Consider the following 57,671-nt stretch of genomic DNA (forward strand, 5'->3'; position numbering starts at 1 on the left):
CAGCCAGATCAGAGGGGCGGCGAACAGCAGTGCCAGCGGGGCGAGCAGCAGATGCCAGGCGTCGAAGGGCAGCCGCGGACGGCCCCGGCGGCGCGCGGTGGCCGACGCGGAGCGGCCGCTGTCGCCGGTGCGGCGCCCGGTGGCGGGCTTGCGGACCGCGGACAGGAGCGTCATGTCCTGGCTCCCTTCATCTGACGGATTCCATTGCGCCGCCGCACCAGCCGCAGACCGACCGTGACCAGCAGCAGGCCCACGGCGAGGACATACGCGGCCGCCGCGCCGTATCCGGCGGTGAAGTTCTTGAACGCCTGCTCCCAGATGAAGTAGACGATCACGGTGGTCGAGCCGAGCGGACCGCCCTTGGTGGTCACGTACACCAGGTCGAAGACCTGGAGGGCGTTGATGGTCTGCCACAGCACCAGAAACACACTCACCGGTGTGAGGGTGGGCAGGGTGACGTGGCGCAGCACTTGCCGCCCGGCCGCGCCGTCGAGGGTGGCCGCCTCCGTCAGCTCCTTCGGCACGTCTTGGAGGGCGGCGAGGTAGATGACGACGCAGAATCCCGTACCACTCCACACCGACACGGCCACCAGGGCGAAGAGCGCCTGCCCGGGATCGGCGAAGAAGCCCTGCGAGCCGATACCGATCCGGTGCAGCAGGGAGTTGGCCGCCCCGAACTCCGGGTCGAGGATGAAGGAGAAGAGCACGCCCTGCGAGGTCGCGGAGATGACGAACGGTACGAAGATGAGGGTGCGGTACAGGCCGGTGAACGTCATGCGCCGGTTGAGGACGAGCGCCAGCGTCAGCCCGAGGACGATGCTCAGCGGGACGTACAGCGCGGTGTAGAGCAGGGTGTTGCGTACGGCCTGAGCGAACTGGGGGTCGTCCGCGAGCTGCCGGTAGTTCTCCAGTCCGACCCAGCGGCTGGGGGTGAGCAGATCCGAGGACTGGAAGGACAGCATCAGCGACCACAGCACGGGCACGATGCTCAGCCCGAGGATGACCAGGACGGAGGGGGAGACGAAGGCCCAGGCCGCGGCCGACTCGCGGCGCCTACGGCGGTGCGGGGACGGGGCCCTGCGGACGTCCGGGGCGATGGTCAGGGGGGTGGGTCGTGGCATGGTGTCCCTCAACGGCCCGAGGCGAGGGCCGCGTTGGCCCGGGAGGCACAACCACGCAGGGCGGCGGACGGACTGCTCTTGCCGAGCAGCACCGAGGTGACCGCCTCGGCGAACGCCTCCGAGATCTTTGGATACGCCGGGTTCACCGGCCGCACCCGCGCGGTGGCCACGACATCGGTGAACACGGAGAGTCCGGGCACCTCGCGCGTGTGCGTCCGCCACTGCTCCAGGCTCTCCGTCGGGCGGCTCAGCGGCAGACTCCCCGCCTTGACCGCCCAGCGCACGTCCTGCGCGGGCCGGTTCAGCCAGCCGATGAGGGTACGGGCGGCCTTCATCCGCGCCGGTCCGTTGTCGAAGACCGCCCAGGTATCGGGGCCCGATATCGTGACCGACTTTCCGTTGAACCCCGGCAGGGGGACCACGTGGTAGTCGATACCGGCCTGCCGGATGTCCGGCAGTTGCCATGGGCCGGTCGTCACCATGCCCAGGCGTCCCCCCGCGAACACCTGGTACATCTGCTCACCGCCGGGCTTGGGGTCGACGTAGCAGCTCTTGTCCGCCACCAGCGCCTGTACGACCTCCAGGGCCCGTCGCCCGGGCTCCCCGGCGAACCCGATCCGCCGTCCGTCCTTGGCGATGACCTCTCCGCCCAGGTCCCAGATCATCGGCCACATGCGCCACACGGTGTCCTCGTCGCCCGCACCGGGCCACCCCGTCCCGAACACGTTCTTGCCCCCATCGGTCAGCCGCTTCGCCGTGTCCACGTACTCCTGCCAGCTCCAGCCCGGCTTCGGCAGGGCCACTCCCGCCTCGCGGAACACCTTCTTGTTGCAGACCACCGCCAGCGAGTCCAGCAGCGCCGGAGCGGCACGCACCTTGCCGTCGACCGTGACGGCGTCCCGGGCGGCGGGCCAGTACCGCTTCCACGGCACAGGACCCGATTCGACGAAGTCCGTGAGGTCGGCCAGCTTGGGGGAGCGCGCCACGCTGGCCAGGTCCGACCCGAAGATGTAGGCGATGTCGGGGGCGGAGCCGGAGGCGAGACCGGCGGTCACCTTCTGGAGCATGGCATCGGCGATCACACCTCCGCCGAGGTTCACCCGGATCTTGGGGTGCGCCCGGTGGAAGTCCGCCACCAGGGCCTTGAGCGTCTTCAGCGCGGTGTCCGCCTGTCCGTGCCACATCTCGATGCGGACGCTGCCGTCGGGGGAGGTTCCGTCTTCGCCGCCGCACGCGGACACCGTCGTACCGGTCATCGCGGCGAGGGCTATCGCCCCGCCGCCGCTCAGCACACCGCGGCGCGAGGGACCGTTGTCCGAACGGTGGGCCATGTTTACCTCCAGGTGGTCAGGGAGGGGGCCGGGACGGCTGCCTCCTGGGAGCGGTCGCCGTCGGCCGCGGAGTCGTGCAGGGGGAAGGGCGAGGAACGGGGGGAAACCCGTACGGGGCGCCCCGGTGGGGCCGGGGGGGTGCTTGCCACCGTGGCGCCACGGACGGGACCCGTCCGGGGGGTGCGAGGCGGACCGGCGCCCGCCCCGCAGGTGGCGGTACTAGCAGGTCTTGCGGACGTAGGTGTTTCCGTCCTCGTCCGTCTCGCCCGGCTTCAGGACAGCGACGTCACGCTGTACCACGCTGACCCGGTCAGCGTACTGACAGGCGTTCGCCATGCCCGCGTCGGTGTACTCGATCATGATGACGTTGTTGCCGAACGCGGAGATGTACTTGCCGCACTCGTTCCAGCTGGGGTCGCCGCACTCCTCCGCGACGGCGAAGTCCAGGCCGTTGGCGACGCGGTTCGGAGCGAGCTCCACCGTGTTCTTCTGTCCGACGGCCAGGCCCTTGCTGTGACCGTAGGAGGACAGGAGTCGCATGAACGCCTGGGCGTCGTCTTCGGTGATCTTGCCGGCGACGACATCCCGCGAGTACGTGTCGAAGTTGTCCAGTTCCAGGGCGTTGAACCCCTTGCTGGCACAGGTGTCGATCTGGCCGTTGATCTTGTTCGCGATGGCCTGGCGCTTGGCGTCGGTGGTGATGTCGAGGATCGCCTCCCGCCACGCTTCGTCGATCACGGTCTCGCCGTTGGCATCCTTGAGCAGCAAGTTCTGGTCCCAGTCCGCGGGACCGTCCACTTCGCCGATCTTCTGGGTCTGGAAGGCGTTGACGTAGCAGATGTTGTACAGACCCTGCGCCGGGGAGTCCTTCCAGTCACGGCTGACCACCGTGACACCCGGGGGCGGTGTGTAGCCGCCGTTGATCTGGTAGTCGAAGTCGGCGTTGACCGGGGGAGGGGTGAAGGACGCGGCCTGGGCGGATCCGGGCGTGGAGATCGCGAGGGCTGTCACTGCGATCACGCCGGTGGCCAGGAAAATCCGGGAACGGGCTCTCTTCAGAAGACTCACGTACGAGCTCCCTGATACGGGGGTACGTCCCCGCCTCGGTGACCGTGGGGCGACCTGGCGACTCGGGCCGGGCTCGCGGCGGCGATGGCCACCTACCGGCTGGGCGTACCTCTGACGCGAAGTTCTTCGACTTCGGCGTGCAACGGAGTAAACAGGCCAGATTCAGCCATCGTCAAGAGCTTGAAACTGCGTGTTTTCTGTTCGAGAGTGTTCAGATCGAGTGACCCGAGCGATGCCACGAAGCACTTCGGAGCCCACAGGCCCTCCCGCGAGTGGTGTGCGCTGCCGCAAGCTCGACAGACGCCGCGCACGTCGGAATGCGCGGTGATCCGCAGTACGACGGTGCCTGAACGGTGCCGTGCGGTATCGCGCAGGGGGCGCGTGCTTTCGCGTGGTCTCACGCGGAGAGGTGGAGCAGTGTCCGGAGCACACGGAGAATCATCCGGCGACGAGGCGGACCGCAATCGCCGCAAGCTCAGAACGGAGCGCCATCTGCGCATCATTGAGCATGTCAGTGAGCACGGCGGCGCGGATGTGGCCGCCCTGGCGACATGGCTGGATGTGTCCAGTGCCACCGTCCGCCGGGATTTGCAGTTCCTGAGCGATCAGCGGCTCCTCCAGCGCACCCACGGAGGTGCGGTCTCGAGCGAAGCGGGCGTCGAACTGCCCTTGCGGCGCCGGGTGGAACGGTTCCACACGGAGAAGCGGGCCATCGCGGTGGCGGCGGTGGACCTCGTCCCCGAGGGTGCGGTGGTCGGGCTCACCGGCGGCACGACCACCACCGAGATCGCCCGGCTGCTGTCCCAGCGCGGACCCGTCACCATCGTGACCAACGCCGTCAACATCGCCGCGGAGATGGTGCCCCACCCCGAGGTACGCCTCGTGGTGACCGGTGGCCACGCCCGCAGCAGGACATACGAACTGGTCGGGCCGGGCGCGGAGAAGATGCTGGCCGAGTACCACACCGACATCACCTTCCTCGGTGTGGACGGCATCAGCGTGGAACGCGGCTGCACCACCCATGATCCGCTGGAGGCGGCCACCAACCGCGCCTTCCTGGCGAGCACGGCGCAAGCCGTGGTCGTCGCCGACCACTCCAAGATCGGCAAGGCGACCTTCGCGCGCATCTGCCCCACCCGGGCCATCAGACGCCTGATCACCGACGCCGCGCCCGAGGACGACGAACTGGCCCGCATACGCGATTGCGGAGTCTCCGTGACCTCGACCGGCACCGCCGGGCACGGCGGTGCGTCAAGCTGAGCGAGGCCGTGTGTCCATCCCGACCGGAGCCGTCCGGATGATGAGGCCCCTGACCGCCTCGCGGAGACACCGTCGCCCGGTCGGCCGAGGAGTTCGCCGCGCTCGGCGCCCCCTTCGCCCGCCGCGGTCGCCGCGCCCCGGAGTACACCCCGCCACGCACACGCTCCGGCCCCCATATGGCCTCGTTCGACGGGGAGTTCACCCAGCCATGCGCCCCGGCCCATTCAGCACGGCCCGCCGCTCCGGCATGACATGCTGCGCCCGTGGATCAGGCGGAAGCACTGCTCCTCGGAGGACGGGCCGGAGTCGGCAAGACCACGGTGGCATGGGAGGTTTCCGCACTGCTGCGCGCCACGTCGGTCCGGCACGCGGTCATTGACGGTGACTTCATGGGACAGGTGCATCCGGCGCCGGACGGCGACCCCGACCGGTCCGCCATCACCGAAAGCAATCCGACGGTGGTGTGGGCGAACTTCATCCGGCACGGATATCACCGGCTGGTCTACACGAACCCGTTGAGCGTACTGCCCCATACGGCGGGGATGTTCGAGCGCGCGATGGGATCGGATGTGCGGCTCATACGGGTCCTGCTGACCGCCTCCGACACCACCACCCGTGAACGCCTGGTACGCCGGGAGATCGGCTCGGAGCTGCAACAGGAGCTCGAGAGCAGCGCGCGCAAGGCACGGCTCCTGGACCGGCGGGCCGCCGCGGAGACCGTACGGGTGGCGACGGACGGGAGGACCGTGGCGGACATCGCTCACGAGGTGGTGGCCGCCACCGGCTGGGCCGACGAGCAATCCACGCGTCGGCCGTGAGGGTGTCCGAGGACGCCGTGCCGCGCCGAGCGCGGGCTACGGTTCGATGACCGGTACCCGCACCGCGCGGGCGAGCCAAGTGGGCTGATGGCCTCCCGGCACACGGTGTTTGCCGGATCGGCAACAGACATCGCCGATGCCGGGCCCGGTACTGCACGATCCGTACTGGTGCGCCCGCCCGCGGAAGACGATCGCCGTTTCCCGCACCTCCGCGGCCACCGGTCATCCGCACAGTGCCCGGGAGGAATCCATGTCGCAACCGACCGAAGCCGACCCCACCCATCGCCTGGTGCCCGGGCCCGTCGGCCGGATCCACCTGGTCGAGCAGGGCAGCGGACCCCTGGTGCTGCTGGTGCACGGGTTCCCGGAGTCCTGGTACTCATGGCGTCACCAGCTGCCCGCCCTGGCCGGGGCGGGCTATCGAGCGGTCGCGGTGGACGTACGCGGCTACGGGCGCTCCGCCGCGCCCGGGGCAGTGGAGGCGTACCGGATGCTCGAGCTCGTGGCGGACCAGGTGGCGGTGGTGGAGGCACTGGGGGAGGAGAGCGCCGTGATCGTGGGGCACGACTGGGGCGCGTCGATCGCCGCCACCTGCGCCCTGGTCCGGCCCGAAGTGTTCGGCGCGGTGGGGCTGCTGAGCGTGCCGTACGCCCCACGCGGTGGGCCACGGCCCAGTGAGGTCTTCGCGCGGATGGGCGGGCCGGAGGGCGCGTCGGAGGAGTTCTACGTCTCCTACTTCCAGCGGCCGGGCCGCGCCGAGGCGGAGATCGAGCCCGATGTGCGCGGCTGGCTGGCTGGCTTCTACGCCGCGCTGTCCGGAGACACCATGCCCGCACCCGGCACACCGGACCCGCACTTCGTCGGCGCCGGGGGAACGCTGCGCGAACGGTTTCCCGCCGGCCGTCTGCCGTCCTGGCTCGACTCATCCGAACTCGACGTCTACGCGGGGGAGTTCGAGAGGACGGGAATGACCGGGGCGCTGAACCGCTACCGGAACATGGACCGGGACTGGGAGGACCTGGCCGCGTTCGACGGCGCCCCCGTCACCCAGCCGTCGCTGTTCATCGGTGGCGCCCTGGACGCCTCCACGACATGGATGGCCGACGCGATCGACGCGTTTCCCCGCACCCTGCCCCGCCTCTTGGCCTCGCACATCCTCGACGGCTGCGGACACTGGCTCCAGCAGGAACGTCCGGGCGAGGTCAACCGACTGCTCACCGAGTGGCTCGACGCCCTGCCGCGCTGAACCAACGACCCGTGATCATAAAGGGTTTGTGCGGGGTGTGACGGCGTTGCTAGTGTCGCGTCGGCGCGAGAGGCGCGCGATCAGCGGGACGAGGAGGTTGATGAATATGGCCGCGGTGGTCCTTCATCGGCATGTCCTTGTCCGGCCCGCGCGCTAGCGCAAGCGCGGTCCGGTCATTCCAGACCATCAGGAGTGACACGTGACTTCCTCATGCACCTCAACGCAGCTCGACCTGACCACCGACCGTCTCGTGCTGCGGCCCTGGACCACGGACGAGGCCACCGCGGTCCTCGCCGACACCAGGTCGTCGCACTGGGCGGCGGACTTTCCCGCCGACGGCGACCGCGTCATCGCGAGCCTCTTCGAAAGCCACCCCGACTGGCTCGGAGCACACGGCCACCGACTTGTCATCGAACGGGACAACGGTCTGGTGGTGGGTTCGATCGGCCTGTTCTGGCCGCCCACCGACGGCACCCTGGAAATCGGGTACGGCATCGTCGAGTCCCGACGTGGCCGGGGCTATGCCTCAGAGGCCACCCGGGCCCTGACGGAGTTCGCCCTCACCGCCTCGGGCGTCCGGACCGTGGTCGCCAGTGTGGAGCTGTCGAACCCGGCCTCCGTCCGTGTGCTGGAGAAGGCGGGTTTCCGGCGCTGGACCACCGAGGACGACTCGGCCCGTTTCCGGTTCACGGGACCTGAGCGACACGGGTGACATACCGGTGGGGCCGGTGGATTCCCGCCGGCCCCACCGCCACCAGTGCTCTCCTCCACCCGGCGAACTGATCCGGTGGTGCCAACCGCCCAGGCCTCTGTGACGTCCTCCTGGACATGCGCGAGATCTTCGGTGGGATAGGTCGGCTGGTCACCTTCACGGTGCTCCAGGTGCGTTGCTGCGCGTTCGCGGTGGCGCTCCTGGGCGGTATCGCCCTCTCCCGGGTGCTCCCGGACCTGCCGATCGCGCGGTACGACCTGGTGCTGGTCTACGGGTTGCTGCTCACCCTCGTCGCGCGTCGGCTGCGCTGGGAGAGCGGACGGGACACGCTGGTGATCGCGGTATGCCATGGTGTCGGCCTGCTGTTCGAGCTGGTGAAGGTGCACATGGGGTCCTGGAGTTACCCGGAGGACGCCGTGACGAAGATCGCCGGTGTGCCGCTGTACGGCGGGTTCATGTACGCGGCCGTCGCCAGCTATGTGTGCCGTGCCTGGGACCTGTTCCAGCTGCGCTTCACCGGTTACCTCGCCAACGCGACCACCGTGGTCGCGGCCGGGGTCTACCTCAACTTCTTCACCCACCACTGGCTGCCCGACGTTCGCTGGTTGCTGGCCGCCGCGATGCTGGCCGTCACCGCCCGGGCCTCGGTCGGCTACACGGTGGGCGACCGCCGCTACCGGATGCCACTGGCGCTCTCCTTCGTGCTGATCGGATTCTTCTTGTGGGTGGCGGAGAACGCGGCCACCTACGCGGGTGCCTGGAGCTACCCCCATCAGCTCGGCGGCTGGCAGCCCGTGGCGTTCACCAAGTTCGGTGCCTGGGCCCTGTTGATCAGTGTCACGTTTGTGCTGACCGAACGCCTGAAGTCCGCCGAGCGTGGCACCGCGGTCGAGCACCGGGCGGCTGCCGGGGCCGGGCTTTGGCGGCGTGGTGAGCTCAACCCTCATCTCCCGCGGAAGCGCTGGGTGCGGCGCGTGCTCAGCTCGGCGCCCGGCGGCCGGACCAGGCACTGACGGGCTGCTTCGGGTTGCGCGGAGCCCCGAGCCAAGGCGATGGGCGCGCGGGACGCCCGTATCTCACCGTGTGACTCCCCTGACCAGCGGGCGGGGGCAGTTCTCAGCCGCGTCCGGGTCTGCGGGAGCGTAGGGAGACGGTCGCGGGTGTGGTGGCACGGTGGCCGGTGGGCTGCCGGGGCGCGGATGGGGTGAGTGGCGAGCTGCCGCGGATCGGTCTGGCGGTGGGGACCGCTCGGGGGTGGTGGCCGGAGGGTGGCCCTCGACGCTTGTTTCCGGAACTCGTCCGACATCTGTCCGACTCCACGGGGTTCATCGTGATCAGCGCCTCTCCTCGCTGTCGAGTTCGAATATCCGGGAGGCTCGAATTCATGGTTTCCGGGGAGTAAGGATGGCCCGCGACGGCCCTTCCGGAACCTCTTGAGCTCCCCATATCAAAGGCACCTTGGGGATCGGTGGAACACTGACTGAATCCCGAGGGTGTTGATCTGTTAAGCAACTTGTGATGTTAGGCTCACCGCTGATCGTCACTGATTCCCTTCCCGTCCGCCCCGGCTGGCGTCCCGTCACCGGGTCTGGAATTGCTCATGAGTTCGATTTTCTGCTCAATCTCTGGACTCGGCCCTCGGTTCGGCCTCTCTCGAGGGTATGTCCGGTGAATGGCGGGAACGTTTGCCGGGAATGCCCTATGGGTTCGAAGTGGCGTATCAGTCGCTACCTCGTGTTCTTGATTGGAGTGAGTCATGTCCCTGGGGTACTTGTTCGGCGGCGGTGTCGGAAGTGAGCCGCACGGAATTGAGTTGTATGAGACATCTCCTCTGATGCGGCGGCTTTACGAGCAGGTATCCGGCTGGACCGGCCTCACCGCCGAGCAGATCCTGCGCGAGGAGCTGCCCCCGGAGCAGGAGCGGCGGCAGAGCGTGGGCAGCATCCGGGAAGCGGCGCTCGCGATGGCCGTACACGACCTCCTCGCCGAGGCCGGCCTGAGACCGGATGTGATCGGCGGATTGAGCCTGGGAGCGATGACCGCCAGTTCGCTGGCGGGGGCGCTCGACCGGCAGGAGCTGTTCGCCATGCTGGCTCACGCGGGGAGCGCGCCCGACCCCGGGCCGGAGCACATCGCCCAGGGTATGGCCCTGGCCTTCGTCCCGGGACAGGCCGCCGACGCCGCGCCGCCGTGGGAGGGTGTGGCCGGTGTCCATCTGGCCGGGGACTTCGGGCCGACCGTCGACGGCTCGCGACGCATCCATATGCTGGCCGGGCACCACAGCGCCTTGGAGGAGCTGGTGGCGGCGGCGCCACCGGGCGCGATCGTGCCACTGCCGGGCCGCACCATCGCCGTCCACTCACCGCTGCGCGGCCCGTACCGTGAGTTCATGACGCCGTATATCGCGTCCATGTCATTCAGCGCGCCGGGCGTTCCGCTGCTCTCCTGTCTGGAACGGGAGGTGATGAAGACGGCGGAGGACGTACGGTCCATGTTCCAGCGGAATTCCACCGAGCCGATCAGTCTTGTCCATCTCTACGAGGGAATGCGGGACTGCGGTGTGCGGCTGGGTCTGGTGATGGGGCCGTCCATCCCCGAAGGGCTGCTCGATTTTCCCTTCCCGGTCGTCCATGTGACCCGTCCCGAACATATCGAACTGGCTGTCAGCACCGTGTACGAACTGGGTCTCGAATTCTCCGGCACACAGGGTCGGTGAACATGAGAGAAGACCTGCGCGAAATCGACCCCGACATACTTTCGGTGGACCCCGACACCCTGGTGCCGCGATGGCTGAGCATCGATATCGACCAATGGACCCGTCGTGTCATCCGGAGGACGTTCGACCCGGATTCCGGAAGTCCCTACTGGCTGGGGCGTGTTGAAGGGCTCGGCTTCGATCCCCTCGACATCACGCGCTACGAGGAGCTCACCGCTTTCGGCCCCTTCCCGGTGGCCGATCTGCGGACCCGGAACCCGGAGGAACTCGTCCCGCGGGCCGTACCGCGGCCGCTCGCCGGTCGGATCTGGGACACCGGCGGCACCACCGGCCTCCCGTGCCGTGTCTTCTACACACCCGACATGCTGCGGCACCGGGGGGTCTGGCGCCGGTGGTCCTTCGTCCGGGAGGGATTCGCGACCGGCCGGACCTGGTTGCAGGCCACACCCACCGGACCACATCTCATCGGCCACGGGGTGTGGGAGGTCGCCGACCTCCACGGGGGACAGGTGTACGCCATCGACATGGACTCGCGGTGGGTCAAGCGGCTGATCCGCGAAGGGCGTCTCGCGGACGTCGAGCACTACACCTCGCACCTTCTGGAGCAGATCACCGATGTCCTGGACCGGGGCGGCGTCGACTACCTCAACACCACCCCGGCGCTGTTCGAGACCATGAGGCGGCGATGTCCCAAGGCCGTGGCGGGCCTGGACGGTGTACGGCTGAGCGGAACCCAGATCAACGCCGCCATGTACCGTGACTTCCTGGCCGCGCTGGAAGGCGGCATCTGCGGCATCAGCTACGGCAACACCTTCGGCAACGCCGCCTGCCTCGGTGTGCGCCCGGACGGCCGGACGATCCCGTATATGCCGAACTACCCCCAGGTGACGATGGCGGTCGTCAGCAAGGACGACTGGTCCTCCGTAGTGGCCCCCGGCGAAGCGGGACAGGTACGTCTCACCGTGCTCCACCAGGACCTCTTCCTGCCGAACATCCTGGAACGCGACCAGGCGGCCCGCTACGTGGACGACGACTGGCCATGTGACGGTGTGGCCGATGTCCGCCCGCTCCAGGTGACGAACTCGGCGCCCGAGGGCCTGTACTGACGGCCGCTCGTCCGGCGTCCGGCCTCCGGGCTCACCACCTCGTGGCACGGCGGTACGCCATGTCCAGCCGTGTTCCAGCCCGCCTTCGGGCGGTCCGTGCTCAGCCAGCCCATCCCCTCCCCAATCGCCCACAACCCGCGAAGGAGTCACGGCGTGATGGCCTCCAAGTCCCCTGCCGGGCAGCCCGTCCTGTGGACCCTGTCCGCCGACGGCCGGGGAGCGCTCAGGGCGCAGGCGCGGCGGCTGCGAGACCATCTCGACTCATCGGCGCCGACGAGCCCGGCCGCCATCGGACGCGCTCTCGCCCGTATGCCACACCCCCACGGGCATCGCGCCGCCCTGACCGCGCACGACCTGGAGGGTTTCCGCGCACGGCTCGACGCGCTCGCCGAAGGGCGCACGATGCCGGGCGTGGTCGAGGGACGACCCGCCGACGCCACCGGCATCGCATTCGTCTTCCCGGGACAGGGCGCCCAGTGGCCGGGGATGGCCAGCCGGCTTCTGGATGAGTCGGCGGAGTTCCGGGCGCGGGTCGACGCATGTGCCCAGGCCCTCGAACCGTTCCTCGACTGGTCGCTCATGGATGTACTGCGCGGCTCCGGTGACGCCCCCACCATGGAGCGGCCGGATGTGGTGCAGCCCGCGTTGTTCGCGGTGGGTGTCGGCCTGGCCACCATGTGGCGGGCCCACGGTGTGGAACCGACGGCGGTCATGGGCCACAGCTGCGGTGAGATCTCCGCCGCGGCGGTCTCCGGCGCCCTCACCCTGGACGACAGCGCACGCGTGGTGGCCCTGTGGAGTCAGGCACAGGCCACCCTCAGCGGACGCGGTGAGATGGCCTCCGTCATGGCGTCCCGGGCCCAACTGGAGCCGCTGCTCCAGCCCTTCGACGGAGAGGTGGTCATCGCCGCGGTGAACGGACCGCGGTCCGTGATCGTGTCCGGCGCCGCCGATGCCGTCGGGGAGGTGGTCGAGCGTCTGACCGCCACCGGTGTCCATGCCCGGCGGATCGCCGTCGGGCTCGCCGCCCACTCGCCGCAAATCGACGCCATCGTCCCGCGGCTGCACTCCGATCTGGCACCTGTCAGCCCGCTCCCGGCCACCCTCCCGTACTACTCCGGGCTCACCGGCGACCTGCTGCACGCACCGGTGCTCGACGCCGCCTACTGGGCCCGCAATCTGCGTCGGCCGGTCCGGTTCGACCGGGCCACCGCCGCTTTGCTGCGCGACGGCCACCGCACGATCGTCGAGATCAGCCCGCACCCGGTCCTGACCTCGGCGCTCCAGGCGACCGCCGAGGCGCGGGGCATCGGCTCCCGGGTCACACCGACGCTCCGGCGGGACCACGGAGACCGGACCCAGTTCCTCACCTCGCTGGGCGACCTCTATGTCCACGGCGTCACACCGGACCTGGAATCGGTCTCCACCGGACTCGACGCCCCTCCCGCCACGCTGCCGCCCGACCTCCGGGACGGCGACGACGCGCCACAGGACCAGGGTGGCGATGCGGACACCGACCGCGGCCCCGAGACACCGGCCGAGGCCCTTCGCGCGGAGCTGAACGCACTCACCGTCACGGGACAGCGCGAACGGCTTCTCCGTCTCGTCCGCGAGGAAGCCGCCACTGTCCTCGGCAGCGGTACCGTCGCCCCCGACACCACCTTCATCGGTCTGGGCATCGACTCGGTGACCGCCGTGGAGCTCCGCAACCGGCTCGTCACGGCCACCGGGATCGACCTCCCGGTGACCGCGGTGTTCGAACATCCCACGCCCACAGCCCTGGCCGAGCGGCTGCGCCCAGGGTTCGTGGCCGATGAAGAGGCCGAGGACGAGGCCGAGAACACCACGGGACATCGTGTCCCGTCCCCCGGCGGCGACGAGGACCCGGTGGCGATCGTCTCGATGGGCTGCCGCCTACCCGGCGGTGTCGACGGACCCGAGAGCCTGTGGCAGCTGCTGAGTGAAGGCGTCGACGCGGTGTCGGCGTTCCCCGTCAACCGGGGCTGGAGCGTGGCCGGCACGGGCCGTACGCACCAGCGGGAGGCCGGTTTTCTGTACGGGGCCGACCGGTTCGACGCCGCCTTCTTCGGCATCTCGCCACGCGAGGCCATCGCGATGGACCCGCAGCAGCGGCTGCTGCTCGAGACATCGTGGGAGGTCTTCGAGCGGGCCGGGATCGATATCGCCTCGCTGCGTGGCAGTCGGACCGGTGTGTACATGGGCGTGATGACCATGGACTACGGGCCCCGTCTCCACGAGGCCACCGACGTCAGCGGTCATGTGCTGACGGGCAACGCCGCCAGTGTGGCGTCCGGCCGTATCGCGTACACCTTCGGATTCGAGGGCGCGGCCGTCACGGTGGACACCGCCTGCTCGTCCTCGCTGGTGGCCCTGCATCTCGCGGTCATGGCCCTGCGCCGTGGTGAATGCGCCCTCGCCCTGGCCGGTGGGGCGACCGTGATGCCGACCCCGGGCATGTTCGTGGAGTTCAGCAGTCAGAACGCCCTCGCGGCCGACGGCCGCTGTAAGGCGTTCTCCGCCGCCGCCGACGGATTCGGCCTCGCCGAGGGAGCCGGTGTCCTGCTGCTCGAGCGGCTGTCCGACGCGCGTCGCCTGGGCCATCCGGTGCTGGCGGTGGTGCGGGGCAGCGCGGTCAACCAGGACGGTGCGAGCAACGGCCTGACCGCCCCGAGCGGTTCGGCGCAGCGGAAGGTCATCCGCGCCGCCCTGGCCGACGCGGGATTGACGGCGCGGGATGTGGACGCGGTGGAGGCGCATGGTACGGGTACCACGCTGGGTGATCCGATCGAGGCGCGGGCACTGCTGGCCACCTACGGTCAGCGGTGTGCGGAGGACCGGCCGCTGTGGCTGGGTTCGCTGAAGTCCAACATCGGCCACACCCAGGCGGCGGCCGGTGTCGGCGGGGTCATCAAGATGGTCCTGGCCATGCGGCATGCCCAGCTCCCCCGCACGCTGCACGCCGACGAGCCCTCCCCACATGTGGACTGGAGCGCGGGCCACGTACGGCTGCTCACCGAGCCGGTGTCCTGGTCGGCGTACGACCGGCCGCGCCGGGCAGGGGTGTCGTCCTTCGGTGTCAGCGGTACCAACGCCCACGTCATCCTGGAGGAGGTGGTCCAGCCGTCGGCCGTGGTGCGCCACGCGTCCGACGACCGGGCCCCTGTGCCGTGGGTGCTGTCCGCACGGAGCGAGACCGCCCTGTACGAGATGGCACGACGCCTGATGGCTCATCTGGAGACCCGGCTCGAGACCACCGCCCCCGACATCGGCCTTTCCCTGTGCACGGGACGGTCCGTGCTGGATCACCGCGCGGTGGTGGTCGGGGGCCGTGAGGCGCTGTGCGGAGGGTTGGCCGCGTTGGCCGAGGCTGTGCCGTCGTCGGTGGTGGTGACCGGCAGTGGTGTGGTGCCGGGTGGAACGGTGTTGGTGTTCCCGGGGCAGGGGTCGCAGTGGGCCGGAATGGCGGCTGAGCTGCTGGATCAGTCGCCGGTGTTCGCGGCGCGGATGGCGGAGTGTGAGGCGGCGTTGAAGCCGTATGTGGGGTGGTCGTTGGGTGAGGTGGTGCGCTCGGGTTCGGGGTTGGACCGGGTGGATGTGGTGCAGTCGGTGTTGTTCGCGGTGATGGTGTCGTTGGCGGCGGTGTGGCGTTCGTTCGGTGTGGTGGCGGATGCGGTGGTGGGTCACTCACAGGGGGAGATCGCGGCGGCCGTGGTGGCGGGCGGGCTGTCGTTGGAGGACGGGGCGCGGGTGGTGGCGTTGCGCAGCAGGGCTCTGGGTGAGTTGGCGGGCTCCGGGGGGATGGTGTCGCTGGCGTGCTCGGCCACCACGGCGGGTGAGTACGTCGAGCGGTGGGGTGGCCGGTTATCGGTGGCGGCTGTCAACGGACCTTCCTCGGTGGTGGTTTCGGGGGAGGTAGAGGCACTGGACGAGTTGTCGGTGTGGTGTGACGAGCGCGAGGTGCGGGCGCGAAGGATCGAGGTGGATTACGCCTCGCACTGTGCTCAGGTGGAGCGGATCGAGGAGGAGCTGCGGTCCGCTCTGGGCGGGATCTCGCCCAGGAGTGGTGAGGTTCCGCTGTTCTCGACGGTGACGGGTGGCTGGCTGGACACCTCGTTGATGGATGGCGGCTATTGGTACACCAACCTTCGCGACATGGTGGGTTTCGAGTCCGCTGTGCGGTCGCTGGTGGGGGAGGGGTTCGGTGCGTTCATCGAGGTGAGTCCGCATCCGGTGCTGACCGCCGCCGTTGAGGAGACGGTGGAGGCGGCGGGTGCGGAAGCGGTCGTCACCGGCACGCTGCGGCGTGGTGAGGGCGGTCGGGAGCGCTTGCTGCTGTCCCTGGGTGAGGCGTATGTCCGTGGTGTGGGGGTGAATTGGACGTCCGCGTTCGACGGGACCGGTGCCACTCGGGTCGAGCTGCCCACCTACCCCTTCCAACGGGAGCGGTTCTGGCTCGATCCCAGGGGGTCCAGCGCTGCTGCGGACGATGTGTGGGAGACCCTCGCCCATACCGACCCGGCCCACCTCGCGGAGACCCTGCACGTCACGCCGCAGGCGCTGCGGGAGGTGCTGCCCGCGCTCACCGCCTGGCGCTCCGCGCGGGCCGCAACACGACGGGCCGACTCCTGGCGCCATCATGTGGGTTGGCAGCCGCTGGCCCTGCCACCCGCTGCCGCGCCGCCCGGCCACTGGCTGGCCGTCTGCCCCGACGGGGGCGTCTCACGGGATGTGGTGGGAGGGCTGGCCGCCATCGGTTTCGACCTCACCGTCGTCACCGTCGGCGGTCCCGGCGAGAGCCGTACGTCGCTGGCGGCCGCCCTCGCCATCGGGGTCGACGGACGACAGGTCACCGGTGTGCTGTCCCTGCTGGCCGATGAACTCCGCCCGCATCCGGGCCATCCGGACCTGCCTGGCGGCGTCGGTCTCACCCTCGCACTCGTGCAGGCCCTGGGCGACACCGCGATCGACGCCCCGCTGTGGTGCCTCACCCGTGGGGCCGCCGTACTCGGCGCGGGGGAGCGGCCCGGGCCCGCCGCCCATGCGGCCGTCGCCGGGCTGGGGCGGACCGCGGCGCTGGAACACCCCGATCGCTGGGGCGGGTTGATCGACCTCCCGCTCATCCCCGACGAGCGGACGCTGCGGCGACTGTGCGCCGTGCTGGTCTCCGTGTCCGATGAGGACCAGGTCGTGGTGCGGCCGACCGGTGCGTACGGCCGACGGCTGCTCCCCGCGCCCGCGCCTCGGAACACCCCCCTTCCGCCCGGAGACGCGCTGGGACATGGCACGGTGCTCATCACCGGTGGCACCGGTGGCGTCGGCGCGCATGTGGCGCGATGGCTCGCCGGGCCGGAGGGGGCGCATCTGCTCCTCGTCAGCCGACGTGGCCCGGACGCGCCCGGAGCGATGGCACTGCGGGCCGAACTCGAACGGCTCGGGGCGACGGTGACCATCGCCGCGTGCGATCTCGCCGACCCGGACCGGACGGCGGAGTTACTCGGCGCCCTGCCACAGGAACGGCCACTTACCGCCGTCGTCCACGCGGCGGGCGTCCTGGACGACGGGACGGTCGACGCGCTCACGCCCGGACGTACCGCCGCCAGCCTCCGGTCCAAACTGACCGTCGCCCGGGTACTCCACGAGGCCACCGCGGGACACCAGCTCTCGGCGTTCGTCGTCTTCACCTCCGTCATGGGTGTGGTGGGCAACGCGGGCCAGGGCAACTACGCGGCGGCCAACGCGGCGCTGGAATCCCTCATCGCCGCGCGGCGCGCCGAAGGACTGTCCGGTACCGCCATCGCCTGGGGCGCCTGGGCCGCCGGAGAGGGCATGTTGCGGGACGGAGTGGCGGACCGCCTCCGGGACCGGGGGCTGCCCTCCATGTCACCGGACGCCGCCGTCACGGCGATCGGCCGGGCTCTCGCCGAGGACGACGCGCTGGTGGTCGTCGCCGACGCCGACTGGGAGCGTTTCGCCGCGACCACCGCTCCCCGCGCCACCGCCCTGCTGAGCGCGGTCCGCGCCGAAAACCGAGGCCCGGGCGACGGCAGCGGCTCCGGTGTCCGCACCGGTTCGCTGTGCGACCAGCTCGCCGACGTGCCCGCCACCGAGCGGATCCGGTATGTCGTCGACGTGGTGCGCGCCCACACGGCGGCCGTGCTGCGGCATACGGACGCGGGCGCGATCCGTCCCGACCTGGCCTTCTCCGCCATGGGATTCGACTCGCTGACCGCCGTGGAGCTGCGCAACCGGCTGTCCGCCGCCACCGCCGTGCGGCTGCCCGCCACCGTCCTCTTCGACCGGCCCACACCCGAACTCCTCGCCAGCCACCTCCTCGACGAAGCCGCACCGCTCCTCGACGGACCCGCTCTCCCGGGCGGGCTCGACAACACGGCCGCCCGCGCCCCGGTGGACACCGCCCGCGCGGCCACCGATCCCACGGCGCAGGACGACCCGATCGCGATCGTCGGGATGGGCTGCCGCTTGCCAGGCGGCGTACGGAACCCGGCCGACCTGTGGGGTCTGCTCGCCGAAGGCCGTGACGCCGTGGCGGAGTGGCCGGTGGACCGCGGATGGGACGCCACCGCGCTCTACGACCCCGACCCCGATCGCACCGGGACCACCTACTGCACCCGGGGCGGATTCCTGGACGACATCGCCGGATTCGACGCCGAGTTCTTCGGGATCTCACCGCGCGAAGCGCTCGCCATGGATCCGCAGCAGCGGCTGCTCCTGGAGACGTCCTGGGAGGCGGTGGAGAGCGCGGGGCAGGACCCCCTCGCGCTGCGCGGGGGCCGGGTCGGCGTGTTCATCGGCACCAACGGCCAGGACTATACGAGCCTCGCCGGTGACGCCCCCGAGGTGTCCGAGGGGCACCTGCTGACCGGTACCACGGCCAGTGTGCTGTCCGGCCGTCTCTCCTACGTCCTCGGACTGTCCGGCCCCGCCCTCACCGTGGACACGGCCTGCTCGTCGTCACTTGTCGCACTGCACCTGGCCACACAGGCGCTGCGGCACGGCGACTGCGACCGGGCGCTGGCCGGGGGCGTCACGGTGATGAGCACCCCCAGGCTCTTCGTCGAGTTCAGCCGTCAGCGCGGACTGGCGGCCGACGGCCGCTGCAAGGCGTTCGGAGCGGAAGCGGACGGTACGGGGTGGGGCGAGGGCGCCGGGGTGTTGCTCCTCGAACGCCTCTCCGACGCCCGGCGCCATGGACACCGTGTGCTCGCGCTGGTCAGCGGAAGCGCGGTCAATCAGGACGGCGCGAGCAACGGGCTCACCGCCCCCAGCGGCCCCGCGCAGGCACAGGTCGTCCGCGCCGCCCTCGACGACGCCGGTATCCGCCCCGAACAGGTCGACGCCGTGGAAGCCCATGGGACGGGGACCGCCCTCGGCGACCCGATCGAGGCGCAGGCGCTCCAGCGTGTCCATGGACACCGGCCCGCCGGACACCCGCTGTGGCTCGGATCGGTGAAGTCCAACATCGGGCACACCCAGGCCGCCGCCGGGGCGGCCGGAGTCATGAAGATGGTGCTCGCCCTCCGGGCCGGGGAACTGCCGGCCACGCTGCACGCCGATGAGCCGAACCCGCACGTCGACTGGGCGGCCGCCGACGTACGGCCCCTCATCGCCCGTACCCCGTGGCCCGACACCGGCGCCCCACGCCGCTGTGGAGTCTCCTCCTTCGGTATCAGCGGCACCAACGCCCATGTGATCCTCGAACAGGCCCCGGACACCACCGGTCAGCGTGCGACCACGCCGGACGCCGGATCCGCCACCGGGATCGCCCTTCCGCTGCTGCTGTCCGCCCGCAGCCCCCGTGCTCTGCGGGACCAGGCCGCGCGATTGCGCGCGTACCTCACGGAACGCGGCATCGGCACCGGTAGGGGCGACAGTCGCGAGATGGTGGACGTGGCCACCGCGCTGGCCACCGGCCGTGCCGCGCTCGACCACCGTGCCGCGGTCCTCGGCCACGACGGCACCGCCGTCCTCACCGCCCTGGACGCCCTGGCCGAAGGGGTGTCCCACGGCCGTCTCCTCACCGGCGCCATCGGCACCCCCGGCCGGACCGCGTTCCTCTTCCCCGGCCAGGGAGGCCAGCGCGCGGGGGCGGGCGCCGAGCTGTACACCGCCGAACCCGCCTTCGCTGACGCGCTCGACGATGTCCTCGCCCATCTCACTCCGCATCTGGACGTCCCGCTGCGCGAGACCATGTTCGCCGCGCCGGGGACGGACGAAGCGCGTCTGCTGCACCGCACCGGCCGCACCCAACCGGCCCTCTTCGCTCTCGAAGTGGCGCTGTTCCGGCTGACGGAGCACTGGGGCGTACGGCCCGACGTGCTGATCGGACACTCCATCGGCGAACTGGCCGCCGCGCACGCGGCCGGTGTGCTGAGCCTGCCCGACGCCTGCGCGCTGGTCGCCGCCCGCGCCAGGCTGATGGACGCACTGCCCGGGGACGGCGCGATGGCGGCGCTCGAGGCCGACGAGGACGAGGTGGCCGCGGCCATCGAAGTCCTTCCGGCGGACGGCGGCGCCGTCTCGATCGCCGCCCTCAACGCCCCGCGCTCCACCGTGGTCTCCGGCGACCGGGCGGCGGTGCTGCGGCTGGTCGAGGTCCATCGCGCACAAGGCCGCCGCACCAAGGAGCTGACGGTCAGCCACGCCTTCCACTCCGCCCATATGGACGCGATGCTGGACGATTTCCGTCGTGTGGCCGCGAGCCTCAGCTACGCCGAACCGCGTATCCCCGTGATCTCCAATCTCACCGGCGAGCGGGCCACGGCCACCGAGCTGTGCGACCCGGACTATTGGGTGCGCCAGGTCCGCGGCACCGTGCGGTTCGTCGACGGGGCCCGCCGTCTGGTGGCGGAGGGCACGACGAGCTGCCTCGAACTCGGGCCCGGCGGTGTCCTGTGCGGTCTCGTGGCGGAGTCCACACCGGCCGGCGCCGACTGCCGCGCCCTGCCGCTGCTCCGCGACGGGCGGCCCGAGCCCGAGTCGCTCGCGGCGGCGCTCGCGGGGCTGTACGTCCGGGGCGTACCCGTCGGATGGTCCGTCGGCTGCCACCCGGCCGCGCGCCATGTCGAGCTGCCCACCTATCCGTTCCAGCACCAGCGGTTCTGGCCCACGGTCCCTGTCGTACGGCCGCCCGGCGCGGGGGAGGAGTGGACCTACCGCGTCGGCTGGTCTCCCCTGACCGCCCCTGCCGTCCCCCGGCTGGACGGGAACTGGCTGCTCGCGGTGTCCGCGGCGACCGCTCAGCGTCCCCTCGTCGACTCCTGCCGGCGCGCGCTGGCCGCGCACGGCGCCGAGGTAACGGTCCTGGCCGTCCCCGCAGACACGGAGCGGGCCGGGCTCGCCGCGCTGATCCCCACCGGTGTCACCGGTGTGCTCTCCCTGCTCGCCGTCGACACCGGACCGGAAACCACTCTGCTGCTGGTCCAGGCCCTCGGTGACGCGGGATCACCCGCCCCGCTGTGGTGCGCGACCACCGGTGCCGTCGCCGTCGAGGACCGGGGTCCGGACCGTCCGGAGCAGGCTCAGGTGTGGGGTCTGGGACGGGTGGCCGCGCTGGAACACCCCGACCGCTGGGGCGGGTTGGTCGATCTGCCCGAGTGGCCGGACGCCCTCGCGCTGCGTCAGCTGTGCGCCGTACTGTCCGGACAGGTACGCGCCGAGGGGGGCGCCCACGCCGAGGACCAGGTGGCCATCGGCCCGCACGGAACCCCCCACGGCCGCCGCCTCCGAAAAGCCGCGCACGGCGCGGACGCTCCGCACGACGGTGCCGACCGTCGCGGCGCGGACCGAGCGCGGCCGACGCGGGACCGTGGCACGGACGCTCCGCACCCCGGTGTGCCGACACCCGACCACTCCACGAACACACCCCATCGGGCCACCCCCACCTGGGCACCCCGCGGCACCGTTCTCATCACCGGCGGTACCGGCGGGCTCGGTGCCCAGGTGGCTCGCCACGTGGCGCGGCACGGCGCCGGGCACCTGGTGCTGACGAGCCGTCGCGGCCCGGATGCCCCCGGCGCCGCGGACCTCGTCGCCGAACTGACCGCGACCGGTACCCGCACCACCGTGCTGTCCTGCGACGTCGCCGACCGGGCCGCGCTGGAGGCCGCACTGGCCGGGCTGGCGGCCGCGGGCGACACCGTACGGGCGGTGTTCCACGCCGCCGGGGTCACCTCGCACACCAAGGTCGTGGACCACAGCCCCGCCCAGCTCGCCGAGGAGACGGCGGCCAAGGTGCGCGGCGCCGCCCACCTCGACGCCCTGCTCGGGGACGACCTCGACGCCTTCGTCCTGTTCTCCTCCGTATCCGCCACCTGGGGCAGCGGCGGCCAGGCGGGGTACGCGGCAGCCAACGCCTATCTGGACGCCCTGGCCGCGCATCGGCGGGCCCGCGGCCGCACCGCACTCTCCGTCGCCTGGGGGCCATGGGCCGGGGCGGGTATGGCGCACGGCGAGACCGGCGCCGCACTGCACCGCCACGGTCTGGTGTCGATGGCACCGCGGACGGCACTCGCCGCCCTCCAGCGCCTGCTGGACCGTCTCGGCCGTGGTGAGGGCGATGCCGTGGTCGCGCACATCGACTGGGCACGCTTCGCCCCGGCGTTCCGTTCCGGCCGGGAGAGCGCGCTGCTGAGCGAGCTGCCCGAGGCCGCCACATCCACCACATCCGCCCAGCCATCTGCCGACGACTCCGACACCACAAGCCCCCGGCGCGCCCGACTCGGCCAACTGCCCGTGTCCGAGCGGCTTCGCGCCCTCACCGACCTCGTACGGACCGAGGCGGCGGCCGCGCTCGGACACGACACCGCGGCGGCCATTGACACCGAACGCCCTTTCCAGGCGCTCGGTTTCGACTCGCTGACCGCCGTCGAGCTCCGCAACCGGCTGGTCGCGGCGACCGGTCTGACCCTGCCCGCGAGTACGGTGTTCGACCACCCCACGGCCGCCGCGCTCGCCGCCCATCTGCACACGGAACTGACCGGCACAGCCCCCGCGCCGCGGGCCGCGGAGGTCGCCGCGACGGCCTCCGGCGAACCGCTGGCCATTATCGGCATGGCCTGCCGCTTCCCCGGCGGTGTCCGCAGCCCCGAGGATCTGTGGGAGCTGGTCACCAGCGAGACCGACGCCATCGGCGGACTGCCCACCGACCGTGGCTGGGACCTCGAGGCGCTCTATGACACCGACCCCGAGCGGCCGGGCACCTTCTCCACCAGCGGTGGCGGTTTCCTTGACGGCGCCGGGGACTTCGACGCCGGGTTCTTCGGAATCTCCCCGCGCGAGGCACTGGCCATGGACCCCCAGCAGCGGCTGTTGCTCGAGACGTCGTGGGAGGCGCTGGAACGGGCCGGTATCGACGCCCGGTCGGTGCGCGGCACCCCCGGCGGGGTCTACCTGGGCCTCGCCTCCCAGGGGTACGGCACCGGGCCGCAGGATCCCACGGCCGATGTCGAAGGCCATCTGCTCAGTGGCACGGTGACAAGTGTCGCCTCCGGGCGTGTGGCCTACACCCTCGGCATCGAGGGCCCGGCCGTCACCGTCGAGACGGCCTGTTCGTCCTCCCTCGTCGCCCTGCACCTCGCCGGACAGGCGCTGCGCGCGGGGGAGTGCTCCTTCGCACTCGTCGGCGGGGCGGCCGTGATGGCGTCCCCCGATGTGTTCGTCGAGTTCAGCCGACAGCGCGGACTGTCCCCCGACGGCCGCTGCCGCTCCTTCGCGGCGGGCGCCGACGGCACCGGCTGGGGAGAGGGCGTCGGCGTCCTCGTCGTCGAACGGCTCTCCGACGCACACCGCCACGGCCACCCGGTCCTCGCCGTCGTCCGTGGCTCGGCGGTCAACCAGGACGGCGCCAGCAATGGTCTGACCGCGCCCAGTGGCCCGGCCCAGCAGCGGGTGTTGCGGCGGGCCCTCGCCGCCGCCGGACTCACCGGGGCCGATGTCGACCTCGTGGAGGCCCATGGCACCGGTACGGTTCTCGGCGATCCCATCGAGGCCCAGGCACTCCTGGCCGTCTACGGTCAGGACCGGCCGGACGAGCGGCCGTTGTGGCTGGGGTCGCTGAAGTCCAACATCGGCCACACCCAGGCCGCCGCGGGCGTGGCGGGCGTCATCAAGACGGTGATGGCCCTGCACCACGGTCTGCTGCCGCGCACCCTCCATGTGGACGCGCCGTCGGACAAGGTGGACTGGGCCACGGGCGCGGTACGGCTGCTCACCGAGGCCCGCCCCTGGGAGGACACCGGCCGTCCGCGCCGGGCCGGGGTCTCGTCGTTCGGCATGAGTGGCACCAACGCCCACGCCATCCTCGAACAGGGCCCCGTACCCGCTCCGGCCACCGGCGCCTCCGACGCCCCCGAGGCGTCCGGGCCCGTCACCCTGCCGCTCTCCGGCGCCTCGGTGGCCGCGCTGCGCGCCCAGGCCCGACGGCTGCACACCCACGCCACCTCCCGGCCCGATGTGCCCCTCACCGACCTGGCGTACGCCCTGGCCACCGCCCGCACCGCGTTCCCGCACCGGGGCGCGGTCACCGGCACCACACGCGACGGCCTCCTCGCCGCGGTGGCGGCGCTGGCCGACGGCGCGCCAGCGCCCGGGGCGGTGACGGGCCTGGAGCGCAAGGACGTCAGGACCGTCTTCGTCTTTCCCGGGCAGGGACCGCAGTGGACCGGGATGGCGCGCCAACTCCTCGACAGCTCACCGGAGTTCACCGCGCACCTCACGGCCTGTGCGGACGCGCTCGCCCCGCACACCGGCTGGTCCCTCCTCGACGTCCTGCGCGGCGCCCCGGGCGCACCCGCACAGGACCGCGTCGACGTGGTGCAGCCCGTGCTCTTCGCGGTGATGGTGTCGCTGGCCGGGCTGTGGCGCGCTCATGGCGTCGAACCGGACGCCGTCGTGGGCCACTCGCAGGGCGAGATCGCCGCCGCCTGTGTTGCCGGGGCCCTCACCCTGGACGACGCCGCCCGCGTCGTGGCGCTGCGCAGCCGGGCGCTGGTGCGGCTCGCGGGCGGGGGAGGGATGGCCGCGCTCGCCGTGTCCGAGGACCGGGCACGGGCGTTGCTCGCGCCCTATGGCGAACGCGTCCATGTCGCGGCGGTGAACGGCCCGGACGCCGTGGTGGTCGCCGGTGAGTCCGACGCGCTCACGGCCCTGCTGGCCGACTGCGGGCTCGACGCGGTCCGGGCGCGTCGGATCCCCGTCGACTACGCCGCCCACTCCCCGCAGGTGGCCGAGGTCGCGGACGAACTGCGCGCCGCCCTGGCCTCGGTGCGGCCCCGCCCGGCCGCTGTCCCGCTGTTCTCCACGGTGACGGCGGACACCGTCGACGGCGAGGTGCTGGACGCCGCGTACTGGTACCGCAACCTGCGGGCGCCGGTGGAGTTCGCCCGGGCCGCCGAACGGCTGCTGAACGCCGGCCACGAACTGTTCATCGAGGTCAGTCCGCATCCGGTACTGACCGCCGCGGTCGAGGCGACGGCCGAGCGCTCCGAACGGTCCGTGGCCGCCGTGGGCACGCTCCGCCGCGACGACGGTGGCGCGGACCGGATGCTCGCCGCACTCGCCGAAGCCTGGAGCCACGGAGCGTCCGTGGACTGGGCCACCGCCCTGCCCCGACCCCGGACCGCGCATCCACCGCTGCCCACCTATGCCTTCCAGCACGAGCGCTACTGGCTGCCCACTCCGGGACGCTACGGAACGGCCGCCGCGCCACCCGCCCCGGCGGAGCCGGAGACCCGGTCACCCGGTGAGGACGATCTCGCCGCCCGGCTGGCCCCCCTGGACACCGCGGATCGCCGACGCACGGTGCTCAGTCTGGTCACCGCCCATGCCGCGGCCGTCCTCGGCCACACCGACGGGGCGGCGGTACCGCCCGGCCAGCCCTTCACGGCCGTCGGTTTCGACTCGATGCTCGCCGTGACGTTCCGCAACCGCCTCTGTGAGGCGACCGGACTGCGGATCCCGCCGACCGCCGTCTTCGACCACCCCACGCCGGGCGCGCTCGCCGACCACCTGACCGGGTTGCTGTGCGCGCCCCGTGAACCCGACCGGCCGGTCCTCGCCCAACTGGACAAGCTCACCCGGGCCCTGGCCACCGCAGGTCCGGACACCCCCGGAGCCGACGAGATCGGCGTCCGGCTGCGGGACCTGCTGCGGACCTGGAGCGAACGCGTGCCACCGGACCCGTCCCACCAGGCGGGGGAGACCGGATCCAGCACGGTCGCCACCGCCACCGCCGATGAACTCTTCGCACTGCTCGACAACAACTTCGGGGCCTGAAGGGGAGCCGAGACACACATGCCGGAAAACGACAAGCTCCTCGAATACCTCAGGCGCGCCACCGCGGACCTGGGAGACGCCAGGCGACGGCTGCGGGAGGCCGAGGACGCCCGGCACGATCCCATCGCGATCGTGTCCATGAGCTGCCGCTACCCCGGTGGCGTCAACACCCCCGAACGGCTGTGGCGACTCCTCGACGAGGCCACCGACGCCATCACCACCTGGCCCGGCGGCCGCGGCTGGGACGCCGAGGCGCTCTACCACCCGGATCCCGACCACCCCGGCACCTCCTTCACCCGGCACGGCGGATTCCTGCACGACGCGGGCGACTTCGACGCGGACTTCTTCGGCATCTCGCCCCGTGAAGCCCTCGCCATGGACCCACAGCAGCGCCTTGTACTGGAGACCGCGTGGGAGGCCGTCGAACGGGCCGCCATCGACCCCACCGCGCTGCGCTCCAGCAGGACCGGTGTCTTCATCGGCGCCATGCGCAACGACTACGGCAGCGGCTCGCGCCACCTCCCCGAACTCCAGGGTCTGCTGGACACCGGCACGGCCACCAGCGTGGTCTCCGGCCGGGTCGCCTACACCCTCGGTCTGGAGGGCCCGGCGATCACCGTCGACACCGCATGCTCCTCGTCGCTGGTCGCCCTGCACCTCGCCGTCCGCTCGCTGCGCTCCGGGGAGTGCGCACTGGCGCTGGCGGGTGGCGTCGCGGTGATGGCCACCCCTGACGCCTTCGTCGCCTTCAGCCGCCAGCGGGCCCTGTCGGCGGACGCGCGGTGCAAGGCGTTCGCCGCGGCCGCGGACGGCACCGGCTGGTCCGAGGGCGCCGGAGTGCTCGTCCTGGAACGTCTCGCCGACGCCCGCCGCAACGGCCACCGGATCCTGGCCGTCATCCGGGGCTCGGCGGTCAACCAGGACGGCGCGAGCAATGGGCTGACCGCCCCCAGCGGGCCCGCCCAGCAGCGTGTCATCACCGAAGCGCTCGCCGACGCCCGGCTCGCCCCCGGCGACATCGACGCGGTGGAGGCACACGGCACCGGCACCCGCCTCGGCGATCCCATCGAGGCCCAGGCCCTGCTGGCCACCTACGGACGGAACCGGGCGGCGGACCGGCCGCTGTGGATCGGCTCCCTGAAGTCGAACATCGGGCACACGTCCGCCGCCGCGGGCGTCGGCGGCGTCATCAAGATGGTGCTGGCCCTGCGCCACCGATGGTTGCCGCGGACCCTCCACATCGACCAGCCGACCCCCTTCGTCGACTGGGCCGAGGGCGAGGTGCGGGTGCTCACCGAGGCCCGACCGTGGGAGGCGAGTGACCGCCCGCGCCGGGCCGGGGTGTCCGCGTTCGGGGTGAGCGGCACCAACGCGCACCTCGTCCTCGAAGAGGACCCCGGGACACCGGAGCCGACGGCCGCGATCGCCGCCACCGGCCCCTTGCCGTGGGTGGTCTCGGCGCCCACCGAGGACGCTCTGCGCGCGCAGGCCGCGTCCCTGCTCGCCCATGTCCAGCACACCGTGACGGAAGAGGGGCGCATCGGCCGTGGCCTGGCCACCACCCGCGCCGCGTTCGAGCACAGGGCCGCCATCGTGGCCGGGGACCGGGACGGATTCAGCACCGCCTTGGCCGCCCTCGCCGCCGGGAGCCCCTCGCCCCGCGTCGTCCGCGGCAGGGCCGGAGCCACGGGCAAGACCGTGTTCGTCTTCCCCGGCCAGGGGGCCCAGTGGGCGGGTATGGCGGTCGAACTGCTCGACTCCGCACCGGCATTCACGGCCCGGATGGCGGAGTGCGAGCGGGCGCTGTCACGTCATGTGGACTGGTCCCTGACGGAGGTGCTGCGGGGTGCCGCGGGCGCTCCGCCACTGGACCGGGTCGATGTGGTGCAGCCCGCCCTGTTCGCGGTGATGGTGTCGCTCGCCGCGCTGTGGCGCTCGTACGGTGTCGAGCCGGACGCGGTGCTCGGGCACTCCCAGGGGGAGATCGCGGCGGCGTGTGTGTCCGGGGCGCTCAGCCTGGATGACGCGGCCATGGTGGTGGCCTTGCGCAGCAGCGCCCTGGGGGTGCTTGCCGGGCGTGGCGGGATGGCATCGGTTCCGTTGTCCGCGGCGGAGCTCGGCCCCCATCTGGAGCCGTGGGGTGAGCGGTTGTCGGTGGCGGCGGTCAACGGGCCGTCGAGCACGGTGCTCGCGGGGGACACCGAGGCCATTGAAGCCATCGTGGGCCACCTGGTCGCCCAGGACATCACCGCCCGGGTGGTGCCCGTGGACTACGCCTCGCATTCGGCGCAGGTCGAGCAGATCCGGGACACCCTGCTGACCTCGCTGGCCGGTGTGACTCCGACGCGTTCGACGGTGGCGTTCTACTCGACCGTCGACGCCGCGTGGCGTGACACCAGCACACTGGACGCCGCCTACTGGTACCGCAACCTGCGTGAACCCGTCCGCTTCGAGGGCTCCGTACGGGCGCTGCTGGACCAGGGCTACGGCTTCTTCGTCGAGACCAGCGCGCACCCGGTGCTCACCCTCGGTGTCGAGCAGACCGTCGAGGCCGCCGCCACGGAACACCCGGTCGCCGTGCTCGGCACCCTCCGCCGGGACGAGGGCGGACTCGACCGCTTCCTGCTCGCCGTCGGCGAGGCCCACACCCGTGGCCTCTCACCCGACTGGGCACGGGTGTTCGACGGTCATGGCCCGGCGGCCGACCTGCCCACCTACGCCTTTTCGCGGCGCCGGTACTGGCTGGAGTACACCACGCCCGTCGAAGCCGCCCCGGCCCCGGCGGTGGATCCCGAGGAGGACCGGTTCTGGGAGACCGTCCGTACCGGCGATCTGCCGCGGCTGACCGCCACCCTGGGCGTCGGCCCGGACGAACCGCTCAGCGCCGTGCTGCCCGCCCTCGCCACCTGGCGGGAGCGGCGCGCGGAACTGGCCACCGTCGAGTCCTGGCGCTACCGCCTCGGTTGGCGACCCCTTACCGACCCGCCGGTGTCCCGGCTCTCCGGCACCTGGCTCGTTCTGCTGCCCGCCGCGCTCCTCGACGACGCGTGGACCATCGCCTGTGTCGAGGCGCTCCAGGACGCCGGGGCCGCCGTGGCGTCCATCGCCCTCGAGCACACCGACACCGCCCCCCGGCATCTGGCCGCCAAGCTCACCGGCGCCCTCGCCACCGCAGGGGAAGCGCCCATGGGCATCCTGTCGCTGCTGGCGACCGACGAGCGGCCGCATCCGGACCATCCGTCGGTACCGGTCGGAGCCGCTCTGGGCCTCGCCCTCGTCCAGACGCTCAACGAGGCCGGGCCGCACGCTCCGCTGTGGTGGGCCACCCGCGGCGCGGTCTCCGCCGGCGCGGCCGACACGGCCGTAAGCCCCGCCCAGAACGCCAGTTGGGGCCTGGGCCGGGTGGCCGCCCTGGAGTATCCCCGTCGCTGGGGCGGGCTTGTCGACCTGCCCCCGGTGCTCGACGCCCGCACCGCCGCCCGGTTCACCGGCGTGCTCGCCGGATCCGGCGACGAGGACCAGGTGGCCGTACGCGACACGGGCACCTACGGCCGCAGGCTGGTCCCCGCCCCGCTGGGCGGCGCGGCACCCCGGCGCTCATGGACCCCGCGCGGTACCACCCTGATCACGGGCGGAACCGGTGGCCTCGGCGCGTATGTGGCCCGCTGGCTCGCCCGCGACGGCGCCGAACACCTCGTGCTGATCAGCCGTCGCGGGCCCGAGGCACCCGGCGCGGCCGAGCTCCGCGAGGAGCTGACCGCGCTGGGCACCCGCACCACCGTGGTGTCCTGCGACATCACCGACCGGGATGAACTGGCCGCGCTGGTGGTGGGGTTGGAGGCGGATGGCTGCCGGATCCGCTCGGTCATGCACGCCGCGGGCGGTGGCTCACTCGTTCCGCTCGCGGACACCTGTCTCGAGGAGTTCGCCGACACCCTGTCCGCCAAGGCGGGCGGCGCCGCGCTTCTGGACGGCCTCTTCGACCGGGCCGACCTCGACGCGTTCGTCCTGTTCTCCTCGATCTCCGGGGTCTGGGGCAGCGCGATCCACGGCGCCTACGCGGCCGCCAACGCCTACCTGGACGGGCTCGCCGAGAACCGGCGGGCCCGGGGGCTGACCGCCACCTCCGTGGTGTGGGGCATCTGGAGCCCCGAGAACGGCGCCGGTATGGCGGCCAACCTCGTCGAGGAACAACTGCGTGCCCAGGGCGTCGTCTTCATGCCGCCCGCCACCTGTGTGACCGCCCTCGGCCAGGTGCTGGACCACGACGAGACCCTGGTCCTTGTCGCCGATATCGACTGGAGCCGGTTCGCCCCGGTGTTCACCACCGGCCGCCCCAGCCCGCTCATCAGCGGGGTGCCCGCGGCCCGCGCCGTACTGGAGCCCGCCACCGCCACGGACGCATCCGACGGTGATCTGGCCGCCGGACCGCTGCGCGCCCGGCTGCGTGAACTGGCCGGCGCCGAGCGCGAACGCCTGCTCACCGACCTCGTCCGCACCGAGGCCGCCGGGGTGCTCGGACATGACTCGGCCGACGCGATCGCCTCCGACCGCGCCTTCCGCGACCTCGGCTTCGACTCGCTCACCGCGGTGGAGATGCGCAACCGGCTCACCACCGCCACCGGTCTCACCCTCCCCGTCACCCTGGTCTTCGACCACACCTCGCCCACCGCCCTCGCCCGCCATCTGCGGGCCGAACTCCTCGGCGAGCGGGCGGCGTCGCCCACGCCACCGGTGCTCCGCGCCGCCGCCGCGGACGACGATCCGATCGTCATCGTCGCAATGAGCTGCCGCTACCCCGGTGGCGCCGACACTCCCGAAGCCCTGTGGCGGCTCGTCGCCGACGGCCGTGACGCGATCGCCGAACTCCCCGCCGACCGTGGCTGGGACCTCGACGCGCTCTACGACGCCGATCCCGAACGGCCCGGCACCAGTTACGCGGCCACGGGTGGCTTCGTCTACGACGCGGGCCGCTTCGACGCGGGGTTCTTCGGTATCTCGCCCCGTGAGGCCCTCGCCATGGACCCACAGCAGCGACTGCTGCTGGAAACCTCCTGGGAGGCGCTGGAACGGGCCGGGATCGACCCCGCCACCCTGCGCGGCAGCCGCACCGGAATCTTCGCCGGTGCCGCCTACCAGGGATACGGCGGCAGTATGCGCGATGTCCCCGACGAACTCGAAGGGCTCTTCGTCGCGGGCATCTCCACCAGCGTCCTGTCCGGCCGTGTCGCCTACACCCTCGGTCTGGAGGGCCCCGCGCTGACGGTGGACACCGCCTGCTCCTCCTCGCTCGTCGCCGTCCACCTCGCCGCCCAGGCCCTGCGGCGCGGCGAATGCGCACTGGCCCTGGCCGGTGGCGCCACCGTCATCGGCACCCCGCTGACCTTCACCGGCTTCAGCCGCCAGCGCGGGCTCGCCCCCGACGGCCGCTGCAAGTCCTTCGCCGCCGACGCCGACGGGTTCGGCATGGCCGAGGGGGTCGGGCTGCTGCTCCTCGAACGCCTCTCTGACGCCCGGCGCAACGGCCATCCGGTGCTCGCCGTCCTGCGCGGCTCGGCGGTCAACCAGGACGGTGCCAGCAATGGGCTGACCGCCCCCAGCGGGCCCGCCCAGCAGCGTGTCATCACCGAAGCGCTCGCCGACGCCCGGCTCGCCCCCGGCGACATCGACGCGGTGGAGGCACATGGCACCGGCACCACCCTCGGCGACCCCATCGAGGCCCAGGCAATCCTGGCCACCTACGGACAGGACCGCCCCGAGGGCCGACCGCTCCTGCTGGGCTCCCTGAAGTCCAACATCGGCCACAGCCAGGCCGCCGCCGGTGTCGCGGGTGTGATGAAGATGGTGCTCGCCATGCGGCACGGACGGCTCCCCGCCACCCTGCACATCGACGCGCCCACCCCGAACGTCGACTGGTCGGCCGGTGAGGTGCGGCTGCTCACCGAGTCCGCACCATGGCCCGAGGACGGCCGCCCCCGGCGCGCCGGGGTGTCCTCCTTCGGGCTGAGCGGCACCAACGCCCATGTCATCGTCGAACAGCCGCCCACCGAGCCGCAACTGCCGGACCCCGCGCCCGCGACCTTGGACCGCTGTGTGCCGTGGGTCCTGTACGGGCGCACCGCCGACGCCGTCCGCGACCAGGCACTGCGGCTGCGCGCCCACCTCGGCCTCGCCGAGCACCCCGGTCCTACACCCGCCGATATCGGCCACTCGCTGGCCACCACCCGGACCCCCTTCGAGCATCGGGCCGCCGTCGTCGGCGGTGACCGGGACACCCTCCTCGCCGGACTGGACGCCCTGATCGACGGGCGGCCCGGCGAGGGAGCCGTCCGCGGCACCGCGGCCCGGGACCCACGACCGGTGTTCGTCTTCCCCGGTCAGGGCTCCCAGTGGCCCGGAATGGCCACCGAACTCCTGGATGCCTCACCGGTGTTCGCCGAGCACCTCGCCGCCTGCGCCGAGGCCCTCGCCCCGCACACCGACTGGTCCCTCCTCGACGTCCTGACCGAAGCCCCCGGCGCGCCACCGCTGGACCGGGTCGATGTGGTGCAGCCCGTCCTGTTCGCCGTCATGGTGTCCCTGGCCGAGGTCTGGCGCTCCCACGGCGTCGAGCCCGCCGCCGTGGTCGGCCACTCCCAGGGGGAGATCGCCGCCGCCTGTGTGGCGGGAGCCCTGTCGCTGGAGGACGCCGCCCGTGTCGTGGCCCTGCGCAGCAAGGCGCTGCGGGCGCTGATCGGCCGCGGTGGCATGCTCTACGTCCCGCTGGCGCAGCGGGAGGTGGAGCGGCGGCTCGCCCCCTGGACCGGACGGCTGAGTGTCGCCGCCGTGAACGGCCCGGCCACCGTGACCGTTTCGGGAGACCCCGAGGCGCTCGAGGAGCTCCACATCCGGCTGGCCGACGACGGCGTACTGTGCTGGCCCATCCCCGGAGTCGACTTCGCCGGACACTCCCCGCAGGTCGAGGCGGTCCACGACGAACTCCTCACCGCGCTCGACGGAATCGCCCCCCGTGCCGCCGGGATCCCCTTCTACTCGACCGTGACCGGCGATGTGCTCGACACCACCGGTCTCGACGCCGCGTACTGGTACCGCAACCTGCGGTGGCCCGTGCTCTTCCACACGGCCGTCGGCGCCCTCGTCACCGCCGGACACCGGCTGTTCGTCGAGGCCAGCACCCATCCCGCCCTCACCGTCTGGCTCCAGGAGTCCCTGGAGGCGGCCGGAGGCACCGGCGGCGCGGTGGGCACCCTGCACCGTGGCGCGGGCGGCCGCGAGCGGTTCCTCACCTCCCTCGCCGAACTCCATGTGCTCGGCCACCCGGTGGACTGGGACACCGTCTTCGACGGCACCGGCGCCCGCCGCTGCGAACTGCCCACCTACGCCTTCCAGCGCGGCCACTACTGGCTGGAGCCCGCACCTCCCACCGCGACCGGTATCGGCACGGACACCACGGCGGGCGCCCGTCCGCGCTTCTGGGACGCCGTGGCGGACGAGGACCTCGACGCGCTCACCACCACCCTCGGTGTGGAGGAAAAGGACACCCGGGACGCGATGGGCACGGTCCTGCCCGCCCTCTCCCGCTGGCTGCGCGCCGACCGGGGCCGCGCCACCCTGGACGGCTGGCGCTACCGCGTCACCTGGACCGCCCTGCCCCAGGACCGCGACCGACGCCTCACCGGCACCTGGTGGGTCGTGGTCCCGGCCGACACCGACCACCCCGCCATCGCCGACTGTCCGACCGCCCTGCGGGACCACGGCGCGGCCACCCGCCTCGTCGTACTCGACCACACCACCGACCGCCCGGCGCTCGCCGCTCTGCTGCGCACCCTCGCCGACGACGAGCCCGCCGCGGGGGTGCTCTCCCTGCTCGCCCTGGCCGACACCCCCCACACCACAGGGTCGGCGCTCCCCACCGGGCTGGCCCGCACCACCACCCTGCTCCAGGCGCTCGGTGACGCCGAGGTGCGCACCCCGCTGTGGTGCGCCACCCGCGGCGCCGTCGCCGTGGGCCGCTCCGACACCCTCGACGCCCCCCTCCATGCCCTCATCTGGGGACTCGGCGGAGTCGCCGCCATCGAACACCCCGAGCGCTGGGCGGGACTCATCGACCTCCCCGCCCGGTTCGACACCCGGGCTCGCGCCCGGCTCGCCGGAGCCCTGACGCGCCAGGACGGCGAGGACCAACTCGCCCTCCGCGCCTCCGGAGTGTTCGCCCGGCGGCTGTCCCGTGCCACCGCCCCCCACGGCCACGACGGCGCGCCCTGGACCCCGGACGGCACGGTGCTCATCACCGGGGCGACCGGCCGCCTCGGCCTCCGCCTGGCCCGCCGACTCGCCCACGGCGGCACCGCACACCTCCTCCTCGTCAGCCGCCGCGGCCCCGACGCCCCCGGAGCCGACCGGCTGGCCGCCGAACTCAGCGCCCTCGGCGCCGAGTTCACCATCGCCGCGTGCGACACCGCCGACCGCGACGCCCTCGCCCGTCTCCTCGCCACCGTCCCCGAGGACCGCCCCCTGCGCGCCGTGTTCCACGCCGCCGGAGTCCTCGACGACGGGGTGCTCGCCACCCTCACCCCGGAGCGCGTCGCCGCGGTACTGCGCCCCAAGGCCGACGCCGCGCGCCACCTCGACGAACTGACCCGGGACCACACCGGACTCACGGCGTTCGTGATGTTCTCCTCGCTCGCCGGCACCCTCGGCGGTACCGGCCAGGGCAGCTACGCCGCCGCCAACGCCTACCTCGATGCCCTGGCGCGGGCGCGCCGCGACCGCGGACTGCCCGCCACCTCCGTCGCCTGGGGTCTGTGGGGCGGCGACAGCCTCGCCGCGGGCGCGGTCGGCCAGCGGCTGGTGCGGGACGGTCTGCCCGCCATGGACCCCGAACTCGCCCTCGACGCCCTGTGGCAGGCGCTCCAGGACGACGAGACCCGGCTGACCGTCGCCGATATCGCCTGGGACCGCTTCACCCGCGCCTACACGGCACTGCGCCCGAGCGCCGTCCTCGGCGAGCTGCCCGACGCACGCCGCGCCCTGGCCGACGGATCCTCCCGGGACGGTGCCGAGGAGGCGGCGGACACCTTCGTCCGCAGGCTGGCCGGACTGTCCGCCACCGAACGCGTCCGCCACCTCACCGACCTGGTCCGTACGCACGCCGCCGCCGTCCTCGGCCACCTGGACCCCGCCGCCATCGAACCGGAGCGGGCGTTCAAGGACATCGGCTTCGACTCGCTGACCGCGGTCGAGCTGCGCAACCGGATCTCCCAGGCCACCGGAGTGCCGTTGTCGGTGACCCTGGTCTTCGACCACCCCACCACCGCCGCCCTCGTGGACCACCTCCACCAGGAACTCGCCGGTACGGCCGAGACGGTCACCACCGAGCCCACCGCCGCCCCGGCCCTCGACGACGACCCCGTCGCCGTCGTCGCGATGAGCTGCCGCTTCCCCGGCGGGGCAGACACCCCCGAGGAGTTCTGGCAGCTCCTCTCCGACGGCAAGGACGCCATCGGGGACTTCCCCACCGACCGCGGCTGGGACCTGGCGGGGCTCTACGACCCCGACCCCGAGCGGGTGGGCCGGACCTACGCCCGTGAAGGCGGATTCCTCTACGACGCCCACCACTTCGACCCCGCCTTCTTCGGTATCTCCCCCCGGGAGGCACTGGCCATCGACCCCCAGCAGCGGCTGCTCCTGGAACTGGCCTGGGAGGCGTTCGAACGCGCGGGTATCGATCCGCGATCCGTCCGCGGCGGTGACGGCGGCGTGTTCGTCGGCTCCAGCTACCGCGACTACGGCTCCCGGGTCACCGAACCCTCCGAGGAGTTCGAGGGCTATCTGGGCATCGGCAGCGCGGGCAGCGTCGCCTCCGGCCGGATCGCCTACACCTTCGGGATGGAGGGTCCCGCGGTGACGGTGGACACGGCCTGTTCCTCCTCGCTCGTCGCCGTCCACCTGGCCGCCCAGGCGCTGCGTGGCGGGGAATGCTCCCTGGCGCTCGCGGGCGGTGTCACCGTGATGGCGACACCGGGCGCGTTCGTCGAGTTCAGCCGTCAGCGCGGACTGGCCGCCGATGGCCGCTGCAAGCCCTTCGCCGCCGCCGCGGACGGCACCGCCTGGGCGGAGGGCGCGGGCCTGGTGCTCCTGGAGCGGCTGTCGGACGCCCGCCGCAACGGCCATCCGGTGCTGGCCCTCGTCCGCGGTTCGGCCGTCAACCAGGACGGTGCCAGCAATGGCCTCACCGCCCCGAACGGCCCGTCCCAGCAGCGGGTCATCCGCCAGGCACTGGCCGGGGCGGGGCTGGCCCCGCAGGACGTCGACGCCGTCGAGGCCCATGGCACCGGCACCCGGCTGGGCGATCCGATCGAGGCTCAGGCCCTGCTCGGCACCTACGGTCAGGGGCGGCCCGGGGACCGGCCGCTGCTGCTCGGCTCCCTCAAGTCCAATATCGGCCACAGTCAGGCCGCCGCCGGGATCGCCGGGATCATCAAGATGGTGCTGGCGATGCGCCACGGCTCCCTCCCGGCCACGTTGCACATCGACGAACCGACCCCGTACGTGGACTGGTCGACCGGTGCCGTCCGACTGCTGAGCGAGACCACCACATGGCCCGACGGCGACCGTCCGCGCCGTTCGGCGGTGTCCTCCTTCGGCGTCAGCGGCACCAACGCGCACACCATCCTGGAGCAGGCCCCGGCGGAGCCGGCCGCGGGACCGGCGCCCACCACCGAGGCCGTCTGCTTCCCCTGGCTGCTGTCGGCCCGTACCGAGGAGGCCCTGCGGGTCCAGTCGGAACGGCTGCTGGCGAGGGTCACCACCGCACCCGGACTCGACCCGGCCGACATCGGCCGGACGCTGGCCACCGGCCGCGGAGCCCTGGCGTACCGGGCCGCCATCCTCGGAGAGGACCACGAGCAACTCCTCGACGGGCTCAAGGCGCTGGCCGCCGCTTCACCCCACCCGGGTGTCCTCACCGGCCCGGCCCGTAGCGGTGGCAAGACCGCCTTCCTCTTCCCCGGACAGGGCAGCCAGCGCCCCGGGATGGGCGCCGCGCTCTATGAGCGGTCCACCGTGTTCGCCGACGCCTTCGACCAGGTGTGCGCCGCGTTCGACCCGCTCCTGGACCGTCCGCTGCGCGCCGTCGTGCACGCCACCGCCGGTACCGAGGACGCCGCGCTGCTGGACACCACCGCCTTCACCCAGCCCGCGCTGTTCGCCGTCGGCGTGGCCCTCTACCGGCTGGTGGAGTCCTACGGGGTGCGGCCGGACTTCGTCACCGGCCACTCCATCGGCCAGCTCGCCGCCGCACATGTGGCGGGTGTGCTCTCCCTGCCGGACGCCGCCGCGCTGGTGGCCGCGCGTGGCAGGCTGATGCAGGCACTGCCCCCCGGCGGTGCGATGGCCGCGCTCAACGTCCCCGAAGCGGACCTGCTGCCCCAACTCGTCGGACGCGAGGGCGAGATCACGGTGGCCGTCGTCAACGGTCCCGCCGCCACCGTCCTGTCCGGTGACGAACGGGCGGTGGCGGAGCTCGAGGCCCACTGGCGGGCCGCGGGCCACAAGGTCAAACGGCTCAACGTCAGCCACGCCTTCCACTCGCCGCATATGGACGCCATGCTCGAGGAGTTCCGCGCCGTCGCGGAGCGCATCACCTTCCACACACCGGAGATCCCGGTGGTCTGCGATCTGACCGGAGCCCTCGCGGACCCCGCCGAACTCGCGGGCCCCGGCCACTGGGTCCGCCACATCCGTGGCACCGTGCGCTTCCTGGACGCCGTACGGACGCTGGAAGCGGCGGGTGTCACCGCCTTCCTGGAGCTGGGGCCCGACGGAGTGCTGACCGCCCTCGGCCAGGACTGTCTGACCGCCCCCGGCGACGGCACCGCCATGGTCGGGCTGCTGCGCAAGGACACCCCGGACCCGCTCGCGGTGACCACCGGGCTGTCCCGGCTGCACGTCCACGGCGTACCCATCCGGTGGGCGCCACTGTTCGAAGGCACCGGCACCGGCAGCCCCGCGGACCTGCCCACCTACGCCTTCGAGCGCGCCCGCTACTGGCTCCCCGCCACCCCGCCCGCCGGTGACATGCCCGCCGCTGGGCTGCTCCCGGCCGGGCATCCGCTGCTCGGCGCGGGCTCCCCGCTCGCCGACACCGGCGGACACCTGTTCACCGGGCGGCTGTCGGTGGCCACCCATCCCTGGCTGGCCGACCACGCCGTGTACGGCGGCGCGCTCTTCCCCGCCACCGCCTTCCTCGAACTGGCCGTACACGCCGGAGAGCGGATGGGCTGTCCCGAGGTGGCGGAACTCACCCTGGAGGCGCCGCTGGCCCTGCCCGCCGACGCCGCCGTGACACTCCAGCTCACCGTGCGGCCACCCGGCGCCGACGGCGGCCGCGCCTTCGCCGTCCACGCCCGGCCCGCGGACGCCGCCCCCGGCGACCCCTGGACCCGGCACGCCGGAGGCAGGCTCGCCACTGGCGCACCGACCGACCCGGACACCCCCGGCGACCTCACCGTCTGGCCGCCGGCGGGAGCACGGTCCGTCGATACCGACGGCCTCTACCCGCGCCTGGCCGAGGGTGGTTTCGGCTACGGCCCGGCCTTTCAGGGCCTCTGCGCCGTCTGGCGCCTGGGCGAGACGGTGTACGCCGAGGCGCGGCTGCCCGAGGACCACCGTGCGGACGCGGGCCACTACGGGCTCCACCCCGCGCTGCTGGACAGCGTGCTGCACTCCCTGGCCTTCGGTGTCCTCGACGGCAGCGCACAGGGCTGGCTGCCGTTCTCCTGGAGCGGGGTGCGGCTGTACGCGTCGGGAGCCACCGTGCTGCGGCTGCGGATGACGCCGAGCGGACGGGACGCCGTCGCCCTGACCGTGGCCGACGCCACCGGTGCCCCGGTGGCCTCCGCCCGCTCCCTGGTGCTCAGGCCGGTGTCGGCCGAGGGGGTACGCGGCGCGCGCACCGGATTCCACCAGGACATGTACCGCCTCGAATGGCCCGCCCTGGCCTCGACTTCACCCGCCCTCGGGGCGACAGCGGTCCTGGGCACCGACGTCCCCGCCTGGCTCACCACGGCCCTGGCCCCGTGCGGGGTGTATCCGGACCTCGACGCCCTCGGCGCGGCGATCGACACGGGAGCGTCCGCACCCGCCGTCGTCGTGACGGCCCTGGGCGAGGCGGCGGGCGGTCCGGCCGAGGCCGTCCGCGACACCACCGGCCACACCCTCGCGCTCGTACGGGCCTGGCTCGCCGACCCGCGCTACGAGCACACGAAACTGGCCGTGGTGACCACCGGCGCGGTGCCCGCCACCGCGGAGGACGACGTACCCGATCCGGCACACGCCGCCGTCTGGGGTCTGCTCCGCTCCGCGCAGACCGAGAACCCCGGTCGCTTCGTCCTCCTCGACACCGACGGCGACACGGCCTCTCGCGGTGTCCTCGCCACCGCCCTCGCCACCGGCGAACCGCAGATCGCGCTGCGCGCCGGAACCCCGCTCGCCGCCCGGCTGGCCCGGGTGCCCCGGTCCGTACCCGGCCGCGACACCGTGTGGGACCGCGACGGCACCGTGCTGATCACGGGTGGCACCGGCGCCCTGGGCTCCCTGACCGCCCGTCACCTGGCCCGTGAGCACGGGGTCCGCCACCTGGTCCTCACCAGCCGCAGCGGTCCCGCCGCCCATGGCGCGGACTCCCTCCGCGCCGAACTGGCCGCCCTCGGCGCGGAAGTGGACATCGTCGCCTGCGACGCCGCCGACCGGCAGGCGCTGCGGGATCTGCTCGGCTCCCTGCCGCGGCCGCTGACCGGAGTGGTGCACACCGCCGGTGTCATCGAGGACGGTGTCATCGCCGATATGACACCCGATCAGCTCGAGCGGGTACTGCGCCCCAAGGTGGACGCCGCGGTGAACCTGCACGAGCTCACCGCCGAACGGGGACTGGACCTCTCCGCGTTCGTCCTGTTCTCCTCCATCGCCGGTGTCTTCGGCGGGATGGGCCAGGCCAACTACGCCGCGGCCAACGCCTTCCTCGACGCGCTCGCCCACCGGCGCCGCGCCCGCGGCCTCCCCGCCACCTCCCTGGCCTGGGGCCTGTGGGCGGGCACCGGCGGGATGACCGGCGGGCTGACCGAGGCCGACCTCGCCCGTATCGCCCGTGGTGGCATCGTCGCCTTCACCCCCGACGAGGGACTCGCCCTCTTCGACGCGGCCACCGGCCTGGACGCCCCGGTGCTGCTGCCACTGCGGCTGGACACCGGCGCCATCGCCGTCCGCGGCGTGGCCGGGGACGTCCCCGCCTTCCTGCGCGGCCTGGTACGGACCCCCGTCCGCCGGGCCGCCGTGGGCGAGGACACCGGAGCGGACGGAGCCGGGGCCCTTCAGCGGCGGCTCACCGGCCTCAGCGCCCCACAGCGCGACCGCGTTCTGACCGACCTGGTACGTGGCCACGCGGCACTGGTCCTCGGATTCCCCGACCCCGCCGCCATCGACACCGAACAGCCCCTGCTGGAAGTGGGTTTCGACTCGCTGACCGCGGTGGAACTGCGCAACCGGCTGGGCGCCGCCACCGGACTCGCCCTGCCCGCCACCCTGCTCTTCGACCACCCGACGGCCGGAGCGGTCGCCCGCCACCTGGACGGCGAACTCGGCCCGCGGTCCGGTGAACCGGACCCGGCGGCGCTGGCCGGACTCGACCGGCTGGAAGCCGCGCTCCGCGACGGCGCCACCGACCAGGACACCCGTACCGCCGTGGCCGACCGGCTCCAGGAGCTGCTGAAGACCCTGCGCCCGGCCACCGGCCCCGCCGACGACGTCGAACAGCGGGTGGGCACCGCCACCGACGACGAACTCTTCGACTTCCTCGACAACGAACTGGGCACACCGTGACACCGCCGAAGGTCCGCCGAAGGACACCCTCCCCTCGACCCCGCGCGCAAAAGGTGACGATGCACGGTGAATGACGACAAGCTCCGGGACTACCTCAAGCGGACCGCCGCCGACCTCCACCGGGTCAAACAGCGCCTGGCCGAGGCCGAGGAGAAGGACCGGGAACCCCTCGCCGTCGTCGCGATGAGCTGCCGTTACCCCGGTGGTGTCCGCACCCCCGAGGAGTTGTGGCGACTCGTGGTCTCGGGCACCGACGCCATCACCGCGTTCCCCGGCGACCGCGGCTGGGACCTGGCCGCCCTGCACGACCCCGCCGGGGAGCGTCCGGGGACCACCTACGCCGCCGAGGGCGGCTTCCTGGCCGACGCCGCCTCCTTCGACCCCGCCTTCTTCGGGATCTCCCCGCGCGAGGCGCTCGCCATGGACCCGCAGCAGCGGCTGCTGCTGGAGACCACCTGGGAGGCCCTGGAGCGGGCCGGGATCGACCCGCACACCCTGCGCGGCAGCCGCACCGGTGTGTTCGCCGGAGTGATGTACCAGGACTACGCCGTGCGGTTGGGCGAGGTGCCCGACGACATCCAGGGCTACCTCGGCAACGGCAGCTCCGACAGCGTCGCCTCCGGGCGCATCGCCTACACCTTCGGCTTCGAGGGCCCCGCGGTCTCCGTCGACACCGCCTGCTCCTCGTCGCTGGTCGCACTGCACCTGGCCTGCCAGGCGCTGCGGCAGGGCGACTGCGCCCTCGCGCTCGCGGGCGGTGCCATGGTGATGTCCACCCCGGTGCCCTTCGTCGAGATGAGCCGCCAGAACGGCCTGGCCTCCGACGGCCGTTGCAAGTCCTTCTCGGCCGGCGCCGACGGCACCGGCTGGGGTGAGGGCGTCGGCATGCTCCTGCTGGAGCGGCTGTCCGACGCCCGGCGCAACGGCCACCCGGTGCTGGCCCTCGTCCGGGGCTCCGCCGTCAACCAGGACGGCGCGAGCAGCAGGCTCACCGCCCCCCACGGCCCCTCCCAGCAGCGGGTCATCCGCCAGGCACTGGCGGGCGCCCGCCTCTCCGCCGGCGAGGTCGACGTCGTCGAGGCACACGGCACCGGCACACCGCTCGGCGATCCCATCGAGGCCCAGGCACTCCTGGCCACCTACGGCCGGGAACACTCGGCCGAGCGGCCACTTCTGCTGGGTTCGCTCAAGTCCAACATCGGCCACACCCAGGCCGCCGCCGGAGTCGGCGGTGTCATCAAGATGGTGCTGGCCATGCGGTACGGCACGGTGCCACCGACCCTGCACGCCCAGCACCCCACCCCTCAAGTCGACTGGTCCTCGGGGGCGTTACTGCTGGTCACCGAGGCCACGCCATGGCCGGAGACCGGCCGCCCCCGGCGCGCCGCCGTCTCCTCCTTCGGTGTCAGCGGCACCAACGGCCACGTCATCCTGGAACAGGCCGAACCCGTCGGCGAACCGCTCTCCGAGGCCCCGTCCGTTCGCGACCGCGGCCCGCTGCTCTGGGTGGTCTCCGGCCGGAGTGGTGACGCGCTGCGAGCCCGGGCGGCCGGGCTCCGCAGCCATCTGGAACGCCACCCGGAACTCGACCCGGTGGACATCGGCCACTCCCTCGCCACCACCCGGGCGGCACACGAGTACCGCGCCGCACTGGTCGCGGATGACCCGCACACCTTGCTCGACCAGCTGGGCGCACTGGCCGAGGGCACCGGCCAGCCGCCGCCCGGACCGGCCCGCCCCGGCGAGGCGACGGCATTCGTCTTCCCCGGCCAGGGCGGCCAGTGGGCCGGGATGGCCGGGGAACTCCTCGACAGGTCACCGGTCTTCGCCGAGCGGATGACCACGTGCGCCGAGGCGCTGGCCCCGCACACCGACTGGTCCCTGCCGGACGTCATCCGCGGTGTCCCCGGCGCCCCCGGACTCGACCGGGCCGACGTCGTCCAGCCCGCCCTGTTCGCGGTGATGGTCTCCCTCGCCGCGTTGTGGCGCTCCTACGGTGTGGAGCCGGACGCGGTGGTCGGCCACAGCCAGGGCGAGATCGCCGCCGCGTGTGTCGCCGGTGCCCTGACCCTGGACGACGCCGCGACCGTCATGGCACTCCGGGCCAAGGCACTGCGGGCCCTGGCCGGACACGGCCGGATGGCCTCGGTGGCGCTGCCCGAGGACCGGGTGCGCGAGCGGATCGCCCCCTGGGGCGGGGCGCTCGCCGTGGCCGCGGTGAACGGCCCCGCGTCCGTGACGGTCTCCGGCGACCCCACGGCGGTCGGCGAACTCCTCGCCGCTCTCGACGCGGACGGTGTCCGCACCCGCACCATCCCCGTCGACTACGCCTCGCACGGACCGCAGGTCGAGGCGATCCGTGAGGAACTGCTCACGGCCCTGGCCGACATCACACCACGGCCCGCCGAGATCCCGTTCTACTCCACCGTCACCGGAGGCCCGCTCGGCACCGCCACTCTCGACGCCGCCTACTGGTACGAGAACCTGCGCTCCACCGTGCGGTTCGAGGAGGCCACCCGGGGCCTGCTCGCCGACGGCCACCGTGTCCTGCTCGAGGTCAGCCCTCACCCGGTACTGACGGCCGCGGTCGAGGACACCATCGACGCCGTCGGCGTCGACGCGCTGGCCACCGGAACACTGCGCCGTGACGACGGCGGCCCACGGCGCTTCATGGAGTCCCTCGCGCAGGCGCACATCCGCGGAGTGGCCGTCGACTGGGACGCGGTCTTCGGCGAGCCCCGCCCCCGACGGATCGCACTGCCCACCTACCCCTTCCAGCGGCAGCGCTACTGGCTGGAGAACACCGGCGCGCCGCACGACCCGGCGTCGATCGGACTCCTGCCCTCCCACCACCCGCTGCTCGGCGCCGTCGTCACCCTCGCCGACAGCGAGGGCCTGCTCTTCACCGGACGGCTGTCCCTGAGCACCCACCCGTGGCTCGCCGACCACACCGTGCACGGCAGCGCCCTCCTGCCCGCCACCGCCTTCCTCGAACTCGCCGTGCTGGCCGCGGGCCGCACCGGATGTGCCCGCGTGGAGGATCTCACCCTCGAAACACCGCTGGTGCTCCCGCCGCTCGGTGCCGTGGCGCTGCGCCTGTCCGCCGGTCCGCCGCACGCCGACGGCACCCGCCCGCTCACCCTGCACTCCCGGCCCGACGACCCCGACGCGGACGGGGAGTGGACCCGGCACGCCACCGGTCTGCTCACCCCCGCCCCACCGGACCCGGACCCGGCCGCCGATCTGACGGCCTGGCCACCCCCCGGCGCCACCCCCGTCACCCTCGACGGCATGTACCACCGCTACGCCGACGGCGGTTTCCGCTACGGTCCGGCCTTCCAGGGGCTGAGCGCCGTCTGGCGACTCGGCGACACCCTCTACGCGGAAGCCGCCCTCCCCGCCGAACAGCGCGTGGACGCGGGCCGTTTCGCCCTCCATCCCGCACTGCTCGACGCCGCCCTGCACGCCACCGGGCTCACCGCCGAAGCCGCGGACACCGACGGCGGCCGGATGCCGTTCGCCTGGGCCGGAGCCACCGTGCACACCCCGGGAGCCACCGCCGTACGCGTCCGGCTCACCCCCACCGGACCCGACACCCTCGCCCTCGACGCCGCCGACACCACCGGCCGACCCGTCGCCTCCATCGCGTCCCTGACCCTGCGCCCGGCTCCCGCCACGGGCGCGGTCGCGCCACGCGGACACCACGACTCGCTCTTCCAGGTCGTATGGACTCCCACGGACTGCCCGCCGATCCCCGCGGACGCCGTATGGGCGGTCCTGGGCCCGCACGATGTCCCGCTCTCCACCGCCCTCACCAGCGCCGGAGCAACCGTCGGAGCGACCGCACCCCGCTACCGGGACATCAGTGCACTCGCCGCCGCACTGGACACCGGAGCACCGGTGCCCACCCTGGCCGTGCTGCCCTTCGCCCCGGACCCCGACAGTGCTCCGGACGATCCGCACCAGGCGCACACCGCCGTCCACCGGGCCCTGTGCACCCTCCAGACCTGGCTCGACGACGAACGCCTCGCCAACATCGGGCTCGTCCTCGCCACTCGTGGCGCGGTGGCCGCGGCCACCGGTGAGGACCCCGCCCCGGCCCTCGGCGCGGTATGGGGTCTGGTGCGCTCCGCCCAGTCCGAACACCCCGGCCGCTTCACCCTGGTGGACCTCGATCCGGACGGTACGGACACCACGGCCCTGGCCGCCGCCCTCGGCTCCGGTGAACACCAGCTCGCCGTACGCGGCGACACCGTACGCGTGCCCCGGCTCGCCAGGGTCCCGGCCACCGGACGGGCCCCCGTCGCCCTCAACCCCTCCGGCACGGTCCTCATCACCGGCGGCACCGGGCTCCTCGGCTCGTATCTCGCCCACGACCTGGTGACCCGTCACGGGGCGCGCCACCTGCTTCTGGTAAGCCGCTCCGGCCCCGCGGCGCCGGGCAGCACCGCCCTCACCGACGAGCTGACCGCGCTGGGCGCCACCGTCACGGTCGCCGCCTGTGACACCGCGGACCGCTCAGCGCTCGCCGCGCTCTTGCACGACATCCCCGCCGAGCACCCCCTGACCGCCGTGGTGCACACCGCCGGGGCCCTCGACGACGGTGTCCTCACCTCCCTGACCCCCGAACACCTCGACACCGTCCTGCGGCCCAAGGCCGACGCCGCTCTCCATCTGCACCAGCTCACCCAGGACGCGGATCTGTCGGCCTTCGTCCTCTTCTCCTCCGCGGCGGGCACCTTCGGCGGGCCCGGACAGGGCAACTACGCCGCGGCCAACGCCTTCCTCGACACCCTGGCCCAGCACCGCCACGCACGGGGCCTGCCCGCCCAGTCCCTGGCCTGGACGATGTGGGAGCAGCGCTCCACCCTGACCGGCCACCTCGACGACGCCGACGTACGCCGTCTGGCCCGCTCCGGGATGCCACCGCTGACCACCGCACAGGGCCTCGCGCTCTTCGAGGCCGCGCTGACCGTCGACGCCCCCGCACTCGTCCCGATGCGGCTCGACATCCGCGCCCTGCGCACCCGTACCGCCGACAGCCCGGTACCGCCGCTGCTCAGGGGACTGGTTCCGGCTCCCCGGCGGCAGACCACCGAGGTCGTGTCCGCGCCGGCCGGGCAACCGCCGCTGGCCGAGCGACTCGCCGGCCTGACCGAGGCCGAACGGCTGCGCACCCTGGTACGTCTGGTCTGCGGTCAGGTGGCCGGTGTCCTCGGCCATGGCCCCGATGACACGGTCGAACCCCACCGGGCCTTCCGCGACCTCGGCTTCGACTCACTGGCCTCCGTCGAACTGCGCAACCGGCTCACCGGCGCCACCGGGCTGCGCCTTCCCGCCACCCTCGTCTTCGACCACCCCTCGCCCGAAGCCCTCGCCTCCCATTTGCGCGACCGGCTCACCACCGTGGGAGCCGCGGCCGCCACCACACCGCGCGCACCCGCACCCGTCGACACCGCGGAGCCCATCGCCATCGTGGCCATGGGCTGCCGTTTCCCCGGCGGGGTACGCGCCCCCGAGGACCTGTGGCGGCTGCTGGCCTCCGGTACCGACGCCATCGGTGCCTTCCCGACCGACCGCGGCTGGGATCTCGACGCCTTCAGCGCCCTCGACCCCACCCGTGCCGCCAACTCACCCGTCCAGGTGGGCGGATTCCTCTCCGGCGCCGGAGACTTCGACCCCGACTTCTTCGGCATCTCGCCGCGCGAGGCCATCGCGATGGACCCACAGCAGCGACTGCTGCTGGAAATCACCTGGGAGACCCTCGAACGCGCCGGAATCGACCCGGCGTCACTTCGGGGCACCGCCGCCGGGGTGTTCATCGGCCTCATGCAGCAGGACTACGCCGTCCGGCTGCTGCCGCACATCCCCGACGATGTCGAAGGGTTCCTGGGCACCGGCAATTCCGGCAGTGTCGTCTCCGGCCGTATCGCCTACACCTTCGGCTTCGAGGGACCCGCCCTCACCATCGACACCGCCTGCTCCTCCTCCCTGGTGGCCCTGCACACCGCGGTGCAGTCACTGCGCCGGGGCGAATGCGCACTCGCCCTCGCGGGCGGTGTCACCGTCATGTCGAGCCCGGAACTCTTCGTCGAGTTCGGCCGCCAGGGCGGGCTGGCCGCCGACGGCCGCTGCAAGTCCTTCGCCGCCGCCGCGGACGGCACCGGGTTCGGTGAGGGAGCCGGTGTCCTGCTGCTGGAGCGGCTGTCCGACGCGCGCCGTCAGGGGCATCCGGTGCTGGCGGTGGTGCGGGGCAGCGCGGTCAACCAGGACGGTGCGAGCAACGGTCTCACCGCGCCCAACGGGCCTTCGCAAGAGCGGGTCATCCGGGCCGCCCTGACCGACGCCGGATTGGCGGCGCGGGATGTGGACGCGGTGGAGGCGCATGGCACGGGTACCACGCTGGGCGATCCCATCGAGGCGCAGGCGCTGCTGGCCACCTACGGTCAGCGGCGTGCGGAGGACCGGCCGCTGTGGCTGGGTTCGCTGAAGTCCAACATCGGTCACACCTCCGCCGCGGCCGGTGTCGGCGGGGTCATGAAGATGGTCCTGGCCATGCGCCACGGTGTGCTGCCGCGGACGCTCCATGTCGACCGTCCCACGCCCGAGGTGGACTGGTCAGCGGGGCACGTCCGGCTGCTGGCCGAAGCGCGACCGTGGGAGGCGTCCGCGGGCCCGCGCCGGGCCGGTGTGTCGTCCTTCGGTGTCAGCGGCACCAACGCCCACGTGATCCTGGAGCAGCCGGTCGCGCCACCGGCCATGGCGCGCCCGGCCGGTGACGACCGTACCCCTGTTCCGTGGCCGATGTCCGCGAGGACCCCCGAGGCGCTGCGCGTCCAGGCCACCCGGCTGCTCGCCCTGCGCGCGGAGGACATCCGCACCGATGACATCGGTCTGTCCCTCGCCACCACCCGGTCCCGGCTGGATCACCGTGCCGTGGTGGTCGGGGACCGCGAGGGGGTGTTCGGCGGTGTGGCGGCGCTGAGCGGCGGTATGCCGTCGCCCGTGGTGGTGAGCGGCAGTGGTGTGGTGTCCGGCGGAACGGTGTTCGTCTTCCCGGGCCAGGGCTCGCAGTGGGCCGGAATGGCGGCTGAGCTGCTGGATCAGTCGCCGGTGTTCGCGGCGCGGATGGCGGAGTGCGAGGCGGCGCTGGCGCCCTATGTGGAGTGGTCGTGGGACGAGGTGATGCGCTCGGGGCCGGGGCTTGACCGGGTGGATGTGGTGCAGCCGGTGCTGTTCGCGGTGATGGTGTCGTTGGCGGCGGTGTGGCGTTCGTTCGGTGTGGTGGCGGACGCGGTGGTGGGGCATTCGCAGGGGGAGATCGCGGCGGCCGTGGTGGCCGGTGGCCTGACCTTGGATGACGGGGCACGGGTGGTCGCTTTGCGCAGTCGCGCACTGGGCGAACTGACCGGACACGGCGGCATGGTGTCGCTGGCGTGCTCGGCCACCACCGCCGATGAGTACGTCGAACGGTGGGGTGGCCGGTTGTCGGTCGCGGCCGTCAACGGACCCTTCTCGGTGGTGGTGTCGGGCGAGGGCGAGGCGCTGGAGGAACTGCTGCGGTTCTGCGAGGAGAAGGACGTACGCAGCCGCAGGATCCAGGTGGATTACGCCTCGCACTGTGCTCAGGTGGAGCGGATCGAGGAGGAGCTGCGGTCCGCTCTGGGCGGGATCTCGCCCAGGAGTGGTGAGGTTCCGCTGTTCTCGACGGTGACGGGTGGCTGGCTGGACACCTCGTTGATGGATGGCGGCTATTGGTACACCAACCTTCGCGACATGGTGGGTTTCGAGTCCGCTGTGCGGTTGCTGGTGGGGGAGGGGTTCGGTGCGTTCATCGAGGTGAGTCCACATCCGGTGCTGACCGCCGCCGTTGAGGAGACGGTGGAGGCGGCGGGTGCGGAAGCGGTCGTCACCGGCACCTTGCGCCGTGGTGAGGGCGGTTCGCAGCGCATGCTCCTGTCGGCCGGTGAGGCGTATGTCCGTGGTGTGGCGGTGGATTGGGCGCCCGCGTTCGAGGGGACCGGTGCCACCCGCGTCGACCTCCCCACCTACCCCTTCCAGGAGCGGCGCCTGTGGCTGGACGTTCCGACAACGAGCTGGGACGTCGCTTCCGCCGGACTCGCCACCACCGGACATCCGCTGCTGGGCGCGGCCGTGGAGATCGCCGACACCGGCGAGATCCTCATCAGCGGCAGGCTCTCCCTGCGTACACACCCCTGGCTCGCCGAACACACCGTCCAGTCGGCCACTCTGCTGCCCGGCACCGCGTTCCTGGAGCTGGCGCTGCGCGCCGCCGCCGAGGCCGACTGTGCGACGGTCGGCGAACTCACCCTGGCGGCACCCCTCGTGCTGCCCGCCGAAGGTGCCGTACGCGTACAGGTCCGCCTCGCCGCGGCCGACGACAACGGCAGCCGGGCGCTGAGCCTCTACTCCCGCCCCGAGCGGGACGACGCCGCCGGAGGCACCGGACACCTCTGGACCCGCCACGCCACCGGCACCGCCGTGCCCACCGCCCGGCAACCCGGTCCGGCCCTCATCACCTGGCCGCCCGCCGGTGCCCAACCGGTCGACACCGATGACCTCTACGGGCGTTTCGCCGCCGCCGGATACAGCTACGGACCCACCTTCCAGGGGATCCGCGACGTCTGGCGCGCGGACGGCGACGTCCTCGCCGACCTCGTCCTCGACGAGGGGCAGCACGCCGACGTCGCCGGGTACCTCGTCCACCCCGCACTCCTGGACGCCGCCTTGCAGACCGCCGCGCTCCTGCCCGATCGGGACGGCACCGCAAGGCTGCCGTTCAGCTGGACCGATGTCACCGTCCACGCCACCGGGGCCACCGCCGTACGGGCACGGCTCACCGCCGACGGACCCGACGCCATCGCGCTCACCGTCTACGACCTCGCGGGCCAGGAGGTGCTGTCGGCCGGTTCGCTCGTGCTGAGGCCCGTCACGGCGGATCTGCCGCGGCCGGTCGGCTCCGGACGCGACGGGCTGCACCGGCTGGAGTGGACGCCCGCGCCGGTCACCACGCCCACCGCCACACGCTGGGGTCGGCTGGGCGACAGTCTGCGGGACGCCCTGCCCGAGGCGGTTTCCCGGCCCGAGCTCGGTGCCCTGCGCGCGGAGTCCGGACCGGAGGTGCCCGCACTGGTCGTCGTGGACTGCCCGCGCCCGGAAAGGGACCCGCACACCGACCCCGAAGAGACCGCCGCCGCGCTGCTCGCCACCACCACCGGATGTCTGACCCTCGTACGGGAGTGGCTGGACGACGAACGGTGCGCCGGATCCACCCTCGTCCTCGTCACCCGGGGCGCCCTGCATACCGGCCCCGGCGACACCATGCCCCACGACGTCACCCAGTCCGGCGCGTGGGGACTGCTGAGGACCGCGCGGACCGAGCACCCGGGGCGCTTCGCGGTGGTGGACCTCGACGACCGGCCCGGCTCACCGGCCGCCCTGGTCTCCGCGCTGCCCGCGCTGCTGGCGGCGGGGGAGGACCAAGTGGCCGTACGCGATGGTGAGGTGCTGCTGCCCCGGCTCGCCGACACGCCGCACCGCGACTGCCTGACGCCGCCGGAGGACACCGCCGCGTGGCGGATCGGCCCGGGCGCGGCGGGCACCGAAGGCGGGCTGGTGGCCGCCCCCGCCCCCGACACCCTGGCACCGCTGGGTGCGGGTGAGGTACGTGTCGCCGTACGCGCCGCCGGTCTGAACTTCCATGACGTGGTGGTCTCCCTCGGCCTCGATCCCGATCAGCCGGTGCTCGGAAGTGAAGGGGCCGGTACCGTCCTCGAAATCGGCCCCGGAGTGGCCGATCTGGTCCCCGGGGACCGGGTGATGGGCGTGTTCGGCGGGGCGTTCGGCCCGACCGCCGTATGCGATCGGCGCACCCTCGCCCCGATCCCGGCCGGATGGACCTTCGCGCAGGCGGCGTCGGTCCCGATCGCGTTCCTCACCGCCTGGTACGGGCTGTTCGACCTCGGCGGACTGCGCGCCGGCCAGTCCGTGCTGGTGCACGCGGCCACCGGCGGGGTCGGCATGGCCGCCGTACAGCTCGCCCGGCACGCCGGGGCCGAGGTGTACGGCACGGCGAGCCCGGCCAAGTGGGACGTACTCCGTGGCTGTGGCCTCGACGACGCGCATATCGCCTCCACCCGTACGACCGAGTTCGCCACGGCCTTCCTGGACACCACGGGCGGCAAAGGCGTCGATGTGGTACTCGACTGTCTGGCCCGGGAGTTCGTGGACGCCTCCCTGAGTCTGCTGCCGCGCGGTGGCCGGTTCGTGGAGATGGGCAAGACCGATGTCCGGGACCCCGAGGAGGTCGAGCGCGCCCACCCCGGTGTCCATTACCGGGCGTTCGACCTGATGGAAGCCGGGCCGAAGCGGATCGGCGCCATGCTCACCGAGATCCTGGCCCTGTTCGAGCGGGGTGTGCTCACCCTGGCGCCGGTCACCTGCTGGGACGTCCGGCAGGCGCCCCAGGCGTTCCGCCACCTCCGCCGGGCCAGCCACATCGGCAAGAACGTCCTGACGCTCCCCGCACCCCTCGACCCCGACGGCACCGTGCTGATCACCGGCGGAACGGGCACCCTCGGTGCCCTCGTCGCCCGCCACCTCGCCACCGCACACGGCGTACGCCGGCTGCTGCTGGCCGGACGCCGGGGCCCGGACACCCCCGGCGCCGCTGACCTGGTCCGCGACCTCGCCGCGGCCGGGGCTCGGGCGACCGTGGTGGCCTGCGATCTGGCCGACCCGGCCGCGGCGGCCGATCTGCTGGCCCGGGTGGACCGGGAGCACCCCCTCACCGCCGTGGTGCACACCGCGGGCGTACTCGACGACGGTGTCCTCTCCTCGCTGACCCCAGAACACATCGCCACCACTCTGCGCCCCAAGGCGGACGCCGCGTTCACCCTGCACGAGCTGACGCGCGGCAGCGACCTGGCGGCGTTCGTGCTCTTCTCCTCCGGCGCCGCCCTGCTCGGGGCGCCCGGGCAGGGCAACTACGCCGCCGCCAACGCCACCCTCGACGCCCTGGCCGCACAACGCCGTGCGGAGGGGCTGCCCGCCGTGTCCATCGGCTGGGGCATGTGGGAGGAGCGCAGCACGCTGACCGCACACCTCACCGAGGCGGATCTGCGAGCGATGGCGAGCCGTGGCATCGGCGCCCTGCCCACCGGATCGGCACTCACCCTCTTCGACGCCGCGCTGCGCGCCGAAACCCCGTATGTACTGGCCGCCGCCGTGGACCCGGGGGCGCTCACCGCCGTCGCGTCGGCGGGGGAGGAGCTGCCCGCGATGCTGCGTGGCCTGACCCGTCCCGTACGGCGCGCCGCCGCCACCACCGTTCCCACGGCACCCTCACCCTCGCTCTCCGGCAGGCTGGCGGGACTGCCTCCCCACGAGGTCCACCGCGTCCTGCTGGACCTGGTGCGCGGCAACGCCGCCGCCGTCCTCGGCCACACCTCCACGGATCTGATCGGAGCCACCCGCCCGTTCAAGGAGCTGGGCTTCGACTCCCTCACCGGGGTCGAACTGCGCAACCGGCTGGCGGCCATGACCGGTGAACGTCTGCCCGCGGCACTCGTCTTCGACCATCCCACCCCCGAGGCGCTGGCCGGGTATCTCGCGACCCGGGTGTCCGCCGGGCAGGCGGAGACGGCGCCGCTCGCGTTCGCGGAACTGGACCGCCTCGACACGCTCGTCACCGAGGTGTCCCGCGCGGATCACACCGGTGCGCCACTGCGTGCGGAGCTCGCCCGGCGGCTGCGTGGCGCGCTGACCCGGCTGGAGTCCGCCGAGGATCCCACCACCACGCCGGACGGCCCCGACAGCGATGACGCCATCGCGTCCGCCACCAATGAAGAGATCTTCGACCTGATCGACAAGGAGCTGGGCATCTCGTGAGCCATCCGCAGACCGAGCCGGCCCGACGGACCGCCGGAGGTGCCCGGTGAGCGAGCAGAAACTGCGCGACTACCTCAACCGCGTCACCATCGACCTGCGGGACACCCGCCGACGGCTGCGTCAGGCCGAGGCGCGCGGCCATGAGCCCATCGCCGTGGTCTCGATGAGCTGCCGCTTCCCCGGCGGTGTGCGCAACCCCGAAGAGCTCTGGGAGCTGCTGGTGGCGGGCCGTGACACCGTCACCGGGATCCCCGGGGACCGCGGCTGGGACACCGAGCGGCTGACCGCGGGCGGGGTGCCGTGCCAAGGCGCGTTCATCGACGGCGCCGCCGACTTCGACGCCGGGTTCTTCGCCGTCTCCCCGCACGAGGCCGTCGCCATGGACCCCCAACAGCGATTACTGCTCCAGACCGTGTGGGAGGCTGTCGAGCGCGCGGGCATCGACCCCGCCTCGCTGCGCGCCACCCGCACCGGTGTGTTCGCCGCGGCCATCGACCAGGGCTACGCGCAACTCGGCGCGGACGCCCCGAAAACGGTCCAGGGCTTCCTGATGACCGGCAACTCCATGAGCGTCACCTCCGGCCGGGTGGCGTACGCACTCGGGCTCGAGGGCCCGGCGGTCACCGTCGACACCGCCTGCTCGGCCTCGCTCGTCGCCGTCCACCAAGCGGCGCGGTCACTGCGCGACGAGGAGTGCACCCTCGCGCTGGCCGCGGGAGTCACCGTGATGTCCCGGCCCTCCGTCTTCACCGAGTTCAGCCGCCAGGGCGCCATGTCCGCCGACGGCCGCTGCAAACCGTTCTCCGCCACCGCCGACGGCACCGGCTGGGGCGAGGGCGTCGGTGTACTGCTCCTTGAGCGTCTGAGCGACGCCCGTGCGAATGGCCATCCGGTCCTCGCCGTGCTGCGCGGCTCGGCGGTCAACCAGGACGGTGCCAGCAACGGTCTGACCGCCCCCAACGGACCCTCCCAGCAACGGGTCATCCAGGCGTCGCTGGCCGACGCGGGGCTGACCCCCGCCGATGTGGATGCCGTGGAGGCCCATGGCACAGGCACCACGCTCGGCGACCCCATCGAGGCCGACGCGCTGATCGCCACCTATGGCCAGGGCCGTCCCGCCGGACGGCCGCTGTGGCTCGGCTCCCTGAAGTCCAACATCGGCCACACCCAGGCCGCCGCCGGAGTCGCCGGCGTCATCAAGACGGTGCTCGCGCTGCGCCACGGACTGCTGCCGAGGAGCCTGCACATCACCGGGCCGACACCGCATGTGGACTGGTCGGCGGGCTCGGTCGCGCTGTTGACCGAGGCCATGCCATGGCCGGAGAACCATCGGCCGCGCCGCGCGGGCGTCTCCTCGTTCGGCATGAGCGGCACCAATGCCCACCTCATCCTCGAACAGGCCCCCGAGCAGCACTTTCCCGACCCTCAGGCCCCCGATGCCCAGGCCCCAGCCCCAACGGCGTCCGAGGCGGTCCCGGCCGTCGTGCCATGCCTCCTCAGCGGGCGCACCGCCACCGCTCTGCGCGACCAGGCCGTACGGCTCAGGGCCCGGCTGTCCGACACCGACGAGCCCCGCCCGGTGGACATCGGGTTCTCCCTCGCCACCACCCGCACGGCCTTCGAACACCGCGCCGTCGTCCTGGCCGCCGACCGCGCCGAACTCCTCGACGGTGTGTCCGCGCTGACCCGCGATGACGCCGCGTCCGTCGTCACCGGCCACATCGAGCGGGCACCCACGGGCCGGATCGCCTGGGTGTTCCCCGGACAGGGCGCGCAGTGGCTCGGGATGGGCCGTGAACTCCTCAACAGCTCAGCGGAGTTCGCGGCATCCGTCGGCGCGTGCGAGAAGACGCTGTCCGGTCTGGTGGACTGGTCGCTGCGCGACGTGCTGCGCGGAGCGCCCGGCGCCGCCTCGCTCGACCGGGTCGATGTGGTCCAGCCCGCGCTGTTCGCCATGATGGTGTCGCTGGCCGCGCTGTGGCGGTCCTGGGGCGTCGAACCCGACGCCGTCGTCGGCCACAGCCAGGGCGAGATCGCGGCCGCGGTCGTGGCGGGCGCGCTGTCCCTGGAGGACGGCGCGCGGGTCGTCGCCCTGCGCAGCCGTGCGGTCGCCACCCTCTCCGGTGACGGCGGTATGGTCTCGCTCGCCCTGCCCCTCGCCCGGGCCCGGGAGGAGATCGCCCCCTGGGCGGACCGTCTGTCGATCGCCGCGGTCAACGGCCCCGCCGCCGTTGTGGTCTCCGGCGACCGAAAGGCGCTGGACGCACTCGTCGCCGTCTGCGCCACCCGCGAGGTACGCACCCGCACTCTCCCCGTCGACTACGCCTCCCACTCGGCACATGTCGAAGGTGTCCGGGACGGCCTGCTCACCGCGCTGGACGGCGTCGCCGCCACCACCGCCCGCGTACCGCTGTACTCCACGGTCACCGGCGAGCGGCTGGACACCGCCACCATGGACGCCGCCTACTGGTACCGGAACCTGCGTGAGACCGTCCGCTTCGACACCGCCGTCCGCTCCCTGGTCCAACACGGCCACCGGGTGTTCCTTGAGGTGTCACCCCACCCCGTGCTGACCGTGCCGGTCCAGGACATCGCCGAGGACACCGGCGCCGCCGACACCCTTGTCACCGGCACCCTCCGCCGGGACGAGGGCGGTCCCCGCCGCGCGCTGACCTCCGCCGCCGAACTGTGGGTCCACGGCACACCGGTGGACTGGCGCATGGTCTACGAGGGCTCCGGGGCCCGCCGGATCGACCTGCCCACCTACCCGTTCCAGCAGCGCCGCCACTGGCTGGAGCCCGTGGCTCCGCAGACGCCGCCGGCCGATGGCGACGCCCCCTTCTGGGACCTCGTGGAACGGGGCGATGTGACCGAGGCCGCCGCCGCGCTGGCCGTCGACGCCGACGCCCTCGGCCAGGTGCTCCCGGCCCTCAGCGGCTGGCGCCGCCGTCGGCACACGGCCGCCGTCGCCGACTCGTGGCGCTACCGCGTCCACTGGCAACCGGTGCCCGACCCACCCGCCACCGCCCTCACCGGCCGCTGGCTCGTCCTCGCGCCGCCCGGACACACCACCGACGCCACCGTGCTCGACGCCGTCCGCGCGCTCACCGACCACGGCGCCACCGTCGTCACCGCCGAGCCCCGCGCCACCGCCGACCGGACCTCACTCGCCGCCACGGTGGACACCGCGTCGGACGGGCAGCCCCTCACCGGTGTCCTCTCGCTGCTCGCCCTCGACCAGCGGCCCCACCCCGGCCATCCGGCGCTGCCCACCGGCGCCGCCCTCACCCTCGCCCTCATCCAGGCGCTGGGCGACGTCGGTGTCACCGCGCCTCTGTGGTGCGCCACCAGCGGCGCCATCTCGACCGGTCCGGCCGAGCCGCTCACCGCGCCCCAGCAGGCACTGGTGTGGGGCACCGGCATGGTCGCCGCCCTTGAACACCCCCGCCGCTGGGGCGGGTTGGTCGACCTTCCGCCACGGCTCGACGCCCGGACCCGAGAGCGGCTGTGTGCCGCGCTGGGCGGCATCGGCACCGGAACAGGAGCCGGGGCCGAGGACCAGGTGGCGGTGCGTCCCTCCGGCCTGTTCGCCCGCCGCCTCGTCCGGGCACCCCGCCGTGGCACCGCAGGCCCCGGACCTGGCTGGCGGCCACGTGGCACGGTCCTGCTGACCGGGGGCACCGGAGCCCTCGGCCCCCATCTGGCCCGCTGGCTGGCCCGAGGCGGTGCCGACCACCTCGTACTGCCCGGACGGCGCGGTGCTGACGTGCCTTGGACCACGGAGCTGGCGGCCGAACTCGCCCGCCACGGCACCCGTCTCACCCTGCCCGTATGCGATCTGTCCGACCGTGCCCGGACCGAAGCGCTGCTGGCCGGACTCGAGGCACAGGGCACCCCCGTCACCGCCGTGGTGCACGCCGCCGCGTACATCGCCCTCGCCCCGCTGGACGCCATGCCCCTCGATGCGTTCGAGCACGTCGTCGCCGCCAAGGCCGCGGGGGCCGGACACCTCGACGCCCTGCTCGACCGGGAACTCGACGCCTTCGTCCTGTTCTCCTCCATCGCGGGAGTGTGGGGGAGCGGCGACCACGGCGCGTACGCCGCCGCCAACGCCTATCTGGACGCGCTGGCCCAGCACCGCCGTGCGCGCGGACTGACCGCCACCACCATCGACTGGGGTATCTGGGAGGCCGGAAGCCCCACAACCCCGGCGGCCGACGGGCCCGGAGCCGACCTCTTCAACCTCGAAGAACACGGGCTGCCACGGATCGACCCCGACACCGCCACCGAGGCCCTGCAACAGATCCTCGACGACAACGAAACCCTCGTCACCGTCGCCGACGTCGACTGGCCGCGCTTCACCGAGGTGTTCACCTCCAGCCGCCCCAGCCCCCTGCTGAACGGTGTGCCCGAAGCCCGGCGGGCACTCATGGCGCCGGACACCGCGTCCCCGGCACCGGCCGCGTCGGAACTGCGCCAGCGGCTGACCCCGCTCAGTGCCGCCGAGCGCTCCCGGCTGCTGCTCGACCTGGTCCGTACCCAGGCGGCCGCCGTGCTCGGCCATGACTCCGCCGACACCGTCCCACCCGGAAAGACCTTCCAGGACCTGGGGTTCGCCTCGCTCACCGCCGTCGAGCTGCGCAACCGGCTCAACACCGCCAGCGGACTGCGGCTGCCGTCGACCGTCGTCTTCGACCACCCCTCGGCCACCGCGCTCGCCGCCCACCTGGGGGAGTGTCTGCTCGGCACGGATGCCATCGGGGGCGAGCATGGCCGACGGACAGCGGTGGGCCACGAGGCCACCGCCACCACCGCCCCCAGCAGTGACGATCCGATCGCCGTGGTCGCCATGGGCTGTCGGCTCCCCGGCGGCGTCAGCACCCCCGACGACCTCTGGCAGTTGCTGACCGACCGCCGCGACGCCGTCTCCGCCTTCCCCACGAACCGTGGCTGGGACCTCGACGCGCTCTATGACCCCGACCCCGACCGGCCGGGGACCGTCATCACCCGGCACGGCGGCTTCCTGCATGACGCCGCCGACTTCGACGCGGACTTCTTCGGCATCTCGCCCCGCGAGGCCCGTGCCATGGACCCCCAGCAGCGTCTGCTGCTGGAGACCTCCTGGGAAGCGCTCGAACGCGCCGGGCTGGACCCCGTGGCCCTGCGCGGCAGCCGCACCGGTGTCTTCACCGG

Annotated in this window: 15 protein-coding genes (2 of these 15 only partly in view); 11 read left to right on the top strand and 4 right to left on the bottom strand. The window is 72.8% G+C overall.

Translation table 11 applies throughout. The features are described from left to right. The 4 genes from AB0C66_RS18955 to AB0C66_RS18970 form a co-directional block, all read right to left on the bottom strand. On the bottom strand, positions 1 to 174 hold the 5' portion of the coding sequence (locus AB0C66_RS18955) for a carbohydrate ABC transporter permease (RefSeq protein WP_362439371.1). It extends 738 nt beyond the left edge of the window; only the first 174 of its 912 coding nucleotides appear in the window; the start codon lies at positions 172 to 174; the stop codon falls past the left edge of the window. After that, positions 171 to 1,121 (bottom strand): sugar ABC transporter permease, encoded by a 951-nt coding sequence (locus AB0C66_RS18960; protein ID WP_362439374.1) that lies wholly within the window; start codon positions 1,119 to 1,121, stop codon positions 171 to 173. The genes AB0C66_RS18955 and AB0C66_RS18960 overlap by 4 nt, the downstream gene beginning before the upstream one ends. 8 nt (positions 1,122 to 1,129) lie before the next feature. Beyond that, complete coding sequence (locus tag AB0C66_RS18965) at positions 1,130 to 2,452, bottom strand: ABC transporter substrate-binding protein (protein WP_362439377.1); 1,323 nt, start codon at positions 2,450 to 2,452, stop codon at positions 1,130 to 1,132. A 219-nt stretch (positions 2,453 to 2,671) separates the two neighbouring features. Then, positions 2,672 to 3,472 carry an endo alpha-1,4 polygalactosaminidase gene (locus tag AB0C66_RS18970; protein WP_362439380.1) on the bottom strand — a complete coding sequence of 267 codons (801 nt, stop codon included), beginning with the start codon at positions 3,470 to 3,472 and terminating at the stop codon, positions 2,672 to 2,674. Between the two features lie 465 nt (positions 3,473 to 3,937). Here AB0C66_RS18970 and AB0C66_RS18975 point away from each other — a divergent pair, with 465 nt between their 5' ends. The 11 genes from AB0C66_RS18975 to AB0C66_RS19025 all read left to right on the top strand — a co-directional run. Beyond that, the gene (locus AB0C66_RS18975) at positions 3,938 to 4,780 is read left to right on the top strand and encodes a DeoR/GlpR family DNA-binding transcription regulator (protein WP_362439383.1); all 843 of its coding nucleotides are present in this window, start codon (positions 3,938 to 3,940) and stop codon (positions 4,778 to 4,780) included. 263 nt (positions 4,781 to 5,043) lie between these two features. Further along, positions 5,044 to 5,598 carry a hypothetical protein gene (locus AB0C66_RS18980; RefSeq protein WP_362439386.1) on the top strand — a complete coding sequence of 185 codons (555 nt, stop codon included), beginning with the start codon at positions 5,044 to 5,046 and terminating at the stop codon, positions 5,596 to 5,598. Between the two features lie 250 nt (positions 5,599 to 5,848). Continuing rightward, positions 5,849 to 6,844: an alpha/beta hydrolase gene (locus AB0C66_RS18985; RefSeq protein ID WP_362439389.1), complete on the top strand. Its 996-nt coding sequence runs from the start codon at positions 5,849 to 5,851 to the stop codon at positions 6,842 to 6,844. A 199-nt stretch (positions 6,845 to 7,043) separates the two neighbouring features. Next, a complete protein-coding gene (locus AB0C66_RS18990) occupies positions 7,044 to 7,556 on the top strand; it encodes a GNAT family N-acetyltransferase (RefSeq protein WP_362439392.1) in 513 nt (170 codons plus the stop codon). 116 nt (positions 7,557 to 7,672) lie between these two features. Then, positions 7,673 to 8,569 carry a DUF817 domain-containing protein gene (locus AB0C66_RS18995; protein ID WP_362439395.1) on the top strand — a complete coding sequence of 299 codons (897 nt, stop codon included), beginning with the start codon at positions 7,673 to 7,675 and terminating at the stop codon, positions 8,567 to 8,569. Positions 8,570 to 9,312: 743 nt separating this feature from the next. Next, entirely contained in the window at positions 9,313 to 10,272 is a 960-nt protein-coding gene (locus tag AB0C66_RS19000; RefSeq protein ID WP_362439398.1) for an ACP S-malonyltransferase, read from the top strand. Positions 10,273 to 10,274: 2 nt separating this feature from the next. Next, complete coding sequence (locus AB0C66_RS19005) at positions 10,275 to 11,378, top strand: arylcarboxylate reductase (RefSeq protein WP_362439402.1); 1,104 nt, start codon at positions 10,275 to 10,277, stop codon at positions 11,376 to 11,378. A 156-nt stretch (positions 11,379 to 11,534) separates the two neighbouring features. Then, positions 11,535 to 25,691, top strand: coding sequence for a type I polyketide synthase (locus AB0C66_RS19010; RefSeq protein WP_362439405.1), 14,157 nt, complete (start codon positions 11,535 to 11,537; stop codon positions 25,689 to 25,691). Between the two features lie 18 nt (positions 25,692 to 25,709). Beyond that, the gene (locus AB0C66_RS19015) at positions 25,710 to 40,568 is read left to right on the top strand and encodes a type I polyketide synthase (RefSeq protein ID WP_362439408.1); all 14,859 of its coding nucleotides are present in this window, start codon (positions 25,710 to 25,712) and stop codon (positions 40,566 to 40,568) included. A gap of 66 nt (positions 40,569 to 40,634) precedes the next feature. Then, entirely contained in the window at positions 40,635 to 52,478 is an 11,844-nt protein-coding gene (locus AB0C66_RS19020; protein ID WP_362439411.1) for an SDR family NAD(P)-dependent oxidoreductase, read from the top strand. 46 nt (positions 52,479 to 52,524) lie between these two features. Next, a protein-coding gene (locus AB0C66_RS19025; protein ID WP_362439414.1) for a type I polyketide synthase crosses the window boundary here: on the top strand, positions 52,525 to 57,671 show its 5' portion. 5,011 nt of this gene lie beyond the right edge of the window; 5,147 of the gene's 10,158 nt are visible here — the first part of the coding sequence; it begins with the start codon at positions 52,525 to 52,527; its stop codon lies off the right edge, out of view.

Source organism: Streptomyces sp. NPDC048636 (genome assembly GCF_040650655.1).
Lineage (GTDB): Bacteria > Actinomycetota > Actinomycetes > Streptomycetales > Streptomycetaceae > Streptomyces.

Coding starts and splice junctions, on each gene's coding strand:
- AB0C66_RS18995 (WP_362439395.1), top strand. CDS start 7,673: ATGCGCGAGATCTTCGGTGGGATAGGTCGGCTGGTCACCTTCACGGTG.
- AB0C66_RS18985 (WP_362439389.1), top strand. CDS start 5,849: ATGTCGCAACCGACCGAAGCCGACCCCACCCATCGCCTGGTGCCCGGG.
- AB0C66_RS19015 (WP_362439408.1), top strand. CDS start 25,710: ATGCCGGAAAACGACAAGCTCCTCGAATACCTCAGGCGCGCCACCGCG.
- AB0C66_RS19005 (WP_362439402.1), top strand. CDS start 10,275: ATGAGAGAAGACCTGCGCGAAATCGACCCCGACATACTTTCGGTGGAC.
- AB0C66_RS19010 (WP_362439405.1), top strand. CDS start 11,535: ATGGCCTCCAAGTCCCCTGCCGGGCAGCCCGTCCTGTGGACCCTGTCC.
- AB0C66_RS18965 (WP_362439377.1), bottom strand. CDS start 2,452: ATGGCCCACCGTTCGGACAACGGTCCCTCGCGCCGCGGTGTGCTGAGC.
- AB0C66_RS18960 (WP_362439374.1), bottom strand. CDS start 1,121: ATGCCACGACCCACCCCCCTGACCATCGCCCCGGACGTCCGCAGGGCC.
- AB0C66_RS19000 (WP_362439398.1), top strand. CDS start 9,313: ATGTCCCTGGGGTACTTGTTCGGCGGCGGTGTCGGAAGTGAGCCGCAC.